Here is a 57671-nt window from a genome sequence, read left to right on the forward strand (position 1 = left end):
ATTGCAGGTCAGCGAAGCAAACAGGCCGTAGCTGCGCACAATGGGCGGCCAGGCGGGGTCTTCGATGGCCCACATCTCCGACAGCACCTCGCGCTGTTCCTGGCGCTGATCGGGTCCGTAGGTCAGTGCATAGACCAGCGCGGCCAGCGCGTGGTACAGGTTGCGTTTTTCACCCGGCTGTGCGCGGTACAGGGTGCAGGCGCGGCGCGCCAGGCGGCAGCCCAGGGCGGGTTGCCGGTAGGCCCAGAAATAGGCAGCGCGGCTGGACCAGCGGGCCTGCAGGCCGGTGGGCAGCTTGTCGGTGACCAAGGGTGCGGTGGCTTCCCAGACGTAGCGGCGTTCGCGGCGGCGGTCACTGCTGAGCGCCTCGGCCATGCCCGGGGCGATAGCTACAGCGCTTTGCGGGTCGTTGTGGATAGCCCAATTCAGCGCCTCGCGGCCATTGCCCAGGTCGGGAGCCAGTGCGGCATACCAGTCGTCTATGCGCTGCTTGCCACTGAAGAAGTCGATGTCGGCCTGCTCGAACAGATGGCGCATGGCTAGCGCATGGCGTTGGCGCAAGGCAGGCTCTTCGCTGGCGGCGCCGAGCTGCTCCAGTGCAAAGCTGCGCGGCGTGTCCAGCAGGTGGTAGCGCGGCACCTGTTCGTCCTGGTGGGTGCGTTCTGCAATCACCAGGGAGCGGTCCACCAGCGCGCCCAGTACGTCCACGACGGACCATTCGTCCAGGCTATCGTCTGCCACCACTTGTTTGGCCATTTCCAGCGAAAAGCCGCCAACGAAGACGCCGAGCCGGCGGAACACGGTTTGCTCCACGTCGTCGAGCAGGCCGTAGCTCCACTCCAGCGCCGCGCGCAGGGTCTTCTGCCGTGCCGGAGCGCGTCGGCTGCCGCCATTGAGCAGACGCAGGCGCTGGTTCAGGGAGTTGGCCAGGGGCGCTAGTCCCAGCAGGGGCACGCGGGCTGCTGCCAGCTCAATGGCCAGCGGCAAGCCGTCCAGGCGGCGGCAGATTTCCACCACCGTGTCCAGGTTGTCGGGGCCCAAGGTAAAGCGACGGTCTGCTGCCTGCGCGCGCTGTGCAAACAGGGCTACTGCGCCAAATTCGCGGGCCTCTTCCAGAGCGGCCAAGCGGTCGGGCAGGGCCAGGGCATCCAGCCGGTAGACCCATTCATCGGCCAGTTTGAGCGGCGCCTGGCTGGTGACCAGCACTTTGAGCTGGGGCGCCGCCTGGTGCAGGGCCTGCAGTATGCGGGCAACCTCGTCCAGCAAATGCTCAGCGTTGTCGATGGCTATGAGCATGGACAACGGGCGTACCGCTTCCATCAGGCCTTTGAGCGGGTCACCGTGGCCCGATTGCAGCCCCAGTGCACCGGCAACAGTGCTGGCGACGAATTCGGGTGCGGTTTGTGGTGCCAGATCAACCCAGGCCACGCCATGTTGGTGGGCACTGCGCCGCTCGTGCAGCAGCCACTGCGCCAGCAGCGATTTGCCTATGCCACCTGCGCCCACAATGGTCAGCAGGCGGTGCTGGGTCAGCAAAGTGCCCAGATTCGACACGTCGGAGGCGCGGCCGATCAGGGGAGTCAGTACCGATGGTAGGTGGGTCGCCGCAGGCGCTTCTGTGGCGCTGCTGCTCATGGGCGGCGGTGCAGGCGGTATTGGTGTGCTGGGCGCACCGCTGGCCTCCAGGGCGAAGCGGTAACCGCGCCCTGGGATGGTGACGATGGCCTGCGGTCCCAAGAGTTTGCGCAGTGTGGAAACCTGGGCTTGCAGATTGTTTTCTTCTACCACCAGGCCGGGCCAGGCCATGTCCAGCAATTCGTCCTTGGTGACGACCCGGTCACGGTGCTCTACCAGGGCCATCAACACGTCAAAGGCACGCGCCCCCGGGTTGGTGGCGGTGCCGTCTACAAGAACCATGCGCTGGGATGGCCGGACCTCGAAGCGGCCAAAACGGTAGCTATTCAACAACTAAGTACCTGCATACAAAAATAGGTCTCTGGATGGCACCCTTCCACCAAAGGGTGGGGGCGCCGGGAAATCGCAGATGGGCCGGGTTTCAGAAGTTTTCAGACCGGTTTCAGGCGATTCAAGGACGTATAAACCGGTTCGGAGGAAAGTCCACCCTTGTCACGGCAGCGACATGTTGCCTGATTGTCAAGGACAAAACGCATGACTCCCGAACCATTTACAACTCGTGACAGCGGATTTTCAGAATCTTTGGGTGATTTTTCACAGTTTCAGTCCAGCCCGCATGCGCACGAACCCCATTACTTTGACCGTCCCGGTCTGGCTTGGATCCTGGCCTGCGTACTGTTTGCCACTGCTGCGGCGCGCTGGCTGCCCCATCTGGCCGAGCCTGCCGGCATGCGTGCCGCGCTGGTAGCCATGGGTTTGAGCACCACAGCATCCAAGCAAGCGATGAGTCTGCCACAGGATGCTGGAACCGGCGGCGCAGCGCGGCAGGCACCTGTTCACGAGAGTGTTACGGCTGCTGTTTTTCGTCAATATTAAGGATGCGAAGCATGCACAGCCTACCTAAGATGGATCGCATCACAGGCCTTGTACGTGGCTTGCGTCTACGGCCACAACACGGCCATTCAGCCCATTTTGAACAGCGTTGGCGGTTTGCGTTTCCATCAATCTCGGGCTTAGGGAGTCTATTTATGTTTGCCAAAAAACCGATCACTGTTTTGATTGCCGAAAGCAATCCCGAGGTATTGCTCAAGTTTGCGGCTGCCATCGAGCAGGACCAGGCGCTGTGCCTGGCTGCCGCTGTATCCACGGGTACTGCTGCAACGGTGGTGGTCGAGCAAAGCATGCCCGACGTTTTGCTGCTGGATCTGGCCTTGACCGATATGCCGGCGGTGGATGTGATCCGCCACATGGCATGGGGCTACCCTGGTACCGAGGTGGTGGTACTTACCCAATTTGGCAACGATGAGCAGGTGTTGGCCTGTATCGAGGCCGGCGCAAGCGGTTATTTCTTCAAGGACGCTGCGGAAGATGATCTGGGTAGCTGCATCCATACACTGCGCGCCGGTGGTGCGGCGATCAGCCCGGGTATGGCACGGCGCGTGCTTGGTCGGTTTCGTCTGCGCGCAGGGGTGAGCAGCGTGTCGGCCTGGTCTATGTCTCTGGCGGACTCCATCCACCCCCTTTCGGAGCGCGAGGCCGATATTCTGCGCTGGGTTGCGCGTGGGATGTCGTTAGATCAGATCAGTGAATTGGCAGGTTGCCCGTCGCAAACCCTTTTGTGTCACGTGAAGACGGTGTACGGCAAATTGGCCGCGCAGGCCCGGGGCGATGCAATGGCTTTGTGCCATGAGTCGGAAGCTCGGCAGGACGGCATGGTTTCCTTGCAGCATATTGGTTGACAGGAGTGAACATGCGCACCACAACGGTTCGTCCCAAACCCATGCCCCGCATCCGTGCCAAAAATGGCCCCTGGTGGTCATTGCTAGCCTGGCTGCTGTTTTCTGTCGCGCTAGTAGCGGTGGGTATTTTGCTGACCCCTGACTCAGGCGTTGCCTATGTCGATCAGGGTGTGCCTGCAACCGCAGTCCAGTCCTCGCCTGGCGCAGCCGATGCTGCCGTGCCCATGGCCAGCACGGTATTACTGCCCAACGAGCCTGCAGGCACGCCGGTTGTTTGGGCACCTAAACTTTAAGAACCTGTTCAAGTTCTCGGCCGCTGCTGAATTGCCGCGCCTGGCCGGTAATGGGGTCGGTGAAGGCAATCGAGCGCGCCAGCAGCTGCAGCGGCGCGCTGAAATCTCCATCGGCTACCGGGAGAAGATCGGGGTACCAGTGGTCGTTGCGAATCGGAATGCCCAGGGCGGCCATGTGGATGCGCAACTGGTGGGTGCGTCCGGTCGTGGGGCTTAACTGGTAGCGGGCCCATTCACCCAGTGTTTCCAGCAGGGTGATATGGGTTTCCGCATTGGCTTCGCAGGGCATTTCGTCAGGTGCTTCGCAGTAGCGAAAAAAGGGCTCACTTTGCACGATGCGGCTGCGCCGCACGGCGGGCAGTTCAGCGCGCCAGGGGGCGATAGCCTCGTAGGTTTTATGCACCTGTTGCTGCCGGAATAGCGCGTGGTAAGCATCGCGCTCCGCCGGGTGAATGCAGAACAGTGTGACACCGGCGGTTTCCCGGTCCAGCCTGTGCAGCGGTGCCAGGCTGTCCAGGCCTAGCGCCTGTTTGAGGCGCACCAGCACGGTTTCCTGCACATAGCGCCCGCCTGGCACCGTGGGCAAATAGTGCGGTTTGTCTACGGCGACCAGATGCGCGTCCTGGAACAGCAGCGTGTACTCAAAAGGAATGCGAGGCTCTTCCGCCAGATGGCGGTAGTAGTACAGGCGGGTGTGCGGGCGGTAGGCCGCGTCGGGCAGTACCGGTTGGGCTTGCTCGTCCAGCACCAGGCCGTCCTGCATGCGCTGCAGCCACACCTCGGGCTGTACCGTGGGGAATCTATCCGCCAGGAAATCGATAGTACGGAGCCAGTCGCCGCCGGGCAGCCCCACGCAGCTCGGGCCTACGCCGTTGCGGGTGGGGAGGTGGGCAGGTATCAAACCCGTTGGAACACCAGGTCCCACACGCCGTGACCGAGCTTGATGCCGCGGTTCTCGAACTTGGTGAGAGGGCGGTACTCGGGCTTGGGGGCGTAGTCGGCGGCCGTATTGCGCAGCAGTGGCTCGGCACCCAGCACCTCCAGCATTTGTTCGGCGTAGTTTTGCCAGTCGGTGGCGCAGTGCAAATAGCCACCTGGTTTTAAGCGCGCGGCCAGCTTGGCTACTAATGGCGACTGCAGCAGGCGACGCTTGTTGTGCTTCTTCTTGTGCCACGGGTCGGGGAAGAATACGTGGATGCCGTCCAGACTGGCCAGCGGCAGCATGTGGTCGATGACGTCCACGGCGTCGTGCGAAACGATGCGGATATTCGGTATGGATTGTTCGCCAATGCGTTTCAGCAGGGCACCTACGCCGGGCTGGTGCACCTCGCAGCACAGAAAGTTCTTCTCGGGCAGCACACCGGCGATGTGGGCCGTGGCCTCACCCATGCCAAAGCCGATTTCCAGGATATGCGGGGCACTGCGGCCAAAGGCGGCGTCCAGTTCCAGCGGCGCGGCGCGGTAGGGCAGCAGGAATTGCGGGCCCAGGGTTTCGAAGGCCTTGGTCTGCCCGGTGGTCGTGCGACCAGCGCGGAGCACAAAACTCTTGATGGTCTTGGGATGGGGCACGGCCGGGCGGCCTGCGTCTGCGGGGGGGATGGGGTTTGTTGCGTCGTTCACAGGGTGGGATTGTAGAGAGCGCGCCAGCCCCCTACCCAAGCCGCCAGCGCATCGGCACAGCTGCTGCCCACGGCCGGCAGGCCCAGTACCTGCGCCGCTGCCTGCAAGGCGGCCAGCGGCGCGTCCAGGTCCAGCGCCTGGGCGCCGTTTTGTTTGGACAGCTTTTCGCCATTCGGGCCGCACACCAGCGGCGTGTGCAGGTACTGCGGCGTGGGCAGGCCCAGGGCCTGTTGCAGATGGATCTGGCGCGGTGTGTTGTCGGCCAGGTCCTGGCCACGCACTACGTGGCTGATGCCCTGGGCGGCGTCGTCCACCACCACGGCCAATTGGTAGGCCCACAGGCCGTCTGCGCGGCGCAAGACGAAGTCACCGACTTCGGTGGCCAGGTTTTGCTGCTGCAGACCCAGGCGCCTATCGTGCCAGGTCAGGTTGGTGTCTGCTATTTTATTTGTAGCTGCTTGCGCAGGTATTTCAAGCGCTGGCGTGCTATTTTGTTTAAATGCATCGGTGCGCATGCGCCAGGCACGGGCGGGTCGGCCCTGCAGCCCTGCGCGGCAAGTGCCGGGGTAGACCAGTTCGGCATGGCGCTGGCGCGGCTGGCCGCGTGCGGTGCAGGCCGCTTCTATGTCCTTGCGGGAGCAGGCGCAGGGGTAGGCCCAGCCGCTGTGGACCAGCGCGTCCAAAGCCTGCTGGTACAGCACGCTGCGGGTGGATTGGGCGACAGGTGGGGCGTCTGGCACCAGGCCGCAGGCGGCCAGCTGCTGCAGTATCAGTGTGCTGGCGCCTGGGATGCAGCGCGGCGTGTCTACGTCTTCTATGCGCACCAGCCAGGTACCGCCGTGCGCTCTGGCGTCCAGCCAGCTGGCCAGTGCGGCCACCAGCGAGCCTGCATGCAACAGGCCGGTAGGCGAGGGCGCAAAGCGCCCGGTGTAGGTCGGCAAGCTACCCGTCAAGCGACTGGTTAAGCAATAGCGAGCGCCATCTCCAGGCCGGAGATGAAAGCGTCTTCCACCCGGTGGCCAATGCACCAGTCGCCGCAGGCACCAATCGCGGATTTGTCATCCCACAGATGGCTTTGGCCCAGGGGTTGCACGGTTTGCGCATAGCGCCAGCGGTGGACGGCAGCAAAGTTTGGTTCGGCGCGGATACCGGTGACCTCGGTGAAGGCTTTCAGCAGCTTGGCTTGCACACGGGCGCTGTCGTCTTCCAGGTGTTCAAGCGACCACGCGGCGCTGGCCTGCACCGTCCAGCGCTCCACGCCACCACGGCCGGGCTTGCTGGACTCGCGTGCCAGCCAGGCGATGCGGTGGTGGTTGCTGCGGGCGGCATTCCACTGCGGGCCCAGGTGCGCCATGGTGGGTTGCACGGCCTGGGGGAAGGCCAGCATCAGGGTCCAGCACGGGGCGACCTGCACGCGGCGTATGTCGCGCACCAGGCGCGCTGCCTGCGCGGATTTTTGCAGCAGGTCTTCGGTTTGCGGGTGCGGCATGGCCAACACCACGGCGTCAAAGCCGGAGAACACGTGCTGGGCCTCGGGCGACCCTGGCATGCCGGTGGTGCGCAGCTGCCATTGCTTTTTGTTCAACGGGTCGCGTTCGATGCGGGTGACCTGGGTTTCCAGCTCCAGGCGCTGGTCGTCCAGTAAGGGCTTGGCCCAGTGCTTGGCCAGGGCATTCATGCCCGGTGTGGGAACCCAATGCGGGTCGCGCGATGGCAGGGCGGCAGCGGCGACACGGCCAAAGGTGTCCAGCACCCGCACCGAGCTGGCGCTCCAGGGGCGGCAAATGCCTTTGGCGGTCTCCAGCGCCAGGGCAAAGCGCGGGTCGCGCACGGTGAAATACTGGGTGCCGTGGTCGAAGGTGCCGAAGCTGCTGCTACGGGTGGACATGCGCCCGCCCACGCCTCGGCTTTTGTCGAACAGGGTGACGTTGTGGCCTGCTTGCATCAGGGTCCTGGCGCAAGTGATACCGGCTATGCCTGCACCCACAACGGCGATCTGGCGCGGAATAAAGGAAGAGCTGGTCTTTGTCATGTTGGCTTTCTTCTTGGTGTGGATGTCGAAACCAGCCCCACTGTACAACTGTTGCGCAGGCGTTCTGCGGAACATCTCAATTGCTGGCCTGGCGGTCCAGTAGGGCCTTGCGGGTGGTCGGGCTTTTCAGCTGCTGCAGCCACCATTGCAGGGCGCGTCCCTGGGCGCCGCCGGTGTCGGCCCGCCAGGCGTAGCTGACGTGGATGACGCGGCTGGGGCGCTCCACCTCACGGCTCACCAGGCGCCCGGTTTCCAGGTACGGGCGTGCCAGGCCTTCGGGTAGAAAGCCGCCGCCCAGGCCGCGCAAATGGGCTTCCAGTTTGGCGCGCATGCTGGGCACGGTGAATACATCCTGCCCACCCAGTAGCCCTAGGGTGAGGGCGTTGCCACGCTGGGTGGAGTCGGCCACGGCCACCGCACGGTGCTGCTGTATCAGCACGTCGCTGAGTGGCTCAGGTGCATTGGCCAGCGGGTGGTGCGGCGCCACTGCGTAGATGAAATGCATGTCGCCCAGGCGTTCACCCAGGATGTTGCTATTGGTGTTGGTTTCCATGGCCACGCCGATCGACAGGTCGGCAATGCCGGAGACCAATGCCTCCAGCGTGCCGTACAGCACTTCTTCGCGGATCTTCAGTCGGGTGGGCGGGTTCAGGGCAAAGAAGGCTTCACACAGCTCCAGCACGGTGCTGCGCGAGATCACGCTGTCTACCGCAATGGTCAGCTGCGGCTCCCAGCCCGTGGCGACCCGTTTCACGCGGTTGGCTACTGCCGAAATATCGTCCAGCAGACGCCGCCCTTCACGCAATAGCTCGGCTCCAGCGACGGTGAGCTTGGCCTGGCGCGAGCTGCGGTCAAACAGCAGCACGTCCAGCGCGTCTTCAATCTGCCGCACCCGGTAGGTGAGGGCGCTGGGCACCATGCCCAGGCTGCGCGCCGCGGCCGCGAAGCTGCCCTCTGCGTGGATCGTGACCAGCATGGACAAGGCTTCTGGTGTCAGTACATCGCGTGCGTTTTGCATGGTCCGTTATTTTCCATTGAAATTTTTCGAATGATGCCATCAAACGGTGTGGACGGCCAGCAGGGTGCTCAGGTCTAAAGTTCACCCCATGGATTCGACAGCCGAATCCCAACTACCAGGAGATGAAAATGCTCACGATTCGCAAATCACAAGACCGTGGCCATGCAGACCATGGCTGGTTGAAGTCCCACCACAGCTTCTCGTTTGCCGGCTATTACGACCCGGAGCACATGGGCTGGGGCAATTTGCGCGTGATCAATGAGGACACCATCACACCGGGCTCGGGCTTTGGCACCCACGGGCACCGCGACATGGAAATCATCAGCTATGTACTGCAGGGCGAGTTGGCCCACCGCGACAACATGGGCAACGTCAAGGGTATTCCGCCTGGCGACGTACAGCGCATGAGTGCAGGCCGGGGCGTGCAACACAGCGAGTTCAACCACGCGCCGAATGCGAGCACGCATTTCTTGCAGATCTGGATCACGCCGAATGTGACCGGCATCCAGCCCAGCTACGAGCAAAAGACCTTTGCTGAATGCGAAAAGCGCGGGGCCTTGCGTCTGGTGGCTTCGCCCGACGGCGCCAACAGCTCGGTAACCATCCATGCCGATGCGGCGGTGTATGCGGGCTTGTTCGATGGCGATGAATCTGCGACGCTTGCGCTGGACCCGGCGCGCAAGAGTTATGTGCATGTGGTGCGCGGTGCGCTGGAGGTCAACGGCAAGCCGCTGGCTACTGGCGACGCGGCACTGATCGAGAGCGAGTCTTCATTGACGCTCACCCATGGCAAGCAGGCTGAAGTACTGGTCTTTGACCTGGCTGCCTGAATTTTTAAATCTATTTACTGAAAGAAAACACCATGTTCAACACTCTGCAAAACCCCCTGAGCTTTATTGGCCGTATTTTGTTGGCCGCCCTGTTTCTGCCCGCCGGCATAGCCAAGATCACTGGCTTCGCCGGCACCGTGGGCTACATCAGCTCGGTGAACATGCCGTTTCCTACGTTGAGCGCGCTGTTCGCCATCCTGTTTGAAGTGGGTGGCGGTCTGGCCTTGGTCTTTGGCCTGGGTACCCGTTGGGCGGCGTTGGCCTTGTCGGTCTTCACCCTGGTGGCCAGCTTCTTCTTCCACGCATTCTGGGCCGTGCCGGCCGAAGCCGCGATGGTGACGCAGCTGCTGTTCATCAAGAACATCGCCGTGGTGGGTGGCCTGCTGACACTGGCCGCCTGGGGCCCCGGTGCTTGGAGCCTGGATGCCCGTAACGGCAACTAAATCCCGTTAAAGTATTTGCGAATTTCTCGTGTGCCTTGTGTTTAACTTTTCAAGAAAGTAACTTGTATGACTAAGACTGTTGTTGTTTACCACTCTGGCTACGGCCACACCCAACGCGTTGCCCAGGCCGTGGCCGAAGGCGCTAATGCCGAGCTGATCGCCATCGACGCCGAGGGCAATGTGTCCGAAGCGGGCTGGGCCACGATCGGTGCAGCAGACGCCATCATCTTCGGCACGCCCACCTACATGGGTGGCCCGAGCTGGCAGTTCAAGAAGTTTGCCGATGCGACCAGCAAGGCCTGGTTCACCGGCGCCTGGAAGGACAAAGTGTTTGGCGGCTTTACCAACAGCGCCAGCTTCAACGGCGACAAGCAAGTCACCTTGATCTATCTGCAAACCCTGGCATCGCAACAAGGCGGCATCTGGGTCAGCCTGGGCCAAATGCCCAGCAACACCAAGGCCGCGACCCGCAACGACCTGAACAACCTGGGTGGTTCCGTCGGCGTGCTGGTGCAGTCGCCATCGGACTCCAGCCCCGCAGAAATGTCGCAAGGTGACCTGGACACTGCCAAGAACTACGGCAAGCGTGTGGCAGACATCACCGCCAAGTTCAAGGCATAAACTGCCAGTTTGGTAAAACCTGAACGCCAGGCCATTCGGCCTGGCGTTTTCATTAGCAAACCAGGAGCCGACTTATGGGAATCGAACATCAGCTGACGGGCCACGCCAAGGATTTGGGTGAAGGCTTTATGGTGCGGCGTTTGCTGCCATCGGCACGGCGCCAATCGGTCGGCCCCTTCCTGTTTTTTGACCATTTCGGTCCGGTCACCATTCCGCCTGGTGGCGGGCATGCGGTGCGCCCGCATCCGCACATCGGCCTGGCCACGGTGACCTATTTGTTCGAAGGCGCGATGATGCACCGCGACAGCCTGGGCGTGGTCCAGCAGATCGAGCCCGGCGCCATCAATTGGATGACCGCCGGGCGCGGCATCGTGCATTCCGAGCGCCCGCCACCGGCGCTGGCCGAGTCCACCTATGTCAACCACGGCCTGCAACTGTGGGCGGCCTTGCCTCAGGCGTTTGAAGAGGTGGAGCCCAGCTTCAACCACACGGCGGCGGCCGATATTCCCGAACTCACGCTGGGCGACGCCGATATCCGTGTGCTGGTGGGCCAGGCCTGGGGTCTGCGTTCGCCCGTACCCACATTCGCCTCCACCCTGTACCTGGACATTAGGCTGTCCGCTGGCGGCACGTTCGAGTTGCCCCCGCTAGAGCAGGAACTGGCGCTGTACTGCGTGGATGCCGAGCTGGAAGTGGACAGCACCGTGCTGCCATCACACACCCTGGCGCTGCTGGCGCCCGGCGTGACCACCACCATCCGCAGCACAGCAGCCGCGCGCCTGGTGGTGTTGGGCGGTGATGCACTGGACGGCCACCGCTTCATCAGTTGGAACTTTGTCTCCAGCCGCAAGGAGCGCATTCTGCAGGCCCAGGACGACTGGGAAGCGCAGCGCATGGGCCAGGTGCCGGGTGAAACGGAATTCATCCCGCTGCCACCTCGCCACCCTTAGCCGCCTTTAGCCACCTTCGGCTTGCTCAGCCCCCAGGCGACGCCAGCCAACGCCACCAGGCCGCCGACGGCGTGGTAGGTGTGCAGCTCTTCCCCCAGCAGAGCCCAGGCCGCCACGGCCACTAGTACGGGCAGCAGGTTCATGGTCACGGTGGCGCGGGCCGCCCCCCAGAACTTGATGCCCGTCATCCAGAAAAACGGCGCGCCTATGGAGGCCGGAATGGCGGCATACAGCACCAGCGGCGCATTGGCCGCGGTGATGGGCGATATATGGCTACCCAACCAGAACGGCAGCAGGCACAAGATGCCCATCGCTATCTGCGCGTACAGCTGCTGCCAGGTGGACAGCGGCAGGTTCCAGCGCTTGAGCAGCACGCCGTACAACGCGTTCGACGACACGGCCACCAGCATCCACACATCCCCCACTTGCACCGAGCCCTGTAGTAGGGCCCATGGTGCGCCGTGCGTGGTCAGCACCAGCAGGCCCAGCAAAGATGCTGCTATGCCCACCAGCTTGCGTGCGGACAGGGCTTCTCCCGCCATGGCGCTTGCCAGCAGTGCCGACAACAGCGGCATGCAGGCCACGATGGCGCCCATGTTCACGGCTGTGGTGGTTCTGGCGGCTTCATAGGCCAGGCTTTGGTAGGTGGCCATGCCCAGGCCGCCCAGCACGGCCAGTTTGGGCAGATGCTGCAGGATGGTGGCGCGGTGCTGCCAGGCGGCGCGCCCGAGAAACGGCGTCAGTATCAAAAACGCCAGCAGCCAGCGGTACAGGGCGATGGAGGCCGGCGCAATCACCGCAGCAGCCGCCTTGGTGACGATGGTGTTGCCGGTCCACAGCAGCACGGCCGCGAGAGGCGCAAGTGCGGCACCCTTGAAGCTGCTGGGGGAGGTTGGCGCGGAAGAGGCGGTGGTCATACGGTTGCCTTGTGGGTATCAAGTTGGGCCCATTCTTGATTGTTTCGATGCATCAATAAAGTGCAAGCTTCGATCTATATCCATGCAAGCTGTGCATGTATGCAGGAGAATTACCGCACCATGGACCTGAACCATCTGATCGATCTGGACGCCTTGCTCAGTGAAGGCAGTGTGGCCGGCGCGGCCAAGAAACTGCACCTTAGCGCACCCGCCATGAGCCGGCGCCTCGCGCATTTGCGCCACGCCCTGGGCGACCCGCTGTTTGTGCTGGCCGGCCGCCGCCTGGTGCCCACCGCCCGGGCGCTGGACCTGCGGGAGCGGGTGCAGGCCGCGATGGAGGATGTGCGCGGCATTCTGGCGCCGCCGGTGGTGGACTTCAGCCGCCTGGAACGTACGCTGACGCTGCGCGCCAACGACGGCTTCATCGGCGCCTGGGCGCCCCGGCTGCTGGCGCGTACCCTGGCCGAGGCACCCGGCGTGCGCCTGCGCTTTGTGCCCCGTACCGACACGCATATGGAGCAGCTGCGCAGTGGCGAGATCGACCTGGACCTGGGCGTGCTGCACGCGCCCGCACCGGAAATCAAAAGCCAGCTGCTCATGCGGGTCGGCTTTGTGGGTGTGGTGCGGGCCGGCCATGCCTTGCAGCAGCTGGCCACAGTGGATGTGGCAGCCTTCACCCACTGGCCGCATGTGACGCCCTCGCGGCGCGGCCGTGCCCACGGCTCCATCGACGAGGCCCTGCAGGCCGTGGGCGCGCAACGCCAGGTGGTGGCGGTGGTGCCGGGTTTCCAGACGGCGTTGGCCATGGTGCAGGCATCGGACTGCATAGCCGTGATGCCGGAGCCCTTTGCGCGTTGGAATGCCGGGGCCGGCCAGTTTTTCATTTTTGCGCTGCCGGTGGCGACGCAGGCAGTGGACATTGCTCTGAGTTGGCACCCGCGCATGCACGGCGACCCGGTGCACTGCTGGCTGCGCGAGCATGTACGTGCAGTTACCGCCAGCGCCTGGCCTGCAGAAATTTATAAGAAATAGGCCTGCAGCGCAGAATTTACCTGCGCAGGTAGCTCTTATTTGTATAGCATGCGGCTGCGGAAAATCCGCTACCCCAAACCGGCGCCCGGCTCCATAATCCGCGCCATGGGCCACACCGCAAGCATTGTTGGCGACGGCAATACCGTCGTCCAAATCGAAGGTGACAACAACATCGTGCAGCTGGGCCGCGCGCATCTGGTGCTGACCCGGTTCGATGCGTTGCGCGGCCTGGACAACCCGCTAAACCAGCTCACCCCCTATGCACGCTCCACGCCCCTGCTGGGCCGCGATGTGGAAATGGCCAGCCTGCGCAGCTTTTTGCAAGACGCCAGAGCCATTAGCGTGCGGGTCATGGTGGGCAGCGGCGGCAGCGGCAAAACCCGGCTGGCGCTGGACCTGTGCGACAGCCTGGCGCAGGAGGGCTGGAACACCGGTTTCGCCACCGGCGCCGAGCTAGACCGCTTTGTGGCCCAGCAAAACCTCAGCACCTGGCGCTGGCAGAAGCCCACGCTGGTGGTGATTGACTACGCCGCCGCCAAGGCCGAGACCCTGAAGATCTGGTTGTCCGAGCTGGCCGACCGCAGCCAGCCCGCGCCTTACCCATCGCATCCGCTGCGCCTGCTGCTGCTGGAGCGCCATGCCGACCCGCAGGGCGGCTGGTGGCAAACCGTGTTTGGTGGCGATGCGCGCCAGTACGCCCGCCAGGCCCTGCTGGACCCGCCCGTGCCGGTGGAAATCCGCCGCCTGGTGGCGCAGCAGGACCGGCTGGCACTGCTGCGCAATATGCTGGACCAGCAGGCCATCTGGCTGCCGCTAGACGGGCCCGTGCTGCAGGCCCAGTTGATGGCCGCGCCCTGGGGCGGCGACCCGCTGTTTTTGATGATGGCCGCCCTGCATATGGCCAGGCTGGGCCATGCCCAGGCCTTGTCCCTGGGGCGTACCGACCTGGCCATGGCGGTCGCGGGCTGGGAGGTGCAGCGCCTGCAGAAAATGGCCCAGGCGCAGCACCTGGACCCGGCCTGGGTGCTGCACCTGGCCGCCTGCGCCACGCTGGCCCAGGGGCTGGAGCACAAAGCGTTTATTGCGTTCGCGGTGGCGGAGAAGGCCGTCTCCGGCTGGGAGGGCGCACCACCCGCCGTGGCCAAGCTGCTGGAGCAAGCCCTGCCGCAGCCCGGCGGCATCGCCCCCGTGACCCCCGACCTGATAGGCGAAGCCCTGGTGCTGCAGGTGCTGCGCGACGACCCGGACGCCGTGCAGCGCTGCTACGCCGCCCTGGGCCAGAAAGTGGCCGAGGCTGCAGTCCGTTGCGCGCAGGACTTTGCCGCCGAGTCACCGCTACCACTGCAGTGGCTGAATGCCATGGTAGATGCGGCCCAGCAGGATGTGCCTGCGCTAGTGCAGCTGCTGTTCAGCCTGCCCATGGGGAGCGTGGTGCTGGGCGATGTCAGCCTGCGGGTGGCGCAATGCCTACAGGCCCAATGCGCTGCCGACCCCGCTGCGAACCCCGGTCTGCAGGCGGCGGCGTTGCTGAGTCTGTCTCTTGCACAGTCTCAGGTGGGCCAGCCCGAGGCCGCGTTGTTGGCCGCGCAGCAGGCCGAGGCGCTGTACCGCCGTCTGGCGGAGCAGCAGCCTGACGTATTCACCGCCGATCTGGGTCGGGCCCTGAACAACCTGGCGTTCATGCACAGCAACCTGGCGCAGGCGAAGGCCGCTGTGCTGGCGGGGCTGCAGGCCGTGGCGCTATACGCCGGCCTGGTGGCACAGCAACCCGAGGCCTTTACGCCAGACTGGGCCGTAGCCCAGCTGAACCTGGCGAAGGCGCAGATCGAGTTGGGGCAGCTGGGGGAGGCTCTGCACACCGTGAATCAATCCATTATCCTGTACCGTGGCCTGGTAGCGCAGCAGCCGGATGTGTACAGCATGAACCTGGCCAGGTCGCTGAACAACCTGGCCTATATCCACAGCCAGCAGGGCCAGTCGCAGGCGGCCTTGCAGAGTGCCCTGGAGGCTGTGGAGCTGTACCGCACCCTGGCCGCACAGCGGCCCGACTTATTTACCTCGGAGCTGGCGTTTTCGCTGTTCAACCTGACCAAATCGCAGGTCGAGCTGGGCCAGTTTCAAATGGCTTTGCCCGTGGCCCAGGAGGCACTGGATTTGCACCGGCAACTGGCCCGGCAGCGGCCGGAGGTGTTTTTGTCGCTGCTAGCACGGTCGCAGACGAATTTGTCGTACATCCACAGCGCATTAGGCCAGCATGCAGAGGCTTTGCAGTCGGCGCAGCAAGCGGTGGACGCCTACCACCAGCTGGCATTGCAGCGGCCCGAGGTGTTCCAGCCCGACCTGGCCATAGCCTTGCTGAATTTGACCAAATCACAAGTGGAATCCGGCGAGCCTGCCGCCGCCCTGCAGTCGGCGCAAGAAGCCGCCGACCTGTATCGCAGTCTGGCCCAGCGCGCACCGGATGTATATACCCCTGAGCTAGGCAAGGCGCTGAGCAATCTGGCGGGTATGCAGCTGGCCAATGGCTTGGTGGACGCCGCTGTGGAAACAGCGCAGCAGGCGACCGTGTTGCACCAAGGGCTGGAAGTGGCGCGGCCTGGCGTGTTTTCTGCGGACTGGGCCAGAGCGCTTTTCATCCTCTGCAGAGCCCATGCCACGCAGGAACAGTTTGGTGCGGCCCGGCAGGCGGCGCAGCAGTCTGTGGATCTGTACCGCCCCCTGGCGGTGCAGCTGCCCGATTTGTATGGCCCCGACCTGGCCCGGTCGCTGTATTTGCTGGCCGTGTGTATCCACAGGCAAGCGGGCGAGGACGCTAGCAGCGCACCGGCCGTAGCCCAGTCGGCGGTGCAGGTTCTGTTGCCGCATTTTCTACAGCGGGCCGAGGCCTATGTGGCGCTGATGCAGCCTTTGTTGAGCGACTACTTTGCGCTATGCCAGGCCGCAGGCCAGGAGCCGGACCAGGCGCTGCTGGCACCGCTGCAGCCTTTTTTTGCCCAAACCGATGAGGACGCACCGCCATGATGGACCCCGCAACCCTTTCCGCCCTGGTCAGCAGCACCGTGGCGCTGCTGTCGCCCCTGTTGGCCAAGGCCGTGGACAAAGGCGCCGAGGAGCTGGGCAAGTCGGCCATGGGCGCATTGCTGGACAAGTTCAAGCAGCGCCTGGGCGGCACACCGGCTGAAAAACCACTGCAAGACCTGTCCAAGCAACCCGAAGATGCCGACAACCAGGCCGATCTGCGTAAGCAGCTCAAGGCGGCGGTGCAGGCCGACCCGGCCCTGGCGGCTTTCCTGCAGCAGTGGCTGGAGCAAGGGAGCCAGCAGGCCCAGGGCATCACACTGACGACAACGGTGACCGGCAACGACAACAGCACGGTTGTTGTTCACGGCTCCAACAACTCCGTATCCAAATGATGATGCTATTGGATTGATAGCTGCTCGCGCAGGTGTTTTCTGCGCTGGCGGCATAAAGGGCTTGAAACCTAAATCTTTGCGCCTGCCAAGTCGCTGGCCGACAGATCGGCCTCCAGCGTGCGCCGCTCGTCAAACACAAAGCAGCTGCCGTGGTAGTGGCTGCCGTCGGTTTCCTCGAAGTACTTGAGGATGCCGCCCTCCAGCTGGTACACATGCTCCAGCCCCTGCTCGCGCATCAGGATGGCGGCCTTTTCGCAGCGTATGCCGCCGGTGCAAAAGCTCACCACGGTTTTGTCCTGCAGCTCGGCCTTGTGCTCCAGCAGAGCCGGGGGGAACTGGCTGAACTTGTCGATGCGCCAGTCGATGGCGTCGTCAAACGTGCCGTGGTCTACCTCGAAGGCATTGCGCGTGTCCAGCGTGACCACGGGGCGGCCTTCGTCGTCCACCCCCTGGTCCAGCCAGCGTTTCAGCGTGGCGGCGCTGACCGAAGGGGCGCGGCCGTCTGGCCGGCTGAAGTCGGGCTGGATGGTGGGGCAGTCCATACGGATGATTTCGTTCTTCACCTTCACCAGCATTTTCTTGAAGGGCTGGCTGGCCGACCAGCTTTCCTTGGGCGCCAGGTCGGTAAAGCGCGGGTCCTGCTGCAGGCGGTCCACAAAGGCGCGCACAGCGGCCTCGGGCGCGGCCAGGAACAGGTTGATGCCTTCGCCGGCGAGCAGGATGGTGCCCTTGAGCTCTAGCTCCAGGGCCCAGGCGTGCAGCCGCTCGCGCAGGGCTGCCGCATCGGGCAGGGGGACGAATTTGTAGGAGGAGATGTTCAGGATGGAGTTCACCCACCGATTTTAAGAGTTGCCCTGCCACCTAAAATGGCCGGATGTTTGTTCACCTCCGCCTCCATACCGAATTTTCCGTCGTTGACGGCACCAACCGCATCGACGAAGTCGTCAAAGCCGCCGCCAAGGACCAGCAGCCCGCGCTGGCGATTACCGACCTGAGCAATCTGTTCGGCGCGCTCAAGTTCTACAAGGAAGGTCGGGGCAAGGGCGTCAAACCCATCATCGGGGCCGAGATTTTTCTGGAAGGCCAGGGCCTGGATCTGACGGCGCTGAGCCGCGTCATTGTGCTGGTGCAGAACAAGCAGGGCTACCTGAACCTGTCCGAGCTGCTGGCGCGCGGCTTTACCCAGAATATTGTGAAGAACCAGGCGGTCATCAAGCTGGCCTGGCTGCAGGAGCTGAACGAGGGGCTGATCTGCCTCTCCGGCGCGCAGGCCGGCCCGGTGGGCCAGGCTCTGGTGCAGGGCGATACCGCGCGGGCCGAAGAGGCGGCACTGCAGTTTGCCGCGCTGTTCCCCCAGCGCTTTTACCTGGAGCTGCAACGCGCCGGCCGGCCGGAAGACGAGGCCCAGGTGGCGGGCGCGGTGCAGCTGGCGGCCCGCTTGCAGCTGCCGGTGGTGGCAACCCACCCGGTGCAGTTCGCCGAGGTGGACGACTACGACGCCCACGAGGCCCGGGTGTGCATTTCTGAGGGCGAGATTCTGGGCAACCAGCGCCGGGTGCGCCGGTTTACCCGTGAGCAGTATTTCAAGACCACGGAGCAAATGCTGGCCTTGTTTGCTGACCTGCCTTCTGCCGTGGCCAACACGCTGCAGATTGCCAAGCGCTGTAACCTGAGCCTGGTGCTGGGCAAGCCGCAGTTGCCAGACTTCCCCACGCCCCTGGTGGATGGCGTGCGCATGACGCCCGAGGACTATTTCCGCTACGCCTCGCACGAGGGGCTGAAAGAACGCCTGCTGCACCTGTACCCCGATGAGGCCAAGCGCGAGGCCGAGCGCCCGCGCTATGTGGAGCGGCTGGAGTTTGAGATCACCACCATCTTGAAGATGGGCTTCCCGGGTTACTTTTTGATCGTGGGCGACTTCATCAACTGGGCCAAGCTCAACGGCTGCCCGGTGGGGCCGGGCCGGGGCTCTGGTGCTGGCTCGCTGGTGGCCTATGCGCTGAAGATTACCGACCTGGACCCGCTGCAGTACAAGTTGCTGTTCGAACGCTTCCTGAACCCGGAGCGGGTGTCCATGCCCGACTTCGACATCGACTTCTGCCAGAGCAACCGCGACCGCGTGATCGATTACGTGAAGGAAAAGTACGGCAAGAACGCCGTCAGCCAGATCGCCACCTTCGGAACCCTGGCCGCCAAGGCGGCCATCCGCGACGTGGGCCGTGTCATGGATATGAGCTACAACTTCTGCGACGGCATCTCCAAGCTGGTGCCCGGCAAGCCCGGCATGTCGTACACGCTGGCCTATCCGCCCGAACCCAAGAAGGACGGCGACAAGAACAACTACGCGCTGGAACTGGAGCCCCTGCTGTACGAGCGCGTGCGCACCGAAGAAGACGTCAAGACCGTCATCGAAATGGCGCAAAAGCTGGAGGGCATGACCCGCAACATCGGCATGCACGCCGGCGGCGTGCTGATCGCCCCGGGCAAGCTCACCGACTTCTGCCCGCTGTACCAGCAGCCCGGCAGCGAGTCGGCCGTGAGCCAGTACGACAAGGACGACGTGGAGGCCATTGGCCTGGTGAAGTTCGACTTCTTGGGCCTGGCCACGCTGACCATCCTGGAGATTGCCAAGGAGTTCATCATCCTGCGCCACCCGGGCCAGGAGAACTTCGCCTTCGAGAACATCCCGCTGGACGACAAGCCCACCTACAAGCTGTTCTCTGACGGCAAGACCGAAGCCGTGTTCCAGTTTGAAAGTACCGGCATGCAGCGCATGCTGAAAGACGCCAAGCCCAGCCGGCTGGAAGACCTGATTGCGTTGAACGCGCTGTACCGACCCGGCCCTATGGACCTGATCCCCAGTTTCGTGGCGCGCAAGCATGGCCGCGAGGAAGTGGAGTACCCGCACCCGGCGGTGGCCGAGATGCTGAGCGAAACCTACGGCATCATGGTCTACCAGGAGCAGGTGATGCAGACCGCGCAGATTCTGGGCGGCTACTCGCTCGGCGGCGCGGACATGTTGCGCCGCGCCATGGGTAAGAAGAAGGCCGAGGAAATGGCCGAGCACCGCGAGAAGTTCCGCGCCGGTGCCCTGGCCACCCACAACATCCCGCAGGCCAAGGCCGACGAAATCTTCGACTTGATGGAGAAGTTCGCGGGCTACGGCTTCAACAAGTCGCACGCTGCCGCCTACTCGCTGCTGGCGTACCACACGGGTTGGCTGAAGGTGCATTACCGCGCCGAATTCTTCTGTGCCAACTTGACGGTGGAAATGGACGACACCGACAAGCTCAAACTGCTGTTTGAGGACGCGGTGAAGATGGGCCTGAGCTTCGAGCCGCCCAATATCAACCTGGGCCGCTACCGCTTCGAGCCGGTGACTGACAAGCTGATCCGCTACGGCCTGGGCGCCGTCAAGGGCTCGGGCCAGCAGGCGATTGAGGCCATCGTGGCGGCGCGCGAAGCCGGTGGGCCGTTCAAGAGCCTGTTCGACTTCTGCGTGCGGGTGGACAAATCCAAGCTGAACAAGCGCACGGTGGAAGCACTCATCAAGGCCGGTGCCTTTGACGCCATCGAGATCAACCGCGCGGCGCTGATCGCCTCCATCGACCGCGCCTTTGCGTTTGCGGCGGCCACGCTGGCGAATGCCGACCAGGGCGGTCTGTTCGACATGCTGGAAGACGACAGCCACGGCTCCAGCACGCAGGAGCCGGACCTGGTCGAAACCCCAATGTGGGGCATCAAGGAGCGGCTGACGCTGGAGAAAACAGCGGTGGGCTTCTACCTGTCGGGTCATTTGTTCGATGAGGTACGCAAAGAGGTACGCCGCTTCGCCAAGCGCGAGATTGCCGACGCAGTGGACAGCCGCGACATCGTCATGCTGGCCGGCATCATCAGCGACCTGCGCGTCATCAACGGTCAGCGCGGCAAGCTGGGCCTGTTCCGGCTGGACGATGGCTCCGCAATGATCGACGCCCGTGTCAGCGATGCGCTGATGCAGGCCAACAAAGATTTGTTCAAGGACGACGAGCTCATCATCGCCATGGGCAAGGTGCAAACCGACCGCTTCGGCGGCGGTGGCTTGCAGATGAGCATTACTGAAGCCTGGAGCCTGGCCACCGCGCGTTGCCGCTACGCCAAGTTCCTGCGTCTGCAACTGCCGCCCAACGCCACCGGCTCCGGCCTGGATATCGCCAAGCTGGTGAAGGACTTCCCGCCGGTACGTGAAACCACCGAGCAGGGCGACGTGGTGCATGGCCTGCCGGTGCGCTTGTCGGTACAGCGCCAAACCCCGCAGGGCGTGGCCGTGGCCGACCTGCTGCTGGGCGACAAGGCCCGCTTTTTCCCCACCGATGCGGCACTGGCCCAGTGCCTGGCGCAGGCAGCGCAGGCCGTGGTGGCCTACGAGGAGTAGGGCGCCTGCTGTGTTTTGCTATTGAATAAATAGCTGCTGCCGCAGGTATTACCTGTGCTAGCGGCCTTTTTTGTCTATAGCCGCCTGCACCGCATCGGCCACACTCCAGAAGCAAACGGTGCTGGCGCTTGGGCCTGGCCCGCGCAGCAGCAACTCGCGCACGCTTTCTTTCACCCGGGCTAGTAGCAGGTGGTGGCCTGTGCGCAGGGCCCAGTCGTGGAATTCGGCCAGGGTCTCTACGGCGGTGCTGTCCAGGTCGGTGCTTTCCTCCAGGCTGAGCACAATGGTCAGCGGCACCGGCTGGGCTTCTGCCAGTCTGCGCACCTCGGCCAGGATCTGCTCGGCATTGGCAAAGAACAGCGGGGCCTCGGGGCGCACCACCAGTACGCCGGGGTGCAGCCGGGCCTCCGGGTGGCGGGCCGCGTCGATGAAGTCGTGCGTTCCCGGCAGCTCGCCCAGCACGCTGACCCTCGTTTGCGAAAAGCGCCGCACGGCCGCCACGATGGACAGCAACACGGCCAGCATCATGCCTTGCAACACCCCCAGGGCGATGACGGCCAGCACGGCGCAAATGGCCAGCACCTCGTCCCGTCCCAGGCGCCACAGGGTCAGCAAGGGGCGCGGGTTGAGCGCATGCGTCAGGGCCGACACCACCACTGCGGCCAGCACCGGCTGTGGCAGCAGGGCCAGCCAGGGGCCTGCCAGCAGTACCAGCACAAAAATGACCAGGGCGGCCAGCAGTCCGGCGGACTTGCCTTGTGCTCCGGCATCCTCGTTGGCGACGCTGGCAGAGAATCCGGCCCCTACCGGCAAGCCCTGGAAGATGCCGGACGCCAGATTGGCCGCGCCCAGGGCCGCCAGCTCGCGGTTGGGCTCCACCGCGTCGTTGTGCTTGAGTGCCAGCGTGCGTATCGAACCCCAGGACTCGGCGTACAGAATCACCACCAGCGGCACCGCCAGCTCGGCCACCCGCAGCCAGGCGTTGCGGTCTAGTGCCGGCCAGGCCAGATGGATGTGGCCCATGTCGATGTCGCCCACCAGGGGCACGCCGTGCGCCGGCAGGTCCAGCAGCGCCGCAGCGGCCATTCCCAGCAGCATCACGGCAAACGCGGCGGGAAACAAGGCGATGCGTTTGAGCAGCTGCAGGCAGACATAGGCCCCGCAGCCCAGGCCCAGCGTCCAGGGGTTCCAGGCCGGCAGGTCCTGCAGCAGCTGCCACAGAATCTGAGGGGCGGTGGTGCCATGCGCGGCCACACCCGCGATATGCGGCAGCTGCTTGATGACGATGGTGACGGCCAGGCCAAAGGCAAAGCCGCGCAGCACCGGCCGCGAGATGAAGGCCGCCAAGTGGCCGATGCGGGCGGCTGCACTCAGTGCAAACAATGCGCCTACCAGCAGCACCATGGCCGATGACAACATCAGCGCGCTGGTGGTGTTGAAGCCCGCCGCCGCCAGTGTGGCAACCGCTGCGGCCAGGATGGTGGCCGACGAAGAAGTGGGCGACACGATGGCGTACCGGCTGCCGCCCAGGGCGGCATAGGCCAACAGCCCGGCCACGCTCGAGACGATGGCGTGCTGCGGCGCCACGCCGGCAATGCCTGCGTAGGCAATGGCTTCTGGGATCAGCAGCCCTGCCACGGACAGGCCCGCCACGGCATTGCGCAGGTGTGAGGGGCTGGCGTCGTCTGGAGTTTGGTGTTCTTGCGGGTCCATCGGATATGTCTTTGTTGGTTTTCTTGGTAGCTGTGGCCATTACACACTAGCCGCTTGAAGGGGCATATATGCGGATGCTGGGTCATTCAAAATACTGTATATTTAACCAGTATTTTAAAGATTTACCCCATGCCCGGCAACACCGTTCCCTTTCTCGACACCGTCTGGCGCGCCAGCGAGTTGAGCCTGGGCGCCACAGTCACCGTGTCTAGCGGCCATGCGTTGCTGGATGCGGCCTTGCCCGGCAGTGGCTGGCCCTGCGGTGCCCTGACGGAAATCCTGCAGACCCAGCACGGCGTGCATGAGTGGCGCTTGCTGCTGCCGGCCCTGCGGGCGGTGGCCGGCACGGTGGTGCTGGTGGGTAGCCCGCTGCTGCCGAATATGCCGGCGCTGGCTTGCCAGGGCCTGGCCATGGATGCGCTGCTGCGCATAGACGCCGAGCGCGCGGCAGACCAGCTGTGGGCCACCGAGCAGGCGCTGCGCTGCCGCGATGTGGGCGCGGTGCTGGTCTGGCTGGCCCATGCGCGCTCCGACCAGTTGCGGCGCCTGCACATGGCCGCGCAAAGCGCCAACCAGGCGCAGGCGCCGCTGGTGTTTGCGTTCCGTCCGTTGCTGGCGCAAGACGCGTCTTCGCCAGCGCCGCTGCGCCTGCGTATGGGCAGTGCCCCCGGGCATCGGCTGGAGATCGGCATCCTGAAACGCCGTGGCCCTACGCTGGACCGCCCCTTGTTGCTGCTGCCTGCGCTACCGCCGGCGTTGGTGAAGCCGGCACGGGTGCCGGTGCCTTCTTTCCCCCCGCTCCATGTTGTGGATCGCCCTCGCACCCCTTCCATCACCGCTTGAGGCGAAAGCCGAAGCGGAGGTGGTGCCGGACCTGATCGCAGACGCCGGCGCACTGCTGCAGGCGCTGGCCTGGGCGATGCTGCAGTTCAGCCCGCGCGTCTGCCTGGTGGAGCAGGCGGTGCTGCTGGAGGTAGAGGCCAGCCTGCGGCTGTTCCACGGCAAGCGCGACCTGGTGCGTGCGGTGCAGCAGCAAGTGGCGCTGTGGCAGCCCTGCCATCTGGCGGTGGCACCGACTGCGCTGGGTGCGTTGGCATTGCTGAAGCAGCAAACGGTGCCGCTGGCGGGCTGCAAGCCGCAGACCTTGCAGAGCACGCTGGACGGTTTGCCGCTGCACTGCCTGGCCGCGCTGGCCCGCCATTTGCCGACCCTGCAGCGCCTGGGTTGTCGCAACCTGGGCCAGGTGCGGGCGCTGCCGCGTGCAGGCGTGTCGCGGCGCTTTGGCGCTGGCGTGCTGGATGCGCTGGACCGCGCGTACGGACTGAAGCCGGAAATCTACCCCTGGGTGGCGCTGCCCGAGCAGTTCCGTCTGCGGCTGGAGTTCAGCGGCCGCATCGAGGTCGCGCAGGGCATGCTGTTTGGCGTGCAGCGCCTGCTGCTGCAGCTGAAAGCCTGGCTGCTGGCGCGGCAAAGCGGTGCCATCGGCGTGCGCCTGCACTGGGAGCACGATATGCAGCGCCGCAGCGAGGCGGCGGCCGGGTCCATGGAGGTGCGTACCGCCGAGGCCACCCGCGATACCGCGCACCTGGCCAAGCTGCTGGCCGAGCATCTGGCCCACACCCCGCTGGCCGCACCGGTGGTGGCGATCACGCTGGAGGCGCTGGGCGTGGAGCGGCTGCAGGTCGGCAGCCAGAGCCTGCTGCCCGGGGACCAGGTGCGTGGCGAGTCGCTGCAGCAGTTCATCGAGCGCGTGGCCGCCCGGCTCGGGCCGCAGCAGGTGCTGCGCGCCCAGGCTGTGGCCGACCACCGGCCACAGCACATGCAGACCTGGGCTGCAGCCAGCACGGCGTTGGCCAGCAAGTCGATCACGCCGGACCCGGCCCAGGCCTCGCACCCGCCCTGGATACTGCGCAGCCCGCTGCCGCTGGGCATGGACGGCCACCGGCCGGTGTACCAGGGCCCTCTGACCTTGCTGGCCGGGCCGGAGCGTATCGAGGCCGGCTGGTGGGACGTGCAGGGGGACGGGCACGGGGGCGACCTGACCTTGCGCGACTATTTCATCGCCCACAGCGCGGTATCGGGCCTGCTCTGGGTGTACCGCGAACGCTTGCAACAGCGCGGTGCGATGGGCTGGTTTTTGCACGGTGTGTATGGATAGCCGCGCCCCCTCCAGCCCCACGGCCTTGCCGGGTTATGCCGAACTGCACTGCCTGAGCAACTTCAGCTTCCAGCGCGGGGCTTCGCACCCCCAGGAGCTGGTGGAGCGGGCCCTCAAGCTGGGCTACACGGCTTTGGCGATCACCGACGAATGCTCGGTAGCGGGCGTGGTACGGGCCCATGTGGCGGCGCGCGGCACGCCGCTGCATCTGCTGATCGGTGCCGAGTTCACGCTGCAGGGGGAGGGCGGCGGCACCTTGGTACTGCTGGCGCGCAACCGGCGGGGTTACGGCCAGCTGTGCGAGTGGATAACGCTGTGCCGCGCCGGTAGCCGCACCGAAAAAGACCCCTACCGCCAGGATGCCGCGCATTGGGAGGCCCACGCCGGCGCATTGAGCGACTGCCTGGCCTTGTTTGCACCGCAGCGCCTGGCGCATATAGACGCCATCAGCGCCCGCGCCGAATGGCTGCAGCGCCTGTTTCCGCAGCGCAGCTGGATCGCGGTGGAACTGCTGCAGCGCATGGACGATGCACGCTGGCTACACACGCTGCAGCAGGCCGGCCAGCGCAGCGGCCTGCGTCTGGTGGCGGCCAGCGGGGCGCTAATGCATGCGCGTTCGCGCAAGCGCCTGCATGACGTGGTCACCGCAGTCCGGCTGGGCCGCACCATGGCGGAGTGCGGTTTTACGCTGGAGCCGAATGCCGAGGCCCATTTGCGCACCCGCGTGCGGCTGGCCGGCCTGTACCCGATCGAGCTGCTGCAAGAGAGCCTGCTGGTCGCCGCGCTGTGCACTTTCAACCTGGATGAGCTGCAATACGAATACCCGCAGGAGGTGGTGCCGCCGGACCACACGCCAGCCAGCTTTTTGCGTCTTAGCGCGCTGGCCGGTGCGGCCCTGCGCTACCCGGATGGTGTGCCTGACAGTGTGCTGCAGCGGCTAGAGCACGAGCTGGCGCTGATTGGCGAGCTGCGCTACGAGAAGTATTTTTTGACCGTCTACGACATCGTGCGCTTTGCACGCAGCCAAGACATCTTGTGCCAGGGCCGGGGTTCGGCCGCCAATTCGGTGGTTTGCTACTGCCTGCATGTCACCGAGGTGGACCCGATGCGCAGCAGCCTGCTGTTCGAGCGATTCATCAGCCGCGAGCGCAACGAGCCGCCGGACATCGATGTGGACTTTGAACACGAGCGGCGAGAGGAAGTCATCCAGTACCTGTACACCCGCTTCGGTAGGCACCGTGCGGCGCTGACCGCCACCGTGGTGCGCTACCGCTCGCGCAGCGCGATCCGCGACGTGGGCAAGGCGCTGGGCCTGCCGCTGGACATGCTGGAGGCACTGGCCCACAACCATGTCTGGTGGGACGACCCCGGGGCCATGCCCGAGCGCCTGCGCGAAATCGGTGCAGATCCGGGCGCCAAAGCCATTGCTTTGCTGCTGGAGCTGGCACCCGCGTTGGTTGATTTTCCGCGCCACCTGTCCCAGCACACCGGCGGTTTTGTGTTGACAGGTGACCGTCTTACCTCCACCGTGCCGGTGCGCAACGCGGCGATGGATAACCGCACCACCATCGAATGGGACAAGGACGACATCGACGCGCTGGGCTTGTTGAAGGTGGACGTGCTGGCGCTCGGCATGCTGACGGCCATGCATCGCTGCCTGAATTTCATCAGCCAGTGGCGCGGCTACGCTTTCACGCGGCAGCACATCAAGGAGGGCGACCATGCCACTTACGACATGTGCTGTGCCGCCGACACCGTAGGCGTGTTCCAGATCGAGTCGCGGGCCCAGCAAAGCATGTTGCCCCGGCTGAGGCCGCGCCGGTATTACGACCTGGTGGTGCAGGTGGCCATCGTGCGGCCCGGGCCGATACAGGGCGGTATGGTGCACCCGTATCTGCGCCGCCGCCAGGGGCTGGAGCCCACAAGCCTGCCCAATGAAGCGCTGGGCCCAGCCCTTGAGCGCACGCTGGGGGTACCGATCTTTCAAGAGCAGGTCATGCAGATCGCGATGATCGCCGCAGGCTTCAGCGCCGGTGAGGCGGATGGCTTGCGCCGCGCGATGGCCGCCTGGAAGCGCAAGGGCGGGCTGGAGAAATTCCATCAGCGCATCATGGACGGCATGGCTGAGCGTGGCTACACGCCAGAGTTTGCTGAAGCCATCTTCCGCCAGATGCAGGGCTTTGGCGAATACGGCTTCCCTGAGAGCCACGCCGCCAGCTTCGCGCTGCTGGTCTACGACAGCGCCTGGATGAAGTGCCACGAGCCGGCCTGCTTTCTGGCGGCGTTGCTGAACTCGCTGCCCATGGGCTTCTACGGCCCGTCACAGCTGGTGCAAGACGCGCAGCGCCACGGCGTGGAGGTGCGTCCGGCGGACGTCACGCACAGCGACTGGGACTGCACATTGGAGGGCGGTGGACCGTTGCAACCCGGTCGGCTGCCACAGCCGGCGGTGCGCCTGGGTCTGCGCCTGGTGTCCGGCGTATCCAAGAGACCGATGGAGCGCCTGGTGCAGGCCCGCGCAGACCAGCCTTTCCGCAGCACCGAAGACCTGGCCTTGCGCGCCCAGCTGGACACGCTGACGCTAAACGTCCTGGCCCGCGCTGATGCGCTGGCGGGTTTGTCGGGCCATAGGCGCCAGCAGGTCTGGGATGCATCGGCACTGCACGCCACGCCGGCCTTGCTGCGCGATGCACCGGTGCACGAGGATCTGCTGGCGCTGGAGGCCGCGCCTGAGGCCGAGGAAATCGTCTGGGACTACGCGGCGCTGGGCATGACGCTGCGGCGCCACCCGGTGGCTTTGCTGCGGCCGTATCTGCGCAGCAAACGCCTGCTTTCGGCCGCAGAGCTATTTGCGCTGCCTGAGGCGGCGACGGGCCGCGTGGTACGCGCCTGCGGTCTGGTCACCGTGCGGCAGCAGCCGGGCACGGCCAAGGGCATTGTGTTTGTCACGCTGGAAGATGAGACCGGCAGCGTCAACGTGATTGTGCGCAAGAGCTTGCGCGACAGCCAGCGAACGCAGCTGTTGCACTCCCAATTGCTGGCGGTCTACGGCCAGTGGCAGCGCGTGGGCGAAGTACGCCACCTGCTGGCGCAGCACTTACGCGATGCCAGCCATCTAATGGGCGCACTGGCTACCAGTAGCCGCGATTTTCATTGATGCTTATGCATAAAATGCTATCAAAATGATGGCGCCTGGCGCACAGAATACCTGCGCTGCAGGCATAAATAGCCAGGCTATTTATGCTATCAAAAATGCTGCCACAGACTGCGCTTTATGTCGTCACCGGATTGACACATTTATGTCATCAAATGGGTGGACACTTTCCCTTAGTATCGCGCGCCGCGCGCCCCGTATAGCCCTTATAAAGACCTGATGTCTCTGCATAAAAAATCTCTCACTGCTTCCGCCAACTTGCTTGATGTACCTTTGTTGGACCGAGACCACAGCATCCTGGCCTTTAACGAGCGGGTGCTGGACTGGGCTGTGCGCGCCGACGTGCCCCTGCTGGAGCGTTTGCGCTATCTGTGCATCGTGTCGTCCAATCTGGACGAGTTTTTTGAAGTACGGGGCGCCCCGCATTTGATCGCCGCGCAAAGCAGCGACTACCAAGGTGTGTACAGCGTCCATTCCTTCAAAAAGCTGGCCGCTGCGGCACACGACCTGGTAGCGCGCCAGTACGCCCTGTACAACCAGCATCTGATGCCGGCCTTTGAGAAAGAGGGTTTCCAGATCATCTCGCACGGCGAGCGCAGCCCCGAGCAGCGGCGCTGGGTCAAAGCTTACTTTGACCGCGAGGTGCGCCCCCTGCTGATGCCGGTGGGCCTGGACCCGTCGCACCCTTTTCCCCAGGTGGCCAATAAGTCGCTGAACTTCATCGTACGGCTGACCGGTGAAGACGCTTTTGGCCGTGAAAACGACATAACCATCGTCAAGGTGCCGCGTGTGTTGCCGCGCTTTATCCGCATGCCGGATGCGGTGTCGGGCAAGCGCATCTTTTTTGTGTCGCTGTCCAGTGTGATCCGCGCCCATCTGCAAGAGATGTTCACCGGGCGTACGGTGGGGCAGTTTTCGCAGTTTCGCGTCACCCGCCATTCCGACTTGGCGGTGGATGAAGACGAGGTGCGCGACCTGCGTACCGCCCTGCGCCAGGGGCTGGAGATACGCCACTACGGGCAGGCCGTGCGCCTGGAGGTGTCGGCGGATTGTTCAGAATACCTGTCCGCCTTCCTGCTCAAGCAGTTCAAGCTGCCCGAGCAGGCGCTGTACCGCGTGCACGGGCCGGTGAACCTGGCGCGCCTGACGCAGCTGATCGACCTGGTGAACCGGCCGTCCATGCTGTTCCCGCCATTTCACGCCAGCTGGCCCCAGCAGCTGACCCCGGGGCAGTCGTTTTTTGACCGGCTGAAGCAGGGCGATGTGCTGATCCACCAGCCGTTCGAGAGCTTTGACGCGGTGCTGGCCTTTTTGCGCGAGGCCGTCAACGACCCGCAGGTGCTGGCCATCAAGCAGACCATCTACCGCACCGGTGCCGACTCCGAGCTGATGGCCTTGCTGCGCGAGGCTGTGCGCCGCGGCAAAGAAGTCACCGTGGTGCTGGAGCTGAAAGCCCGTTTCGACGAAGAGGCGAATATCAACTGGGCCGAGATGCTGGAGTCCATCGGTGCCCAGGTGGTGTATGGCGTGGTGGGCCTGAAGACCCACGCCAAGATGCTGCTGGTGACGCGCCGCGAGGGCAAGCAGTTACGCCGTTATGGCCATTTGTCCACCGGCAACTACAACCCGCGCACTGCGCGGCTGTACACCGACCTGAGCTATCTGACGGCAGACCCGGCTCTGACCGGCGACATGGAGCATGTGTTCGTACACATTGCCGGCTTGAGCAAGTTGCCCCGCTTGCAGCGCCTGTGGCTGGCACCCTTCGAGCTGCACGATAAATTGATCGATAAGGTGCGCGCCGTCGGCAAGGCGGCAGCCCAGGGTGTGCCAGGCCGCATTGTGGCCAAGATGAATGCGCTGACGGATGAGCACCTGATTGCGGCCCTGATGTGGGCGGGCCAGCAGGGGGTGAAGATTGACTTGATCGTGCGCGGCGCCTGCATGCTGCCGGCGCAAGAGCCAGGCCGCACAGAGAACATCCGCGTGCGTTCGGTCATCGGGCGCTTTCTGGAGCATTCGCGGGTGTTTTATTTCCGCAGCGCCGAGCAAGAAGACCTGTACCTGTCGAGCGCCGACTGGATGAACCGCAATATGCTGCGCCGTATCGAGCTGGCTTGGCCTGTGACAGATCCCCAGCTGCGCCAGCGTGTGATTGATGAATGCCTGGTGCCGTATTTGTTGGACGAGCGCGATGCCTGGGACATGGTTGCGGGTGGCCAGTATGTGCGAGTGCAACGGCCTGAAGGCCACGGCGCACAGGCCGCCCTGATGGGCCGTTATGGCCTGCATCGACGGGCGCACGACGCGTAAACACCATGGATCTGGTCCTGTGGCGCCATGCAGAAGCAGAAGAGGGGAGTGAAGCTCTGGGCGACATGGACCGAGCCCTGACCTCGCGCGGCAGCAAGCAGGCCCAGCGCATGGCCCAGTGGCTGGACCGTAATTTACCGGAGAGTACGCGGGTGCTCGCAAGTCCCGCGCGCCGCACAGAGCAAACCGTGCAAGCGCTGGGGCGCCGCTACAAGCTGCGCCCGGACCTGGCCCCGGGCTGCACGCCAGAGCAGTTGCTGGCTGCAGCGCAGTGGCCCGACAGCAAATCTGCCGTGCTGCTGGTGGGGCACCAGCCTACCTTGGGGCAAGCCATTGCGCAGTTGCTGGGCTTGCGCGAGTTGGAAGTGCCAGTACGCAAGGGCGCAGTATGGTGGCTGCGCAGGCGCGAACGCGACGGCCAGGCGCAGACTGTGGTGGTCTCCGTGCAGGGGCCGGAGACGATTTAGTTCACATGCTGGCGCCAAGGCGTGGGAGCCCGGACGCCAGATGCGCCGCCGGTATCAGGCCTTCTTGGCGACCTTCTTGACCGTCTTTTTGGGGACTGCAGGCACATCTGCGCTGGCGATTGCTGGACGGCCGGTCTTGATGGCCGGTACGGCTTGCAGGGCGGCGCGCAGCGCGCTGTCCGACATGGCTGCCAGTGCCTTGATGCCGGCACGCAGCAACTCGCTTTTCTTGGCGGGTTGTGCCAGCTTGATGGCGCGTTGCTTCAACTCGTCCAGCACCACATATTCGGCTTTCGGGATGGTGAAGCTGTCACGCACCAGCTTGGGCTTCTTGACCTTGACTGGCTTGGTGGCTGCAACGGCCTTGGGCTTGGTGGCGGCGGCGGCAGCTGCCACCGGGCTTTTCACGGCCTTGGTTTTTACGACCTTTGCCTTGGGTGCGAGTGTGGGTGCGGGTGCCTTGGCTGGACTGGTCTTGGTGGCAACTGTTTTGGTGGCTGCTGGCTTGGCAACAGGGGGCTTTTCTACCGCAGGGGCGGCTACTGCAACGGGCAGGGTCGGGGCTGCGGTGGTGCTTGCAACTTTGGGGCTGGTGGTCATCAAAAAATCCTTTAAACGATTTATATAGTTTATATGGTTTTTGCTGGGTTGCAAAAAAACAATAGCAGATGCGTTTTTTTCATCCCGCTGTCACAGCACTGTATTAACTTGATCGATTGTCATGACCGGTGGAGTGGAATGGTGAATGCTTCTATGGTGGATGCGCCGAGTTTGAGCCTGGGCTACCAGCCGGAGCGTGTGCGCCTGGGGCACGGTGCGTTGGCGCATTTGATGCGCACCAATGCGTTGCACTCGGTGTTTCAGCCCATCGTGGACCTGCGCAACGGCAATGTCTACGCACATGAAGCCTTGATCCGCAGCCAGCCAGATGCCCCATTGCTGGGTGCCGATGCGCTGTTTGCTGCGGCGCGTTCTGAAAACCTGTTGTTTGAATTTGAGCTGTATTGTGTGCGCGTTGCGCTAGAGGGCTGGGGGCGTCTACAGGAGCCCGGCCGCTTGTTTGTCAACATCAGTGCCGATGCGCTGGTGGAGGTGGTTAACCGCCAGGGATGCCAGAAACTACTCGATACGGTGCGCGGCTACGGTGTTTTGCCGCGCATGCTGGTGCTGGAGCTGACCGAGCACGAGCGGGTTAACGACATGGAGCAACTGATTGGTGTAGCCCGGGAGGTGCGTGCGGCAGGCATGTCTTTGGCGCTGGATGATTTTGGCGATGGCCGCTCCAGCTTGCGACTGTGGTCCCAGGTCAAGCCCGAGATCGTGAAGATCGACAAGTACTTCACCAAGGAGATTTCTCAGCACGCCGACAATCTGCAAACGCTGCAAGCCTTGAAGCAGATCGCCACCATTTTTGGCACCCAGCTGGTGGCGGAGGGCATTGAAACCGAAGACGATTTGCGGGTGCTGCGTGACCTGGATCTGGCCTATGGCCAGGGTTATCTGCTCGGACGGCCCGCGGCCTCGCCTCGGGTGAAAGCCAAGAACGAGGCGATCCAGGTGTTAAACGACTCCCTGGTGTCTATCTTTCCGGCGTCGGGTCGGGTTTCGCGCTCGGGCGTGCTGCGTGGGCTGGCTGTTCAGAACGCACCCTGCGCTGGCATCCACACCACCAACGATCAGCTGTCAGCCATTTTTCTGCGGCATCCCGAGTTGCATGCGATTGCCATCGTGGACCAGGACAGGCCTTTGGCCTTGGTGAACCGGCATCAGTTCATGACGCATTACGCCACGCCGTATTACCGTGAGGTGCACGGCCGCAAGCCCTGTTTGCTGAATGCCAACCACGCGCCCCGCCTGGTGGAGCGCGACCACAACGTCGATGAGTTGGTCGGCATCCTGACGTCACAAGACCAGCGCTACCTGACCGAGGGCTTCATCGTGACCGAAAACGGGCGTTACCTGGGCTTGGGCACTGGCGACCAGTTAGTACGCTCTGTGACTGAGGTGCGGCTTGAGGCCGCGCGGCATGCGAACCCGCTCACTTTTTTGCCAGGCAATATTCCCATCAGCCAGCATATAGAGCGCTTGATGGAAGCCGGCGCCGACTTTGTGGCCTGCTACGCCGATCTGAACCACTTCAAGCCTTTCAACGACCATTACGGGTATTGGCGTGGCGATGAAATGATCCGCCTGGTGGCCAAGCTGGCCTTGTCACACTGCGACGCCAAGCGCGACTTTGTGGGCCATGTGGGTGGCGATGATTTCATCTTTCTGTTTCAAAGCCAAAACTGGGTGCAGCGCTGCGAAGTCATCGTGCAGGAGTTCAGTGAGCGTGCCCTGGCCTTGTTTGACGATACTGCACGCATGCAAGGGGGCATCTACGCCGAAGACCGCCAAGGCATTCCGCGTTTTTTCCCTTTCACCACGCTGTCGATTGGGGCCATCCGCATACAGCGCGGCCAGTATGCACAGGCCGAAGACGTCGCCAATGCCGCCGCCTTGGCCAAACATGATGCCAAGATGCAAGGCACCGGCCTGTTTATTCGTGACGGAGCAGTAATCCCTGCGCCTGAGGCGGTGGCGCGGGCATTGCAACACACGAATTTCATGGCGAATGTATGAATAAATTTGCCAGAGCCCAAATCAGGCCGAAAGTCGTTGTAGAATAGAAGACTAGTCGGGGCGTAGCGCAGCCTGGTAGCGCATCTGGTTTGGGACCAGAGGGTCGAAGGTTCGAATCCTTTCGCCCCGACCATTAATAGCAAGGGTTAGTAGATGAAAGTCTACTAACCCTTTTGCTTTTGTGCGGCCTTCAGTGGGGTTCGCATATTTCATCTCAATTGCCGTGCGCCAAGCGCTGTGCCCACGGCGGCTTCTTGATTGCCATATTTCCGGCTGTTCATGCAACCATGATGAAGGTCGCCGAATGACCCTGGTTTTAATGGCTCAGCCGCAGGGTCTGAAGTTATCTTCCGCCCCGAGATTTAGTTCCTCTTGGTTGCTATCAAATTTATAGCTTCTTGCGCAGGCGTTGTGTGCGCAGGAGGCCTATTTTTCTTGCAACGAAATTTCTTGCTACTGTTGAAGGGCTACGCCGACATAGTTCGACCGAGGCTTGTTGCCAGCCTGAATTACTTGGCTTTGCATGCAGCCTCGGATCCATGGCCTGCGCATATGCGCCGTTGGCACAGTTTGGCTTCGGTCCCACCCAGGCGTTTGCAGCGTTTGATGAGCGCGGCTGTGCTGTCTCCTGTACGGCGCTCCACTATGTCTTGTGTGGGTTTCTTTGCTGCTCGTTTTGTGGGGGGCGGTGCGGGCGTGGGTTCCACTTCGGTATGCGCGACCAGTGCTGAAATCAAACTGACGTCGTTGTCGATCGGGTCTATGGATTTGTGGGAAGGAGGTTGGGGGGATTTGCTGCGTTCTGCGGCCACTTTGACGGGCTCTGTACGTTGCGCTGGTTGTGCCGCTACATGTGTTTTGACGGGGGCGTCAATTGGCGTCGAGCCCAATGCCGCACTCATCGTGTTGCTTGGTATTTTGACGCCAGCTTCTAGCATGTTTGCAAGTGGATCCTGATGGCTGTCCTTTGCATCAGAGATTGCTGGATTGGAGGGCTTTTCATCAACATTGATGATGGTTGCTGCTGATGGTGCTGCGGCCAACACGGCTTCGGGTGCCGCTAGCGCTGAAGGCGCAGTCGCCGCCATGGGTGGTGTTGTGGCTGGCCTTAAATTGTCTACTGTCGGGGCATTTGATCCTGTGCGATTGATAAGTCCCCATGCAGCTGTGATTGCTACACCACCAAGCAGAAGCCAAACCAAACTTTTCTTACCTATGTTTGAGGAAAAATTCTGGCGTTCCTTTGCGGAAACGCCGCCCAGAATACGTGTGTGCTCCTTCTCATTTGACACGGTTTCAGAGAGAAGGCTGGGCCGAGTAGAGCTGGGCTTAGGCTGTTCAGGGTGCTGCAAAATGCATGTTCCTCATTGATCTACATTGCAAGGCTTTTGGTGCTTTTCGTCACTCTTGGTGTGTGCTTTTTATTGGCTTGTTTTATTGCCTGGATGATTCTATTCACGTCAGGACGAGATGCAGTGCTGCGACAAGTCGAAGGCATGGCAACAAAGTGTGTGCACAGCATACATCGTGTACTACTCTCCAAAGAGCGAGCAGTGGGCCAATGGGGGCTGTCTTTCCAAAGTGTGTTGCTGGGCCTGGGGCGCAGCTTTCAACGGCATTCTTTGCTGTGGGTTGGAGGGCTTTTTTTAATCTTGCTTCCGCCATTTGCGGCTTTGCTTTTCAGTGACAAATCCATGCTGCAAGGTTTTGATGATTCCAGTCGCAATGCCAACGTGCAAGTGTCGGAATTGTTGCGCGGTGAACTGCTGGCACCACCACCGCCCTTACCTCCAGATTTTTTTACGTCACAAGAAGTAACACTGGTGCGCCCGATGCTGGTTTCAGCAAGTCGCAACTGGCAATTACTCAATAGTGAGTACACCCAGCGCCTGCTACTGGTGTTCAAAATCATGAAAGAAAAATACGATTACGACATGACGATTTTGGAAGGTTACCGCAGCCCTGAACGACAGAACATGCTTGCAGCTTTAGGGCCTAATGTCACCAATGTCGCGGCGTTTCAAAGCTATCACCAGTTTGGTCTTGCTGCTGATTGTGCGTTTATGCGCTACGGGAAATTGGTGATCAGTGAGAAGGACCCATGGGCCATGCAGGGGTACCGTTTGTATGGCGAGGTGGCTGAGTCAGTGGGACTAACTTGGGGAGGGCGCTGGAAGATGATGGATTTTGGCCATACCGAGCTGCATCTGCCCGGTGTTCTGAAGAAGCCATGAAGACTTCTGAAATCATTTTGTGCGCTCTAGATGCAGTGTTGTGCCAGATAGACTAAGACGCTAATAGAAGAACAAGGGATTCGAATGGGAAAGGCATTTATTGTTTTAGGCGATAAAACATCGCATGGCGGCACGGTTGTGTCTGCATCGGGCCAAACCGCCACGGGTGGTGTGGGTGTGGCGAGGATTGGCGACCAGGTGACCTGTCCTATCAAAGGGCATGGCAACAATCAAATTGTGAGCGGCGACGCCATGTTGATCGTGGACGGTGCGCCGGTGGCGCGTGACGGTGACAAAACTGCTTGTGGCGCAACATTGATAGCAAGCCAAGGCGTGACTACATCTTGAGTTCAAGCGCATGCCCATTGTTTTGAGAGCGGATTGCTGATGCTGGCTTGGTTCAAGCGCAGCGCACTGGTGGTGCTGTGCTTCGTCGCAGTGTGGCTGCTGATGGTGGTCTACTGGCGTACTAACAACAGAATGCCGTCGGCTGCAGAGGCTATCTTGTATTTGCTGGTACTGCCTGTGGCCTTTTTGCTGTGCGTTTGGCTGCTTCGCAAGTCACGGGCTTTAGTGGTGGCCCGTGCAGCAACAGGAACTGCCGCCACTGCGGCTGCTACGGCAGTGCAGCCTGTCGCGCACGTGGACAACTCCGTAGCCGAACGTAATTGGCATTTGGCGATGTTGGCTACCGCATTACGGTCGCCACATGGCGCCTCTGCTGAGGAGTTAACGGTTGCGTTGAAATCTCAGGATGTGCGCTTGCAACTGGATGCCGAGTTGACCACGGTGGATGGATTCCCAGTCAAAACCGGACGTATCGCTGATGTAGACAGTAGCGTCGTTCTGGATGCCTTTACGTCTTGGCAAGGCGCCGCACAAGAGCCTGTGCAGAACTGGTCAGATGAGCAGTTGCGCGCCTTGGGCATGGGTACGGATGTGCTGCAAGAGTTGCTTCCGAAGCTGCTTTCTCACCCGCATCTTGCCGCTTACATCCAGTCTGTAAAGACGGGTTCTATTGCGCGCGACGGTGTGACTTTGCCAACGCTGCAGTTGCTTGCGTTTTGGCCGCATCGTTGGACGGATGAAATGTGCCAGGTGTCGTCTCGGTGGTTCAAACACCAGTTGGTGCAGCATGGCTGGCCGCCTGAAAAACTGGAGTTGCTTGTGACGACCAAGGCAGAACCCTTGGCGCAGTTGGATGCGGTGTTGGTGCGGGCCCATCGTCTCGCCGCGCCATGTCTTTGCTTGGTTGTGGCGTGTGAATCCTGGGTAGGTGAAGAAAGTATTCTGGCCTTGGACCAGGCAGGACAGCTGCGTAAGGCCAAAGTCGAGTCGGGACAGACACCAGGCGAGGGCGCCGTTGGATTTTTACTGGCAGACATGCAGACGGCTCACTTGCTGGTTGCCGGTGCTCCGTACGCAAAAATGCACCGTGTGGCTTTGGGGTTCAGAGATAAATCGGCAGATGCGAGTGGGCGCACCAGCGGCGAATTGTTAGCGAAACTGGTGCAAGACGCGGTTCAAACAGCTGGTATTGCGCCTGAGCAGATCAGTTTGATTGCGAGCGATGGTGATCACCGCAGGCTGGCTGAGCTGTTTAGTTTGGAAGCAGGTGTGTTGCCTGCCCTGGACTTTCGCAGCCAGTGTTTAAAAGTGGCAGCAGACTGCGGCAGTGCTGGATCTGTATCTAGCTTGACTGCACTGGCACTGGCACACCATGAAGCGATTGCGGAGCAAGGTATTGCCTTGTGTATTGGCTGCCAGGGTGCTTATGAACGTGTGGTGATGGTCGTACAGCCTGGTACTCCTTAACCCGTCGAAACGACTGTGTCGTAAACGCGTATGGCGTTTCGCACAAGTCTCAACAATGACATTGACTACAAAATGCAACGAATCTGGCAGTTTTTGACCAACACGAACACGTTGGTGGTAATTGGGTTCGCCGCGCTGGCGGGCTTCTTGTTTTTGGGTGCCAGTACGATGCAGCTGGCCGCAATTTGGGCGGTCGGCTTGTTTTTGGTAGCACTTGGTTTATGGCTAGGTTTTCAGCTTTTCAAGCGCTGGCGCGCCAAGCGTGCCGCCGACCAGCTAGGCGATATGCTGGAGAGCCAGGCTGACAAATCGGCTTCCAAAAGCAGCAATTTCCAGCGTGATGAAGTCGAGCTTATCCGCAAGCGTATGTTGGACGCGATCAACACCATCAAGACATCCAAGCTGGGTTTGCGCTCGGGTGCTGCAGCCTTGTATGAGCTGCCCTGGTACATGGTGATTGGCAACCCCGCAGCTGGTAAGAGTACGGCCATCGTCAATTCAGGCTTGCAATTCCCGTTGGCAGACAAGCACGGCAAGATCATCCAGGGCCTGGGCGGTACACGTAACTGCGACTGGTTTTTCACGACAGATGGTATTTTGTTGGACACGGCTGGACGTTACTCCGTGTACGACGAGGACCGTGCGGAATGGTTTAGCTTCCTGGGCTTGCTGAAGAAAAACCGTAAGCAGGCGCCTATCAACGGCATCATCATGGCGGTAAGCATTGCCGAGTTGGTTGGTAGCAGGCCTGAAGCCGTGATCACTCTGGCGCAGAATTTACGTGCGCGCGTACAGGAGTTGACAGAGAAGCTAGAGGTGTTTGCGCCGGTCTACGTCATGTTCACCAAGGCGGATTTGATCACTGGATTCAATGGGTTCTTTGCCGGTAGCGAGCAGTCTGAAAGTGAGCGTGTTTGGGGCGCCACCATGCCTTACGCACGCTATAGCAGTGGGCAGGAGATCGTCAATTTCTTTGATACCCGATTTGACGAGTTGCATGATGGTTTGAAGGACATGAGTCTGGCCAGCATGTCCATGAGCCGGGGTGAACGCCTGCCTGCAGGCGTACTGACTTTTCCCCTGGAGTTTGCCTCCATCAAGGGAGTTCTGCGATCTTTCATCACTACCCTATTTGAGGAAAATCCGTACCAGTTCAAGCCTGTTTTTCGTGGCTTCTACTTCACTAGTGCCTTGCAGGAGGGGAGCGCCTCTGGCTCGTCGGCGCAGCGTATTGCCGAACGTTTTGGCTTGCAGCTGCGCCCGCAAGAGCAGACCGAGGTGCGATCACAGCACGGTTTCTTCTTGCTGAATTTGTTTAAGCAGGTGATCTTTGCGGACAAGCAATTGGTTGCGCAATATGCCAGCCCTGCCAAGACACGTATGCGCTATGTCGCGTTCTTTGTTGCAACAGCTTTGGTTGGTTTGGCGCTCGGAGGCTGGAGCTGGTCCTATGTGGGTAACAAGCAGCTCGCCGCGAATGTACAGGCGGACTTGGACAAGGTGGTAAAGCTGCAAGACAAACGTTTGGATCTGCAGTCGCGATTCGAGGCTTTGGATATTTTGCAAGACCGCATTGAACAACTCAGCAAGCTTCACGCAAGTCAGCCTTTGTCGGTAGGCCTTGGGCTGTACCAGGGGGACCTGCTGGAGCGCAAGTTACGTGAAGAATACTACGCAGGCATCAAGGAGGTCATGCTGAACCCGGTAGCCTCGACTATCGAGGCCTATCTGAGCGAGGTAAATGCTGGTGCCGACAAATTGGAGCCGATGTCAAGGCCGCCCCAGTTTGCCAGCGTGTCTACAGACAAGCCGGCGGGAGCCACACAAAGCTCGCAACAGTACAAGGATGTCTCGCCCGCCAGTGTGGAAGATGCATACAACGCACTCAAAACCTACTTGATGCTGGGAGATAAGTCACGTGCGGAAACCGGCCATTTGAACGACCAGATCACCCGCTTTTGGCGCGGTTGGCTGGAAAGCAATCGCGGCAATATGCCCCGGGAGCAGCTTATACGCAGCGCAGAGCGTCTAATCAGTTTTTCTTTGGAACAGATCAACGATCCATCCTGGCCTGTGATGGACAACAAGCTGACATTGGTGGACCAGACCCGAGAGAGTCTGCGTCGTGTGGTCCGGGGTATGCCAGCACGAGATCGGGTGTATGCAGAGGTCAAGGCGCGCGCATCCACCCGCTTTCCCAGTGTCACCGTGGCCCGGCTTGTGGGTGACCAAGACAAGGAATTGGTATTGGGGAGCTACGTAATTCCTGGAACTTTTACACGAGATGCGTGGGAGAAGTACATTGAAGAGGCTTTCAAGGATGCTGCCAACAAGGAGCTGCAAAGTAGCGACTGGGTGCTGAAGACCGCATCCAAAGACGATTTAACGCTGGAGGGAAGTCCAGAGCAAATTCAGAAGGCCTTGGTAAACCAGTACAAAACCGAATACGCAAAAGAGTGGCAGAAGTTTGTACAAGGCGTGGCGGTCGCCGACTTAAACAGCTTTGAGTCCGCCGTCACGGCAATTAACCGCCTGGGCGACCCCGTGACCTCGCCCATCAACAAGATCGTGACAACGGTGTACCAGGAGACATCTTGGGATAACCCGTCCTTAGTCAATGCGGGCCTCAAGAACGCCCAGTCTGGAGTGATCGATTGGTTCAAGCAGACGGTGCTGGGGCAAGCACCAGCAGCTGTTAACGTCAACCTCAATATGGGAGCTGCTGGTCCTGACATTCCTTTGGGGCCTGTAGGCAAGGAGTTTGCGGGAGTGGCCAAGCTGGTGGTTGTCAAGGACAAGGATGCGTCGTTGATGCGCGGGTATATGGATGCGCTGTCCAAGCTGCGTACGCGCTTCAACCTTATCAAGAACCAGGGAGATACGGGACCTGGGGCAAAGCAGTTGATGCAGCAGACCTTGGAAGGCAGCAGCTCTGAACTGTCCGATGGGTTGAAATATGTAGACGAACAGATGCTGACTGGCATGAGCGATGCACAGAAACAAGCTATCCGCCCGTTGCTGGTTCGACCACTGATCCAGGCGTTCGCCGTCATTGTTAAGCCTACAGAGGCTGAAATGAACAAAGTTTGGCTGGCGCAGGTGTACGAACCGTTCCAAAAGACCTTGGCCGGAAAGTATCCATTCACCGTGGACTCCAAAATCGAAGCAAATAGTGCCGAGATCGGAGCTATCTTTGGTGCCGATGGTGCTATTGCTAAATTTGTGACTACTTCAATGGGTCCATTGGTGGTGCGACGCGGCGATACCTTGGCGCCTAAAACCTGGGCCAATATGGGGGTCAATTTACAGCCGTCTGTTTCGGCAAATTTTGCCGGCTGGGTTGCTCCGCAAGGTAGTGCAGGCGCTGCTTCGCAGGCTGGTGGAGCTGCCGATCCGCAAACCGTCTTCCAAATACAACCCTTGCCAGCGCCTGGCACGACGGAGTACACCGTGGAGATCGATGGCCAGTTGCTGCGCTATCGCAATACCCAGGCCCAATGGACCAATTTTGTATGGCCGAATGCGCAAGGTGTCCCCGGTGCCAAGATCACGGCGGTAACGTTTGATGGACGTACCGTAGAGGTGGCCAACCAGCCGGGACGTTTTGGCTTGGAGCGGTTGATCAATTCGGCAACCCGCAAGCGCAAGGATGGCGGCGTATTTGAATTGAGCTGGAGCAATGGCGGCGTCGGCGTGGCGGTGGACTTGAAAATCATCAGCAGTTCGCAAGTGTCCGGCGCAACTTCAGACAAAGCCGGAAGTACCCCAAGCTTGCGCGGGATGAAGTTGCCCGAGACCATCGCGGGGGGGGGCGTGGCCCCTGCTGACACGATTCAGGCAGTGAATCCACCCGTGTCTGTCGCCTCTAGCACGGTAGGAGCCTCGCAATGAGCAGCGCTGTTACCCCCACCAAAGTGGGTTACTTTGGAAAACTGCCTTCGCGCGGAGACTTTGTCAAAGCTGCGGACAACAGTGCGCTCATAGGTTTATTAGACGATTGGCTGGCCCAATCGATGGAACTACTGTCCGTAGATCCACGCTGGAAGATCATCTACGACGCAGTGCCGCCATTGCATTTTGTTTTCATGGGGCCGCGCAGCAAGCGGGCAATTGCTGGGCATTTGCGGGTCAGCACCGATCAAGCGCAACGGCGCTTTCCGTTCCTGACAATGGGAACGATGGACATCCAAGATCCGTCTGCCTTTGTCAAACGTAGCCCCTTGATTTTGTCCAGGTTGTGGACGCGTCTGGAGTCTTTAACAGCGAGTGCTACGTCCTCTCTGGACCCCGTTGCACCGTTGCAGAGTCTGGCAACTGCGACGGTGGATCTGGAGCTGAATACTGCTGGATACGACGCAGCCTTTGCCGACTTTCTGGAAATGCAAACCGTTGGGGCCTTGGACAGTTTGCTCGCACGTTCCGGTTTTGCTGGCAACGCCCGTCAGTTGATTTTGGCCCTGGGTTTGCTATTGCAGCCGGTTATGGCCAGTAGCTCCAGTCGCTTGGACAAAAGCCTGGTGTTGCCACTACCAAACGATCCCATATACCGGCCGTTGGTGGCTACTTTCTGGATGCATTTGATTTCCCCGTTTTTGCAGCGTGCTGATTTCGAGTTGGCTTTGTTTTTGACCCAAATACATGGCAACCCCAGCATGGTCTTGGGCTTTGGCGGTGCATCCGCTCGCACCTTGCATGCCGTGTTGGACCCCCAGGTCGGCAGCGAACAGCATATTGCTTTTGATTCGGCGGATTGGATTGAAGAACAGTTGGCTGGCGACTATGGCTTGAAGAAGCTGTCCAGCTATTTATCTTTGCCGAATCTGTCTTTGAAGTCTGCACACGATTCGTTTCGTGAAGCGTTTTTGGGAGCTTGATGCCATGCATCGCCTGTGGGTTTTTCTATTTTTGATTCCAAGCTGGGTTAGTGCGCAAACAGTGGCGCCTCCTGTGGTTTCGCCAAATCCTGGACAGGTTTTGGCGGCTGGCACCGTGCCGGACGAAGCAACCAAATCCAGTGTATTGGTCCGACTACGGGAGTTATACGGAGCGGACAAGGTGGTGGACCAGATTGCAATCGGCTCGGTTGCGTCCCCGGCCAACTGGAGCACCTATGTGCAGAAAATTATCGGACCCAATCTCAAGCTGGTCAGTCGTGGCCAGCTCAAGATTGACGGCACGGCAGTCAGCGTACATGGTGAAGTGGCCAATGAAGCACAACGCCAGCAGGTAGCCAGTGCCATTGCCACCAGTCTCAATCCCACATACACCGTCAACAATGGACTGCGCGTATCAGCATCGGAGCAGGGTATTTTGGACAGTGCTTTGGCCAACCGGATCGTGGAGTTTGAAAGTGGGCAGACGACACTTACGCCTACCGGTAAGACCATTCTTGACGAAATGGCGTTAGCCTTGCAAAAGCTCAAGGACCGCAAGGTAGAAATCATTGGTCATACCGATGACAAAGGATTGCGGGCTAGTAATTTGGCACTAAGCCAAGCCCGTGCAGACGCCGTCAAAACGTATTTAGGAATAAAGGGTATCAATGTTGCGCTGCTATCGACCTCGGGGCAGGGGCCCGATCGACCTGTCGCCAGTAACGATACGACAGATGGGCGCGCGCGCAATCGGCGCATCGAATTCCGAATTGCGCAATAGCCCCTCGCGCATCATCCGATGTCGGTTTTAGTGCCCATCGGCTGGAGGCATCTGTAAGCCCAGCAGCTCTTCGATATGGGCCATGGACGCGCTGTCTTTGATGACTGTTTTCAGCCACTCGTGCAGGGGCAAATCACCCCAGTGCGCGGCTTTTTCAGCCAGATAGGCAACGGGGCTGTGGGGTTCGGTTTGTCTAAAGAACTCCGCTACCGCGCGCAGCTGCGCCAAGGCTTGGGTCCGGTTCTGTATCGGACCATTGCGCATGGTGGCGACAGTTGTTGTAGAGGGTAGCGATTCGGTTTCTGTGGTTTCGGCTTCTTCTTTTAGGGTGGATTTGATGCCGATATCGGCTGCAAAGCGGGCGACTGTGCGCATTACTTGGTCCAGGCTATTCTTCGCAGCCGAGAAGGTGGGCCCATCCATGCCAAGACGCGCATCGACCGATTTCTCCATTTGCTGTAAAGCATCCAGGCAGTACTGCGAATCGGCAAGCAGCCCCTCATAAAATTTGCGCGAACTTTTGTGCCGCGCAGCTTCCAGTGTGGCAAGCTTTACGCCTTCCTCCGGGCGTCCTCCTGAGGCTACGTTTTTTTCGGACTGCATGGCACGGGTGCGTGCAGATTCAAAGTCAGCGAGGGAGAACGCCGAGTCTTTGCCTTCGGTCAGCGGTATCTCGCGAAACAGTTGTACCGTACGCGCCAGAATCCAACTCAGGTTTCCAACCCGTATGTCCTGGTCGTCGCCTTCGGCCAGAGGATGGACACCATCCCAATAGCCGTCGCATAGCCCGCCAATCAGGCTGAAGCCGTCACCCAAACCTCGAAAGTGTCGAGTTTTGGCGCTGGCCTCGGTAAACCATACAGCCAACCGCAGATCTTTGCTTCTGGTGGAGAGTAGCGAAGTACAAAGTTGGACTACCGCACTCCAATCGGCTTCCTTGAGCGTAGTGACCCATTCACCCTGGTCCAGTGTGGGGTCGTCAAATCGGCGCGCTTGCGCAATGGCATCCAGTTCAGGGGAGAAAGAGAGATCCTCACCGCAAGGGTGTGCATCGCTGATAGGTTGAAGAAGCGAGCTGACGGCCGACATGCTGATATGGGCTCCTGACATTCGAGAGTTAAGCCCCTGTCAGGGGGCAATGGGCTCTTGATTATCTCGGCTTCTGGTCGGTTTTATATGTGACGCATGACCTAAGAAACGGCTGCTTCTACCTTGGTTGGTTGCCCTAGGCTGCGTAAAACATCTCTCACCATCTGCGCCCGGGCTGTGGGCTCGGGCAACTCGCGTTCGATGCGCAGCTTTTCATTGCCGGCCAGCTTGATGTGCTTGTTCTTCTGGATCAGCTCAATGATGCGCATGGGCTCGATCGGTGGGTTGGTCTTGAAGGTGATGTTGATCACTCCGGGCGCCGCATCCACTTTCACCACGCCGTAAGGGCGCGCCAGTACCCGCAGACGGTGGCCATCAATCAGGGTTTGCGCCTGGGCGGGGAGTTTGCCGAAGCGATCGACGATTTCTTCGAGCAGCGAGTCGATTTGGTCGGTGGTCTTGGCAGTGGCCAGCTTTTTGTAGAAGCTGAGGCGCAGATGCACATCGCCGCAGTAATCGTTCGGCAGCAGGGCGGGGGCATGTAGGTTGATTTCCGTCGTGACACTGAGCGGGCTCAGCAGATCGGGCTCTATGCCGGCCTTCAGGCAGCGCACGGCTTCGTTCAGCATCTCGTTGTATAGCTGGAAGCCGACTTCCAGCATGTTGCCGCTCTGGTTTTCGCCCAGCACTTCGCCGGCACCGCGGATTTCCAGATCGTGCATCGCCAGGTAGAAGCCCGAGCCAAGTTCTTCCATCTTCTGGATCGCATCGAGTCGCTGGCTGGCCTGCTTGGTTAGTCCTTCCAGATCCGGCACCATCAGATAGGCGTAGGCCTGGTGGTGGCTGCGGCCGACACGACCGCGTAGCTGGTGCAGCTGGGCCAAGCCGAACTTGTCGGCCCGGGCCATGACGATGGTATTGGCGCTGGGTACGTCGATGCCGGTCTCAATGATCGTCGAGCACAGCAGAAGATTGAAGCGCTGGGCAACGAAGTCGCGCATCACCGCTTCTAGCTGGCGCTCAGGCATTTGGCCGTGGGCCACGGCGATCCGTGCCTCAGGTAGTAGCTCTTCCAACTTTTGCCGGCGGTTTTCGATGGTCTCGACCTCGTTATGCAGAAAGTAAACCTGGCCGCCGCGCTTGAGCTCGCGCAGCACCGCTTCGCGGATCACGCCATTGCTTTCGGAGCGCACAAATGTCTTGATGGCTAGTCGGCGCTGTGGCGCGGTGGCGATCACGCTCAGGTCGCGCAGGCCTTCCAGCGCCATGCCCAAGGTGCGTGGAATCGGTGTTGCGGTCAATGTAAGAACGTCAATTTCCGCCCGCAGCGCCTTCATCTGCTCTTTGTGGCGTACGCCAAAACGGTGCTCCTCGTCGATGATCAGCAAGCCCAGGTTGGCGAACTTGGTTGATTCACTCAGTAGCTTATGGGTGCCCACCACAATATCCACGCCGCCTTCTGCTATGCCTTTGAGAGCAGCGGTGATTTCCTTGCCAGAGCGGAACCGCGATACCTCGGCCACCTTGACCGGCCATTTGGCAAAGCGATCCACCAGGGTTTGGTAATGTTGCTCGGCCAGCAAGGTGGTGGGTGCTAGTAACGCTACTTGCTTGCCGCCGGTGATGGCAATGAAGGCGGCACGCAGGGCCACCTCGGTCTTGCCAAAGCCCACGTCGCCGCAGACCAGCCTGTCCATCGGTCGCGGGCTGATCATGTCCTGGATCACTGCATGAATCGCAGCCTTTTGGTCCGGCGTTTCCTCGAAGCCGAAGTCGTTTGCAAACACCTCGTAGTCGTTGGGCGAATAGCGAAAGGCATGGCCTTCGCGGGCCGCGCGACGGGCGTAGATGTTCAGCAGCTCGGCAGCCGAATCGCGCACCTGTTCGGCGGCCTTGCGCTTGGCCTTTTCCCACTGGCCGGAGCCAAGTCGGTGCAGCGGCGCCTCGTCGGCACTGACGCCGGTGTAGCGGCTTATATGCTGCAGCTGGCTGACCGGCACGTACAGCGTGGCTTTGTCGGCGTACTCCAGGAACAGAAATTCCTGCAAGACCGGTGAGCCGTCGGCATTCTTGCCCTGGCCCAAATCCAGATGCACCAAGCCTTTGTAGCGGCCAATGCCGTGGGCCGAATGCACCACCGGGTCGCCCAGCGTCAGCTCGCTCAGATCCTTGATCAGCGCTTCCACGTCGCTGACCTGTTCCTGCTTTTTGCGCCGGCGCGTGGTCGGGCTGGCGGCGAATAGCTCGGTCTCGGTGACGAAGTCGATTGCTTGTTCTAACCAGCTGAAGCCGTTGTTTAGTGCGGCGGTGGCGATGCCGACCTTCTCTTTGCTAGCCTGAAACTCTGCCAGCGAGTCGAAGGCTGGCGGGTTCACCTGGCTAGCGCGCAGCAGGTCCAGCAGGCTCTCGCGCCGGCCATTGCTTTCGGCTAGCAGCAAAACCCGGTGCGGCGTGTGCTGGATGTGGGCTTTAAGCTGGATCAGCGGGTCTTCGGCGCCACGCGCCACAGACAACACTGGTAGCACTTCGAAGCCCGTGTCGCTGCTACTTTCCACCGTGCGCAGGGCCAACTGCGCGTGCTGGTTCGTCAGCGTGTAGAACTGTTCGGTGCCTAGGAATAGCGATTCGGGTGGTAGAGCCGGGCGGTCGATATCGCCTTGCACCAGGCGGTAGCGCTCTTTGGTGTCTTGCCAGAAGCGCAGGATGGACGGCTCCAGATCGCCATGCAGTACCACGGTGGCATCGGCACCGATGTAGTCGAACACCGTGGCCGTGTCTTCAAAAAACAGCGGCAGGTAGTACTCGATGCCAGCAGTGGCCACGCCGTTGCCCATGTCCTTGTAGATCCGGCTCTTGGTCGGGTCGCCGTCCAACAGCTCGCGCCAGCGGCTGCGGAACTTGGCGCGAGCGTCGTCGTCCATGGGAAACTCGCGTCCCGGTAGCAGGCGCACTTCAGGCACGGGGTATAGGCTGCGCTGGCTGTCCGGATCGAAGGTGCGGATGCTGTCGATCTCGTCGTCGAACAAATCGACCCGGTAGGGAACGGCACTGCCCATGGGGAACAGATCGATCAGGCCGCCGCGCACTGCGTATTCGCCGGGGCTGACCACCTGGGTCACGTGGCTGTAGCCGGCCAGGGTCAACTGGGCCTTGAGCTTGCCCTCATTCAACTTTTGCTTGGTCTTGAACAGGAAGGTGTAGCCAGCCATGAAGCTGGGCGGCGCCAGGCGGTAAAGCGCGGTGGTTGCCGGCACGATGACCACGTCGGCGCCGGTGTCCTTGTCGCGCTGGCTTATGCGCCACAGGGTGGCCAGGCGTTCGCTGATCAGGTCCTGGTGCGGTGAAAACGTGTCGTAGGGCAGGGTTTCCCAGTCGGGAAACATCGCGCAGCGCAGACTTGGCGCGAAGAAAACGATTTCCTCCATCAGCCGTTGGGCATCTGCCGCGTCAGAGGTGAAGATGGCTGTCAGTGAGCCCTTGGCCTTTTCCCGCAGAGCCAACTGCGCCAGCAGCACCGCATCGGCCGATCCCTGGGGACGGGGCAGGGTATAGCGTTTGCCAGGGGTAAGTTTGGGAAGTTCCATGGGCTGCAATAGGGTTTGATTCTGGAATGCAAAAACACCCCCCGGCACGAGGGCGGGGGGTGTGGATGTGCCTGATTTTAGAATGCAGGCAATGTCTACCGATTCCCTGCCCGCAGTACCCCGTTTTTTTGCCCTGATTCCTTGCGCTGGTGTGGGTAGCCGAGCCCTTGCAGCCGGTGCCGTACCAACCCCCAAGCAGTACCAGACCGTCGCTGGCCAGCCCATGGTGATGCATACCTTGGCTGCTTTTGCCAGCGTGCCGCGGATTGCCGACGTGTTGGTGGTGGTGGCGACGGGAGACGACTTTTTTGAGCACCAAAGCTCAACCTGTGTGGTATCGGATTGCGGCGGCGCGACCCGGGCCGAATCGGTTTTTAATGGTTTGCACGATCTGTTCGAGCAAGGAGCTTTAGGCCATGACTGGGTGCTGGTACACGACGCTGCGCGTTGCCTTATCACGCCGGCGCAAATCGATGCACTGATTGATGCCTGTGAATCGGATGCCGTGGGTGGCTTGCTGGCGCACAAGCTGGCCGACACACTAAAAAGCGAAGACCAAGGCCGTGTGGCAAGCACCTTGCCGCGCAGCGACAAATGGTTGGCCCAAACCCCGCAGATGTTTCGCATCGGGATGTTGTCACATGCACTTCAGTCCGCTGGGGCTGAGGTGACAGACGAGTCCAGCGCCATCGAAGCCCTGGGCCTGGCGCCCAAGCTGGTGCCTGGCAGCGCCCAGAATTTCAAAGTAACCTACCCCGAAGACTTTGCGCTTGCCGAGGCTGTGCTGCGGAGTCGTTCATCTTTCAGGAGTTCTTAATGCAGTTTCGGATCGGAGAGGGCTGGGACGTTCACGCCCTGGTGGCAGGGCGTAAGCTGATATTGGGTGGTGTTGAAATCCCTCACACCATGGGGCTGCTGGGCCATTCAGATGCAGATGCCTTGCTGCATGCCATTACCGATGCGTTGCTGGGCGCCGCTGCGCTGGGAGACATCGGGACGCATTTTTCAGATACCGACCCGCAATTCAAGGGCGCCGACTCTATGGTGTTGCTGGCCGAGGCAGTACGCCGTGTGCAGGCCAAGGGTTATCGCATTGGCAATATCGACAGCACCATCATCGCCCAGGCTCCGAAGATGATGCCGCACATCCCGGCCATGCGCGAGCGCATCGCCAGAGCTCTGGGCCTGTCGCTAGAGCAGATCAACATCAAGGCCAAGACGGCCGAAAAGATGGGTCCAGTGGGCCTGGGGCAGAGCATCGAGGCCCGGGCCGTCGCACTACTGTACTGAAGACATCCGGGGCTTGTTAGCCCGTTGCAGTTTGATGTGGGCTGCCAAACCGCCTGACGAGCTATTCGCCAATTCAAATTCCCCGCCCATGCGCTGTATGGCCTTGTCCACAATCGACAAGCCCAGGCCGGCGCCGGTGGCGGCGGTGCGGGCAGCATCCCCACGGAAGAAGGGCTTCAGAAGATTATCCAGCTGCTCTGGGTTTACCCCCTGCCCATGGTCACGTACTTTCAACAGCACCCAGTCATCCCGTGATTTGGCGGCAATGTCCACCTCGGCAATGCCTGAGCCTTCGGATTTGCCATAGCGGCGTGCATTCTCCAGCAGGTTGGAGATCACACGCGTCAGCTCCACCTCGTCAGCCAGCACCATCAAAGCCTCATCCACATTGAGGTTGATGCGCATATCCTCGTATTCACGCACGGCATACAGACTGGACTCGATGACCGCATTCAGCGACACCGTTTTTAGTTCCACATGGTCGGGCCGCGCGTAATCCAGGAATTTATCGATGATGGCATCCAGTTGCTCGATGTCGGCCACCATGTGTTCACGGGCATCGTAGTCGCCCACGCTCATTTCGGTTTCCAGGCGTAATCGTGCCAGCGGCGTGCGCAGGTCGTGCGATATGCCAGCCAGCATGACAACACGGTCCTGTTCGATCTTGGCCAGTTTTTGCGCCATGCGGTTGAAACCGATATTCACCTCGCGGATTTCACCGGTCACGCCGCGTTCATCCAGGTGGCTGGCGTCAAAGTCACCTTCACGTACGCGGCTGGTGGCGAACGACAGCTGCTTCAACGGTCGGTTGATAAGGCGGGCAATCAGAGCTGCGCCAGCCAGTGACAGGCCTCCGATGGTCAACAGCCAGATCACCCAGGTTTTGTTACTGGCGGGATTGAAGCGTTCACGGTCCAGCTGCAACCAGTTGGGGTCACCATTGATTTGAAAGCCAATCCACAGGCCCTCGACTCCGTTGACGCTGCGCGCCACAACGGTCGCCGGGCCAAGCAGGTTTTTTAGCTCCTGTGCAATGCGCTCGCTCAGGCTGTCATGGTCAAATGGTTGGAACTGGTCGGTCGGCTCACGCGGCAGAATGCGTAAACCTTCTTGTTCGGCCATGGCCTTAATCAACGAGACCCGGGCTATGGGGTCGGTATGCATCAACGCTGCTCGGCTGAGGTTGACTTGTGAGGCGATCTGCTGCGCTGCCTGGATGGCACGTGGCGCAAAGTCGAGCGCCCGCAGGGTCATCAGCCAAGCGAGCATGCTGCCCATGAGAAGCGCCGCCAACAAAAAGAAGGTACGCCAGAACAGGCTGACGACCACCATCTGCCGCGACAGGTGCGACTTCTTATTACGTGCTTCTAGAGGCGCAGGAGCACTGGCATCAATCTGATTGGACCCGCCAGCGTGGTAGCTGGAAGCCTGGCTGGTCCGTGGAGCTTTTCTCAAAATGGATCAACCCGCACCATCGGGTACGAATACATAGCCCACGCCCCATACGGTCTGGATGAAGCGGGGAGCCGCAGCATCCACTTCCACCAATTTGCGTAAGCGTGACACCTGCACGTCAAGACTGCGATCGAAAGGCTCGAATTCACGGCCTCTTGCAAGCAATGCCAGCTTTTCACGTGACAGTGGCTGGCGCGGGTGGCGTACCAGGGCTTTGAGCATGGCGAATTCGCCGGTGGTGAGCGGTAGTTCTTCACCGTTGCGGTTCAAGGTGCGGGACCCCAGGTCGAATGCAAACGGACCGAAGTTGATGATTTCGTTGTCTATCGATGGAGCTCCGGGCGCCTCTTTGGTCGGGCGGCGGCGCAACACAGCGTGGATGCGGGCCAGCAGCTCGCGCGGGTTGAACGGTTTGCCCAGATAGTCGTCGGCACCTACTTCCAGGCCGACGATGCGGTCAATGTCTTCGCCCTTGGCGGTCAGCATGATGATGGGCGTGCGGTCATTGCTGGCGCGCAGGCGGCGGCAAATGCTCAAACCGTCTTCGCCGGGCATCATCAGATCCAGCACTATCAGATCGGCTGTATCGCGCAGCATGATGCGACTCAATGCCTTGCCGTCTTCGGCCAACATGACTTCAAAGCCTTCTTGCACCAAGTAGCGGCGCAGCAAATCGCGAATTCGGGAGTCGTCATCGACAACCAAGATCTTGTCGGGTCGGCTGGCAGTCTGGTTCATAGTCCGTGTACTGAAATGTGTAACAAGGCTGGATTCTGCAGTGTGTAACAACGGAAAATCCTGGCCAACGGCGGCTTTTGACAGACTGTTACAACTTTTGCAAGCCCTTGGCGGCCCGGTTTTGTGGCATTTTCACCAAAAATGGGTTGTGTTTTTCGACCCGATCTTCGATGTCCAACCCCCAAGGAAACAATGCAAAAAATTCCGTTAATTGCTACTAAAATAATAGCTTCAAGCGTAATAGCTATATGCGCTAGCTCGGCATTTTCTCAAGAGTCCACTAGCGCGGCCCCGCTGCGCAATGTGGTGCAGTTATCTGCCAGTGGAGCGGTTGAGGTTCAGCAGGATTGGCTGACCGTGGTGCTGGCCACCAGCCGCGATGGCGCCGACGCAGTCATTTTGCAAAACCAGCTGAAAACTGCATTGGATAGCGCATTGGCCGAGGCTAAGAAATATGCCAAAGCCGGTCAACTGGACTTGCACACGGGAAATTTCAGTCTGTCGCCACGCTATGGCAAAGACGGAAAAATCCAGGGCTGGGTGGGTACGACCGAGTTAGTGCTGGAGGGGCGAGACTTCAGCCGCATCGCCAGCACCGCCGGCAAGATCAATACGTTGACCATGTCGAATGTGGCGTTCAGCCTCAGCCGCAGCCAGCGTGCGCAAGTAGAGGGTGATGCCCAGTTGCTGGCCATAGAGCAGTTCAAGTCCAAAGCCCAGGACATTGCCAAAGGTTTTGGTTTTAGCGGCTATAGCCTGCGCGAGGTTTCTGTGAACACCAATGACACCGGCCCCACGCCCCGCATGCGCCCCATGGCCATGAGTGCCAAATTGATGGAAGCAGATATGCCGGTGCCAACCGAGGCCGGTCGCAGCACCGTGCAGGTGACGGTATCCGGGGCCGTCCAGCTGACGGGGCCGTGATGCATTTCCGTCCCCTGGCTATCGATCCGGCGGAGGTTGAAATCACGGCCATCCGCGCCCAGGGGGCAGGCGGGCAGAACGTCAACAAGGTGTCGAGTGCGGTGCATCTGCGCTTTGATGTGCGTGCGTCCTCATTGCCCGAGGACGTAAAGGAGCGACTGCTGGCATTGCGTGATGCCCGCATTACCCAACTGGGGGTGGTGGTGATCAAAGCCCAACAGTACCGAAGCCAGGAGCAGAACCGGGTCGAGGGCCTGCAACGCTTGCAGGCTCTGGTCGAGACCGTGGCGTTGGCCCCCCGCGTACGTCGTGCAACTAAGCCGACTTATGGCTCGCAGCAACGCCGACTAGAGGGCAAGGGCCTGCGTTCCAGCACCAAGGCACTGCGCGGCAAAATCCGGGATGGATCGTTGTAAGCAGTACGCCCTCAGGCGATCTGGATGCGTTCCAGTCCATTGGCTGAAATACGCAGGGCATCGCCACGCGGGGGTGTGGCGGCCGTATCCCAGTCGCTTAGCACCCAGCGTTCCAAGCCTACGCCCAGCGCATGTTGCGCTGGGCGGTGGGTATGGCCGTGTACTAACACCGAGGCACGTGCGGCAGCAAGCCACTGGCAGACTGCCGGGCCATCCACGTCTGCGTAGACCGCGCCGTTATGTTTGCGGCTTTCACTCTGGCTGCGGATGTTGCGGGCGATGTGCTGGCGTTGCGTCAGAGGCTGTGCCAGGAAATTGCTTTGCCAGGCGGGACTGCGTACTAGTGCTCGGAACTGCAGGTAATCTACGTCGTCCAGGCACAAGGCATCGCCATGGCTGAGTAGCCAGCGGTTCCCGGCGAACTGTAAAACCGTCGGGTCGTCCAGCAGAGTGAGTTGGCCGGCGCTAGCAGCCCGCAGCCCAAACAGAAAGTCCCGGTTGCCATGCATAAAGAAAATTGGGCGCTGTTGGGCGGCTGCCTGCAGCACCTGGAGGCAGGTCGCATCAAACCCTGTCGGGTCTGCTTCCACACCGTCGTCACCTACCCATACTTCAAACAAGTCGCCCAGGATGAAGACGGCGTCGGCCGTGGTGCTTGCCATATAGCGCTGCCACGCAGCAAATGTGGCCGGCTCAGCGGCCTGCAAATGCAAGTCTGAAATGCAATCGACCGTGCGCCAGTGGGCAGGAGCTAGCAGCTCCGCCACCGGGGGCACGGTCGAGGCTGGCGCGATGGAGGTCGGCGCCATGCCGTCTTTACAGCGCGACGGCTTTTTCGATGACCACGTCTTCCACGGGCACATCGCCGTGGCCGCCGCGGTTACCGGTCTTCACTGCCTTGATGGCGTCCACGACTTCGGCGCCGGACACCACTTTGCCGAACACGGCATAGCCCCAGCCGGAGCTGGAGATGGCGGTGTGGTTCAGGAAGCCGTTGTTGGCCACGTTGATGAAGAACTGGGCAGTAGCTGAGTGTGGGTCGCTGGTGCGGGCCATGGCAACGGTGTAGTTGTCGTTCTTCAGGCCGTTATTGGCTTCGTTGTCGATCGGTGCGTCGGTACCCTTTTGCTTCATGCCGGGTTCAAAGCCGCCGCCCTGGACCATGAAACCAGGAATCACGCGGTGGAACACGGTGTTGTTGTAGTGGCCCTTGGCCACATAGGCCAGGAAATTGGCGACCGACTTAGGGGCCTTTTCCTGGTCCAGTTCAAGGGTGATGACGCCACGGTTGGCAATATGGAGTTCGACTTTGGGGTTGCTCATGGCAGGTTTTCCTTATGGAGGTTGAAAGAGCTTTCGTAGTCCCGGGCTGTCTTGAACCCGGGCGGGAAAGTTAGAGAGGGGTCGCTGATCGGATGCTGATGGTGGTCACGGGCACGTCCTGGAATGGCCCCTTGCTCGCGGTGGCGCTGGTGCGGATCTTGTCGATCACGTCCATACCCGACACCACCTTGCCGAACACCGCATAGCCGTAGCCGTCTGGCTGGGGGGCGTTCAGATTGCTATTGTCTTTGACATTGATGAAAAACTGGGCGGTGGCCGAATTGGGGTTGCCGGTACGCGCCATGGCAATCGTGCCGCGGTCGTTCTTCAGGCCGTTATTGGCTTCCAGCGGAATCGGCGGACGGGTGGGCTTTTGCTGCAAGTCGGGGGTAAAGCCCCCGCCCTGGACCATGAAGCCGTCAATCACACGGTGGAAGATGGTGCCGTCGTAATGCTTGCCTTGCACGTATTGCAGGAAGTTCGCTACGGTCTTGGGTGCTTTGTCGGGGTAAACCTCGACCACGAAGTCGCCGGCCGACGTGGCAAATTTGACCCGGGGTGCATCTGCCGCGAAAGTGGGGGCGGCCAGGGCGCAAGCCCAGATGGCGCTGGAAGCCAGCCAGGCGCGCTTGGAAGTAGAAAAAACCATCATGTAGAAATGCTATGCAAAAGGGGGACGGAAGCCTTTGAAGGCTACAGCTGGGACCGCGGGGTTACTTTGTTTTGGGTGCGGCTGCGGGTGTCAGCACATCTTTCAGCAAAGCAACTTTTTTGGAGGCTTGTGGGTTGCTGGCGTTCAGCTGCAATGACTTGCTGTAGGACTGGCTCGCCAATTTGGCGTAGATGTCGCCCAGATTTTCGTGGGCGGTGGCGTAGTTCGGGTTGATGCGGACGGCCATTTCCAGGGCCGTGCGGGCCTTGTCGAAATCGTTCTGTCCGGCATACAGCACGGCCAGGTTGTTATAGGGCTCAGGCAGTTCGGGGAACTCTTGTGTGAGCTCTGTCAGGGTGGTTATTGCTTCAGCGGGGTGCCCAGAAGCACTTTGCACAGATGACTTCAAGAAGCGCATTTGCGGATCCCGTGGCTTGACTGCCAGGTACAGGTCCACCTTGGCCTGGGCCTCTGTCAGCTTGCCGGTGCGCAGCAGCTGGTTCACATCGCTGTAGTCATCCGCATAGGCCGCCGAAGTCGCCACCAGGGCGCCAGCAGCCAGCACGCGTAGCACAGTAGAAAAACGGAACTTTGGGTGCAGCATAGGGCCTCTTGAAAAGCATGCAAAGACAGGCCCAAACGAGGGCTATATACTCGGAAGATTGTAGCCCAGGGGTTTTGCAATAACGGATCTGCCCCCACCCAGGCGCGGATTTCAAGCTGCCTCCCTTGTCCAGTGTTACCCAGTGAAAAGCCCGCAGGACCTTCATGCGTCCTGCGCCAACCCAAGATTCCATGAGTTTGCGCATATACAACACGCTTTCGCGTGCCACGGAAGAGTTTTCGCCGATCGAGCCAGGCCATGTGCGCATGTATGTATGCGGCATGACGATTTACGATCTGTGCCACATCGGCCATGCCCGCATGATGATGGCGTTTGACGTGGTGCAGCGCTGGCTGAAGGCGAGCGGCTTGCGCGTCACCTATGTGCGCAACATCACCGACATCGATGACAAGATCATCGCCCGCGCCGTGCAGCGCGGCATCACCATCCGAGCCCTGACCGACGAGATGACCCTGGCCATGCACCAGGACATCGGCCTGCTCGGCATAGAGCCGCCCAGCATCGAACCACGCGCGACGGAATACGTGCCGCAGATGCTCAAGCTGATCGGCATGCTGGAACAAAAAGGCCTGGCCTACCGCACGCCGCAGGGTGACGTGAACTACGCCGTGCGCAAATTCCCTGGCTATGGCAAGTTGTCCGGCAAGTCGCTTGACGAGCTGCATGCAGGTGAACGCGTGGCGGTACTGGATGGCAAGGAAGATCCGCTGGACTTCGTGCTGTGGAAAGCCGCCAAACCCACCGAGCCCGCAGATGCCAAATGGAACAGCGACTTCGGCCCCGGCCGCCCCGGCTGGCATATCGAATGCTCGGCTATGTCTTGCCAGACGCTGGGTGAAAGCTTCGATATCCACGGCGGCGGTGCCGACCTGCAGTTTCCGCACCATGAGAATGAAATCGCCCAAAGCGAAGGCGCATCCGGCAAGCCGCTGGCGCGCTTCTGGGTGCACAACGGTTTTGTGCGGGTGGACAACGAGAAGATGTCCAAGAGCCTGGGTAACTTCTTTACCATCCGCGACGTGCTGCAGAAGTACGACGCGGAAACCCTGCGCTTCTTCCTGGTGCGAACCCATTACCGCAGCCCGTTGAACTACAGCGATGCGCATCTGGACGACGCACGCACGGCCCTGAAGCGCCTGTATACCGCACTCAGCCTGGTCGAGCCCGAAGTGCCCGCGCAGATCGACTGGACCCAGCCGTTTGCCGCCCGTTTCCAGGCCGCCATGGACGAAGACTTTGGCACGCCGGAAGCCCTGGCAGTGCTGTTTGACCTGGCATCCGACGTGAATCGCACCCAGTCGCCTGCGCAAGCCGGTCTTTTGAAGGCCTTGGGTGCTACCCTGGGCTTGCTGCAAGGCAGCGCCAAGGCCTTTTTGCAGGCCGGTGCCGGCCTGGACGATGCCGCCATTAAGGCGTTGATTGTTCAGCGCGCAGAGGCCAAAGTCGCCCGCAATTTCGCAGAAGCCGACCGCATTCGCCAGGAACTGCTGGCCCAGGGCATTGCCCTCAAGGATTCCGCCAGCGGCACGACCTGGGAGGCTGTGTAGTGCTTTTTTTGCGATTGATTTGGCCCTCTGGTGCAAGTGGAATGTGCGATGGCTGCTACTAAAAAGATAGTAAAAGACAGCTCCACCGTATTCACCCCTGCCTACTGGGCAGATGCCCGCAAGCATCTGGTGAAAAAAGACCGGGTGATGAAGCGCTTGATTCCCCAGTTTGGCGATGTTTGCCTGGAAACCCGGGGCGATGCCTTCACCACGTTGGCGCGCAGCGTCGTGGGACAGCAGATATCGGTCAAGGCGGCTCAAACCGTGTGGGGCAAGTTTGTCAAACTGCCCGAACAGATGGTTCCGCAGAGCGTGCTCAAGCTCAAGGTGGACGATATGCGCGCCGCCGGCCTGAGCGCGCGCAAGGTGGAATATCTGGTGGACCTGGCCCTGCATTTCGATGCGGGCAAGCTGCATGTCCAGGCCTGGGAGGATATGGACGACGAGGCCATCATCGCCGAGCTGGTGGCCATACGCGGCATCGGCCGCTGGACGGCCGAGATGTTTCTGATCTTCCATATGATGCGGCCGAACGTGCTGCCGCTGGACGATGTGGGGCTGATCAGCGGCATCAGCCAGAATTATTTTTCGGGCGACCCGGTCAGCCGCAGTGACGCACGCGAAGTGGCTGCCGCCTGGGCACCGTACTGCAGCGTGGCAACTTGGTATATTTGGCGGTCTTTGGCCCCGGTGCCTGCTGCGGACGCAGCGAAATAAACACCTACTAGCTTTCAGGACTGGGGCGCAATGCACCTCCAGTCCTGAAAGTTATCTCACTACCTTAGGAGAATGACCTTGGCAAAAAGAACATTTCTGGATTTCGAGCAGCCGATTTCCGACCTCGAAACCAAGATCGAAGAGCTGCGCTACGTGCAGACCGAGTCTGCCGTGGATATTTCGGAAGAAATTGACCAGCTCAGCAAAAAGAGCCAGCAGCTCA

General features: G+C 61.1%; 49 protein-coding genes and 1 tRNA gene (2 of these 50 running past the window's edge). 31 read left to right on the plus strand and 19 right to left on the minus strand.

Going from position 1 to position 57671, the window contains the following annotated elements; genetic code table 11:
* Positions 1-1965: the 5' portion of an ATP-binding protein gene (locus tag AC4BBN_RS21270; RefSeq protein WP_490594028.1), read on the minus strand. Its footprint begins 588 nt before the window's first position; the window shows 1965 of its 2553 coding nt (coding positions 1-1965); it begins with the start codon at positions 1963-1965; the stop codon falls past the left edge of the window.
* A 204-nt stretch (positions 1966-2169) separates the two neighbouring features.
* Here AC4BBN_RS21270 and AC4BBN_RS21275 point away from each other — a divergent pair, with 204 nt between their 5' ends.
* The 3 genes from AC4BBN_RS21275 (at position 2170) to AC4BBN_RS21285 (ending at position 3667) form a co-directional block, all read left to right on the plus strand.
* Positions 2170-2511 carry a hypothetical protein gene (locus AC4BBN_RS21275; protein WP_490594029.1) on the plus strand — a complete coding sequence of 114 codons (342 nt, stop codon included), beginning with the start codon at positions 2170-2172 and terminating at the stop codon, positions 2509-2511.
* Between the two features lie 152 nt (positions 2512-2663).
* Complete coding sequence (locus AC4BBN_RS21280) at positions 2664-3374, plus strand: response regulator (RefSeq protein WP_490594030.1); 711 nt, start codon at positions 2664-2666, stop codon at positions 3372-3374.
* Between the two features lie 11 nt (positions 3375-3385).
* Positions 3386-3667, plus strand: a complete 282-nt coding sequence (locus tag AC4BBN_RS21285) for a hypothetical protein (RefSeq protein ID WP_490594031.1) — start codon at positions 3386-3388, stop codon at positions 3665-3667.
* Here AC4BBN_RS21285 and AC4BBN_RS21290 read toward each other — a convergent pair.
* The 5 genes from AC4BBN_RS21290 to AC4BBN_RS21310 form a co-directional block, all read right to left on the minus strand.
* Complete coding sequence (locus AC4BBN_RS21290; protein ID WP_490594032.1) at positions 3657-4520, minus strand: pseudouridine synthase; 864 nt, start codon at positions 4518-4520, stop codon at positions 3657-3659. The two genes, AC4BBN_RS21285 and AC4BBN_RS21290, sit on opposite strands and share 11 nt — an antisense overlap.
* Positions 4521-4564: 44 nt before the next feature.
* The gene (gene trmB / locus AC4BBN_RS21295; protein WP_490594033.1) at positions 4565-5287 is read right to left on the minus strand and encodes a tRNA (guanosine(46)-N7)-methyltransferase TrmB; all 723 of its coding nucleotides are present in this window, start codon (positions 5285-5287) and stop codon (positions 4565-4567) included.
* Positions 5284-6228, minus strand: coding sequence for a tRNA glutamyl-Q(34) synthetase GluQRS (gene gluQRS, locus AC4BBN_RS21300; protein ID WP_490594034.1), 945 nt, complete (start codon positions 6226-6228; stop codon positions 5284-5286). Before gluQRS ends, trmB begins: the two co-directional genes overlap by 4 nt.
* A gap of 20 nt (positions 6229-6248) precedes the next feature.
* Positions 6249-7319 carry an NAD(P)/FAD-dependent oxidoreductase gene (locus tag AC4BBN_RS21305; RefSeq protein ID WP_490594035.1) on the minus strand — a complete coding sequence of 357 codons (1071 nt, stop codon included), beginning with the start codon at positions 7317-7319 and terminating at the stop codon, positions 6249-6251.
* A 76-nt stretch (positions 7320-7395) separates the two neighbouring features.
* Positions 7396-8337: a LysR family transcriptional regulator gene (locus AC4BBN_RS21310; protein WP_490594036.1), complete on the minus strand. Its 942-nt coding sequence runs from the start codon at positions 8335-8337 to the stop codon at positions 7396-7398.
* Between the two features lie 128 nt (positions 8338-8465).
* On the opposite strand from AC4BBN_RS21310, the gene AC4BBN_RS21315 reads away from it, so the two are divergent.
* The 4 genes from AC4BBN_RS21315 to AC4BBN_RS21330 all read left to right on the plus strand — a co-directional run bounded on the left by AC4BBN_RS21315 (position 8466) and on the right by AC4BBN_RS21330 (position 11181).
* Positions 8466-9167: a pirin family protein gene (locus AC4BBN_RS21315; RefSeq protein ID WP_490594037.1), complete on the plus strand. Its 702-nt coding sequence runs from the start codon at positions 8466-8468 to the stop codon at positions 9165-9167.
* A gap of 32 nt (positions 9168-9199) precedes the next feature.
* Positions 9200-9610 (plus strand): DoxX family protein, encoded by a 411-nt coding sequence (locus tag AC4BBN_RS21320; protein WP_490594038.1) that lies wholly within the window; start codon positions 9200-9202, stop codon positions 9608-9610.
* A gap of 66 nt (positions 9611-9676) precedes the next feature.
* Complete coding sequence (locus tag AC4BBN_RS21325; RefSeq protein ID WP_490594039.1) at positions 9677-10231, plus strand: flavodoxin family protein; 555 nt, start codon at positions 9677-9679, stop codon at positions 10229-10231.
* 74 nt (positions 10232-10305) lie between these two features.
* Positions 10306-11181, plus strand: a complete 876-nt coding sequence (locus AC4BBN_RS21330; RefSeq protein WP_490594040.1) for a pirin family protein — start codon at positions 10306-10308, stop codon at positions 11179-11181.
* On the opposite strand, the gene AC4BBN_RS21335 is transcribed toward AC4BBN_RS21330, so the two are convergent.
* On the minus strand, positions 11178-12098 hold the full coding sequence (locus AC4BBN_RS21335) for a DMT family transporter (RefSeq protein ID WP_490594041.1): 921 nt from the start codon (positions 12096-12098) through the stop codon (positions 11178-11180). The two genes, AC4BBN_RS21330 and AC4BBN_RS21335, sit on opposite strands and share 4 nt — an antisense overlap.
* A gap of 99 nt (positions 12099-12197) precedes the next feature.
* Here AC4BBN_RS21335 and AC4BBN_RS21340 point away from each other — a divergent pair, with 99 nt between their 5' ends.
* From AC4BBN_RS21340 to AC4BBN_RS21350, 3 genes are all read left to right on the plus strand, one after another.
* On the plus strand, positions 12198-13130 hold the full coding sequence (locus tag AC4BBN_RS21340) for a LysR family transcriptional regulator (protein WP_490594042.1): 933 nt from the start codon (positions 12198-12200) through the stop codon (positions 13128-13130).
* Between the two features lie 105 nt (positions 13131-13235).
* A complete protein-coding gene (locus tag AC4BBN_RS21345) occupies positions 13236-16151 on the plus strand; it encodes a hypothetical protein (RefSeq protein ID WP_490594043.1) in 2916 nt (971 codons plus the stop codon).
* Positions 16148-16543, plus strand: a complete 396-nt coding sequence (locus AC4BBN_RS21350) for a hypothetical protein (protein ID WP_490594044.1) — start codon at positions 16148-16150, stop codon at positions 16541-16543. The genes AC4BBN_RS21345 and AC4BBN_RS21350 overlap by 4 nt, the downstream gene beginning before the upstream one ends.
* Before the next feature lie 68 nt (positions 16544-16611).
* Here the strand turns inward: AC4BBN_RS21350 and AC4BBN_RS21355 are convergent, their stop codons facing one another.
* Positions 16612-17376 (minus strand): sulfurtransferase, encoded by a 765-nt coding sequence (locus AC4BBN_RS21355; protein WP_490594045.1) that lies wholly within the window; start codon positions 17374-17376, stop codon positions 16612-16614.
* 41 nt (positions 17377-17417) lie between these two features.
* Between AC4BBN_RS21355 and dnaE the strand changes: the two genes are divergently transcribed.
* Entirely contained in the window at positions 17418-20957 is a 3540-nt protein-coding gene (gene dnaE, locus AC4BBN_RS21360) for a DNA polymerase III subunit alpha (protein ID WP_490594046.1), read from the plus strand.
* A 57-nt stretch (positions 20958-21014) separates the two neighbouring features.
* Here dnaE and AC4BBN_RS21365 read toward each other — a convergent pair whose 3' ends face one another.
* Positions 21015-22670, minus strand: a complete 1656-nt coding sequence (locus AC4BBN_RS21365) for a SulP family inorganic anion transporter (protein WP_490594047.1) — start codon at positions 22668-22670, stop codon at positions 21015-21017.
* Positions 22671-22799: 129 nt separating this feature from the next.
* On the opposite strand from AC4BBN_RS21365, the gene imuA reads away from it, so the two are divergent.
* From imuA to sixA, 5 genes are all read left to right on the plus strand, one after another.
* Positions 22800-23513, plus strand: coding sequence for a translesion DNA synthesis-associated protein ImuA (gene imuA, locus AC4BBN_RS21370; RefSeq protein ID WP_490594048.1), 714 nt, complete (start codon positions 22800-22802; stop codon positions 23511-23513).
* The gene (locus AC4BBN_RS21375) at positions 23473-24828 is read left to right on the plus strand and encodes a Y-family DNA polymerase (RefSeq protein WP_490594049.1); all 1356 of its coding nucleotides are present in this window, start codon (positions 23473-23475) and stop codon (positions 24826-24828) included. Before imuA ends, AC4BBN_RS21375 begins: the two co-directional genes overlap by 41 nt.
* Positions 24821-27985 carry an error-prone DNA polymerase gene (locus AC4BBN_RS21380; protein WP_490594050.1) on the plus strand — a complete coding sequence of 1055 codons (3165 nt, stop codon included), beginning with the start codon at positions 24821-24823 and terminating at the stop codon, positions 27983-27985. The genes AC4BBN_RS21375 and AC4BBN_RS21380 overlap by 8 nt, the downstream gene beginning before the upstream one ends.
* 216 nt (positions 27986-28201) lie before the next feature.
* A complete protein-coding gene (gene ppk1, locus AC4BBN_RS21385; protein WP_490594051.1) occupies positions 28202-30295 on the plus strand; it encodes a polyphosphate kinase 1 in 2094 nt (697 codons plus the stop codon).
* Between the two features lie 5 nt (positions 30296-30300).
* Positions 30301-30762, plus strand: coding sequence for a phosphohistidine phosphatase SixA (gene sixA, locus AC4BBN_RS21390; protein WP_490594052.1), 462 nt, complete (start codon positions 30301-30303; stop codon positions 30760-30762).
* Between the two features lie 54 nt (positions 30763-30816).
* Here the strand turns inward: sixA and AC4BBN_RS21395 are convergent, their stop codons facing one another.
* Entirely contained in the window at positions 30817-31362 is a 546-nt protein-coding gene (locus AC4BBN_RS21395) for a hypothetical protein (RefSeq protein WP_490594053.1), read from the minus strand.
* A 138-nt stretch (positions 31363-31500) separates the two neighbouring features.
* Between AC4BBN_RS21395 and AC4BBN_RS21400 the strand changes: the two genes are divergently transcribed.
* Both AC4BBN_RS21400 and AC4BBN_RS21405 read left to right on the plus strand, forming a co-directional pair.
* Positions 31501-33384 (plus strand): EAL domain-containing protein, encoded by a 1884-nt coding sequence (locus AC4BBN_RS21400; RefSeq protein ID WP_490594054.1) that lies wholly within the window; start codon positions 31501-31503, stop codon positions 33382-33384.
* A 56-nt stretch (positions 33385-33440) separates the two neighbouring features.
* A tRNA-Pro gene (locus AC4BBN_RS21405) sits at positions 33441-33517 on the plus strand.
* 376 nt (positions 33518-33893) lie between these two features.
* Here AC4BBN_RS21405 and AC4BBN_RS21410 read toward each other — a convergent pair.
* Positions 33894-34676: a hypothetical protein gene (locus tag AC4BBN_RS21410; RefSeq protein WP_490594055.1), complete on the minus strand. Its 783-nt coding sequence runs from the start codon at positions 34674-34676 to the stop codon at positions 33894-33896.
* Positions 34677-34751: 75 nt separating this feature from the next.
* On the opposite strand from AC4BBN_RS21410, the gene AC4BBN_RS21415 reads away from it, so the two are divergent.
* The 6 genes from AC4BBN_RS21415 (at position 34752) to AC4BBN_RS21440 (ending at position 43088) form a co-directional block, all read left to right on the plus strand.
* Positions 34752-35618 (plus strand): M15 family metallopeptidase, encoded by an 867-nt coding sequence (locus tag AC4BBN_RS21415; RefSeq protein WP_490594056.1) that lies wholly within the window; start codon positions 34752-34754, stop codon positions 35616-35618.
* A gap of 84 nt (positions 35619-35702) precedes the next feature.
* Complete coding sequence (locus AC4BBN_RS21420) at positions 35703-35966, plus strand: PAAR domain-containing protein (RefSeq protein WP_490594057.1); 264 nt, start codon at positions 35703-35705, stop codon at positions 35964-35966.
* Between the two features lie 39 nt (positions 35967-36005).
* Positions 36006-37433, plus strand: a complete 1428-nt coding sequence (locus AC4BBN_RS21425; RefSeq protein WP_490594058.1) for a hypothetical protein — start codon at positions 36006-36008, stop codon at positions 37431-37433.
* Between the two features lie 72 nt (positions 37434-37505).
* Positions 37506-41324, plus strand: a complete 3819-nt coding sequence (gene tssM, locus AC4BBN_RS21430) for a type VI secretion system membrane subunit TssM (RefSeq protein ID WP_490594175.1) — start codon at positions 37506-37508, stop codon at positions 41322-41324.
* Positions 41321-42307: a type VI secretion system-associated protein TagF gene (tagF, locus tag AC4BBN_RS21435; RefSeq protein ID WP_490594059.1), complete on the plus strand. Its 987-nt coding sequence runs from the start codon at positions 41321-41323 to the stop codon at positions 42305-42307. The genes tssM and tagF overlap by 4 nt, the downstream gene beginning before the upstream one ends.
* Before the next feature lie 4 nt (positions 42308-42311).
* Positions 42312-43088 carry an OmpA family protein gene (locus tag AC4BBN_RS21440; protein WP_490594060.1) on the plus strand — a complete coding sequence of 259 codons (777 nt, stop codon included), beginning with the start codon at positions 42312-42314 and terminating at the stop codon, positions 43086-43088.
* Positions 43089-43115: 27 nt separating this feature from the next.
* On the opposite strand, the gene tssA is transcribed toward AC4BBN_RS21440, so the two are convergent.
* Both tssA and mfd read right to left on the minus strand, forming a co-directional pair.
* Positions 43116-44177, minus strand: a complete 1062-nt coding sequence (tssA, locus tag AC4BBN_RS21445; protein WP_490594061.1) for a type VI secretion system protein TssA — start codon at positions 44175-44177, stop codon at positions 43116-43118.
* A gap of 101 nt (positions 44178-44278) precedes the next feature.
* Positions 44279-47761, minus strand: coding sequence for a transcription-repair coupling factor (gene mfd, locus AC4BBN_RS21450; protein ID WP_490594062.1), 3483 nt, complete (start codon positions 47759-47761; stop codon positions 44279-44281).
* 82 nt (positions 47762-47843) lie between these two features.
* Here mfd and ispD point away from each other — a divergent pair, with 82 nt between their 5' ends.
* Both ispD and ispF read left to right on the plus strand, forming a co-directional pair.
* On the plus strand, positions 47844-48578 hold the full coding sequence (ispD, locus tag AC4BBN_RS21455) for a 2-C-methyl-D-erythritol 4-phosphate cytidylyltransferase (RefSeq protein ID WP_490594176.1): 735 nt from the start codon (positions 47844-47846) through the stop codon (positions 48576-48578).
* Positions 48578-49051, plus strand: a complete 474-nt coding sequence (ispF, locus tag AC4BBN_RS21460; RefSeq protein WP_490594063.1) for a 2-C-methyl-D-erythritol 2,4-cyclodiphosphate synthase — start codon at positions 48578-48580, stop codon at positions 49049-49051. The genes ispD and ispF overlap by 1 nt, the downstream gene beginning before the upstream one ends.
* On the opposite strand, the gene AC4BBN_RS21465 is transcribed toward ispF, so the two are convergent.
* Positions 49040-50383 carry an ATP-binding protein gene (locus tag AC4BBN_RS21465; protein ID WP_490594064.1) on the minus strand — a complete coding sequence of 448 codons (1344 nt, stop codon included), beginning with the start codon at positions 50381-50383 and terminating at the stop codon, positions 49040-49042. The two genes, ispF and AC4BBN_RS21465, sit on opposite strands and share 12 nt — an antisense overlap.
* A 129-nt stretch (positions 50384-50512) precedes the next feature.
* Positions 50513-51244, minus strand: coding sequence for an osmolarity response regulator transcription factor OmpR (gene ompR / locus AC4BBN_RS21470; protein WP_490594065.1), 732 nt, complete (start codon positions 51242-51244; stop codon positions 50513-50515).
* A 303-nt stretch (positions 51245-51547) separates the two neighbouring features.
* On the opposite strand from ompR, the gene AC4BBN_RS21475 reads away from it, so the two are divergent.
* Positions 51548-52168 (plus strand): SIMPL domain-containing protein, encoded by a 621-nt coding sequence (locus AC4BBN_RS21475; RefSeq protein WP_490594066.1) that lies wholly within the window; start codon positions 51548-51550, stop codon positions 52166-52168.
* On the plus strand, positions 52168-52584 hold the full coding sequence (gene arfB / locus AC4BBN_RS21480) for an alternative ribosome rescue aminoacyl-tRNA hydrolase ArfB (protein ID WP_490594067.1): 417 nt from the start codon (positions 52168-52170) through the stop codon (positions 52582-52584). Before AC4BBN_RS21475 ends, arfB begins: the two co-directional genes overlap by 1 nt.
* An 11-nt stretch (positions 52585-52595) precedes the next feature.
* Here arfB and AC4BBN_RS21485 read toward each other — a convergent pair whose 3' ends face one another.
* From AC4BBN_RS21485 to AC4BBN_RS21500, 4 genes are all read right to left on the minus strand, one after another.
* Complete coding sequence (locus AC4BBN_RS21485; protein WP_490594068.1) at positions 52596-53393, minus strand: UDP-2,3-diacylglucosamine diphosphatase; 798 nt, start codon at positions 53391-53393, stop codon at positions 52596-52598.
* Positions 53394-53400: 7 nt separating this feature from the next.
* Positions 53401-53907 carry a peptidylprolyl isomerase gene (locus tag AC4BBN_RS21490; protein ID WP_490594069.1) on the minus strand — a complete coding sequence of 169 codons (507 nt, stop codon included), beginning with the start codon at positions 53905-53907 and terminating at the stop codon, positions 53401-53403.
* Between the two features lie 70 nt (positions 53908-53977).
* Positions 53978-54559, minus strand: a complete 582-nt coding sequence (locus AC4BBN_RS21495) for a peptidylprolyl isomerase (RefSeq protein WP_490594070.1) — start codon at positions 54557-54559, stop codon at positions 53978-53980.
* Positions 54560-54620: 61 nt separating this feature from the next.
* Positions 54621-55163 (minus strand): tetratricopeptide repeat protein, encoded by a 543-nt coding sequence (locus tag AC4BBN_RS21500; protein WP_490594071.1) that lies wholly within the window; start codon positions 55161-55163, stop codon positions 54621-54623.
* A gap of 191 nt (positions 55164-55354) precedes the next feature.
* Here AC4BBN_RS21500 and cysS point away from each other — a divergent pair, with 191 nt between their 5' ends.
* The 3 genes from cysS to AC4BBN_RS21515 all read left to right on the plus strand — a co-directional run.
* Positions 55355-56731: a cysteine--tRNA ligase gene (cysS, locus tag AC4BBN_RS21505; protein WP_490594072.1), complete on the plus strand. Its 1377-nt coding sequence runs from the start codon at positions 55355-55357 to the stop codon at positions 56729-56731.
* A gap of 48 nt (positions 56732-56779) precedes the next feature.
* On the plus strand, positions 56780-57448 hold the full coding sequence (locus AC4BBN_RS21510; protein WP_490594073.1) for a DNA-3-methyladenine glycosylase family protein: 669 nt from the start codon (positions 56780-56782) through the stop codon (positions 57446-57448).
* 78 nt (positions 57449-57526) lie between these two features.
* Positions 57527-57671, plus strand: partial view of an acetyl-CoA carboxylase carboxyltransferase subunit alpha gene (locus AC4BBN_RS21515; protein WP_490594074.1) — the beginning only. It continues 833 nt past the right edge of the window; the window shows 145 of its 978 coding nt (coding positions 1-145); it begins with the start codon at positions 57527-57529; the stop codon falls past the right edge of the window.

It is taken from the genome of Rhodoferax sp. SPJ21, from assembly GCF_058216335.1.

Excerpts from the sequence above, each read along its gene's own strand:
- ppk1 (WP_490594051.1), top strand. The coding sequence starts at position 28,202 with ATGTCTCTGCATAAAAAATCTCTCACTGCTTCCGCCAACTTGCTTGAT.
- AC4BBN_RS21330 (WP_490594040.1), top strand. The coding sequence starts at position 10,306 with ATGGGAATCGAACATCAGCTGACGGGCCACGCCAAGGATTTGGGTGAA.
- AC4BBN_RS21305 (WP_490594035.1), bottom strand. The coding sequence starts at position 7,319 with ATGACAAAGACCAGCTCTTCCTTTATTCCGCGCCAGATCGCCGTTGTG.
- AC4BBN_RS21375 (WP_490594049.1), top strand. The coding sequence starts at position 23,473 with ATGTTGTGGATCGCCCTCGCACCCCTTCCATCACCGCTTGAGGCGAAA.
- AC4BBN_RS21310 (WP_490594036.1), bottom strand. The coding sequence starts at position 8,337 with ATGCAAAACGCACGCGATGTACTGACACCAGAAGCCTTGTCCATGCTG.
- AC4BBN_RS21485 (WP_490594068.1), bottom strand. The coding sequence starts at position 53,393 with ATGGCGCCGACCTCCATCGCGCCAGCCTCGACCGTGCCCCCGGTGGCG.
- ompR (WP_490594065.1), bottom strand. The coding sequence starts at position 51,244 with ATGAACCAGACTGCCAGCCGACCCGACAAGATCTTGGTTGTCGATGAC.
- AC4BBN_RS21340 (WP_490594042.1), top strand. The coding sequence starts at position 12,198 with ATGCAGGAGAATTACCGCACCATGGACCTGAACCATCTGATCGATCTG.
- cysS (WP_490594072.1), top strand. The coding sequence starts at position 55,355 with ATGAGTTTGCGCATATACAACACGCTTTCGCGTGCCACGGAAGAGTTT.
- AC4BBN_RS21335 (WP_490594041.1), bottom strand. The coding sequence starts at position 12,098 with ATGACCACCGCCTCTTCCGCGCCAACCTCCCCCAGCAGCTTCAAGGGT.
- sixA (WP_490594052.1), top strand. The coding sequence starts at position 30,301 with ATGGATCTGGTCCTGTGGCGCCATGCAGAAGCAGAAGAGGGGAGTGAA.
- AC4BBN_RS21395 (WP_490594053.1), bottom strand. The coding sequence starts at position 31,362 with ATGACCACCAGCCCCAAAGTTGCAAGCACCACCGCAGCCCCGACCCTG.
- AC4BBN_RS21420 (WP_490594057.1), top strand. The coding sequence starts at position 35,703 with ATGGGAAAGGCATTTATTGTTTTAGGCGATAAAACATCGCATGGCGGC.
- imuA (WP_490594048.1), top strand. The coding sequence starts at position 22,800 with ATGCCCGGCAACACCGTTCCCTTTCTCGACACCGTCTGGCGCGCCAGC.
- arfB (WP_490594067.1), top strand. The coding sequence starts at position 52,168 with ATGCATTTCCGTCCCCTGGCTATCGATCCGGCGGAGGTTGAAATCACG.
- AC4BBN_RS21425 (WP_490594058.1), top strand. The coding sequence starts at position 36,006 with ATGCTGGCTTGGTTCAAGCGCAGCGCACTGGTGGTGCTGTGCTTCGTC.
- AC4BBN_RS21465 (WP_490594064.1), bottom strand. The coding sequence starts at position 50,383 with ATGGTGGTCGTCAGCCTGTTCTGGCGTACCTTCTTTTTGTTGGCGGCG.
- AC4BBN_RS21275 (WP_490594029.1), top strand. The coding sequence starts at position 2,170 with ATGACTCCCGAACCATTTACAACTCGTGACAGCGGATTTTCAGAATCT.
- tssA (WP_490594061.1), bottom strand. The coding sequence starts at position 44,177 with ATGTCGGCCGTCAGCTCGCTTCTTCAACCTATCAGCGATGCACACCCT.
- AC4BBN_RS21380 (WP_490594050.1), top strand. The coding sequence starts at position 24,821 with ATGGATAGCCGCGCCCCCTCCAGCCCCACGGCCTTGCCGGGTTATGCC.
- AC4BBN_RS21400 (WP_490594054.1), top strand. The coding sequence starts at position 31,501 with ATGGTGAATGCTTCTATGGTGGATGCGCCGAGTTTGAGCCTGGGCTAC.
- tagF (WP_490594059.1), top strand. The coding sequence starts at position 41,321 with ATGAGCAGCGCTGTTACCCCCACCAAAGTGGGTTACTTTGGAAAACTG.
- dnaE (WP_490594046.1), top strand. The coding sequence starts at position 17,418 with ATGTTTGTTCACCTCCGCCTCCATACCGAATTTTCCGTCGTTGACGGC.
- AC4BBN_RS21345 (WP_490594043.1), top strand. The coding sequence starts at position 13,236 with ATGGGCCACACCGCAAGCATTGTTGGCGACGGCAATACCGTCGTCCAA.
- AC4BBN_RS21440 (WP_490594060.1), top strand. The coding sequence starts at position 42,312 with ATGCATCGCCTGTGGGTTTTTCTATTTTTGATTCCAAGCTGGGTTAGT.
- ispF (WP_490594063.1), top strand. The coding sequence starts at position 48,578 with ATGCAGTTTCGGATCGGAGAGGGCTGGGACGTTCACGCCCTGGTGGCA.
- AC4BBN_RS21490 (WP_490594069.1), bottom strand. The coding sequence starts at position 53,907 with ATGAGCAACCCCAAAGTCGAACTCCATATTGCCAACCGTGGCGTCATC.
- mfd (WP_490594062.1), bottom strand. The coding sequence starts at position 47,761 with ATGGAACTTCCCAAACTTACCCCTGGCAAACGCTATACCCTGCCCCGT.
- AC4BBN_RS21365 (WP_490594047.1), bottom strand. The coding sequence starts at position 22,670 with ATGGACCCGCAAGAACACCAAACTCCAGACGACGCCAGCCCCTCACAC.
- AC4BBN_RS21500 (WP_490594071.1), bottom strand. The coding sequence starts at position 55,163 with ATGCTGCACCCAAAGTTCCGTTTTTCTACTGTGCTACGCGTGCTGGCT.
- AC4BBN_RS21280 (WP_490594030.1), top strand. The coding sequence starts at position 2,664 with ATGTTTGCCAAAAAACCGATCACTGTTTTGATTGCCGAAAGCAATCCC.
- AC4BBN_RS21320 (WP_490594038.1), top strand. The coding sequence starts at position 9,200 with ATGTTCAACACTCTGCAAAACCCCCTGAGCTTTATTGGCCGTATTTTG.
- AC4BBN_RS21315 (WP_490594037.1), top strand. The coding sequence starts at position 8,466 with ATGCTCACGATTCGCAAATCACAAGACCGTGGCCATGCAGACCATGGC.
- tssM (WP_490594175.1), top strand. The coding sequence starts at position 37,506 with ATGCAACGAATCTGGCAGTTTTTGACCAACACGAACACGTTGGTGGTA.
- AC4BBN_RS21325 (WP_490594039.1), top strand. The coding sequence starts at position 9,677 with ATGACTAAGACTGTTGTTGTTTACCACTCTGGCTACGGCCACACCCAA.
- AC4BBN_RS21285 (WP_490594031.1), top strand. The coding sequence starts at position 3,386 with ATGCGCACCACAACGGTTCGTCCCAAACCCATGCCCCGCATCCGTGCC.
- ispD (WP_490594176.1), top strand. The coding sequence starts at position 47,844 with ATGCAGGCAATGTCTACCGATTCCCTGCCCGCAGTACCCCGTTTTTTT.
- AC4BBN_RS21495 (WP_490594070.1), bottom strand. The coding sequence starts at position 54,559 with ATGATGGTTTTTTCTACTTCCAAGCGCGCCTGGCTGGCTTCCAGCGCC.
- AC4BBN_RS21510 (WP_490594073.1), top strand. The coding sequence starts at position 56,780 with ATGGCTGCTACTAAAAAGATAGTAAAAGACAGCTCCACCGTATTCACC.
- AC4BBN_RS21350 (WP_490594044.1), top strand. The coding sequence starts at position 16,148 with ATGATGGACCCCGCAACCCTTTCCGCCCTGGTCAGCAGCACCGTGGCG.